Annotated in this window: 48 protein-coding genes, 1 pseudogene and 1 riboswitch; of the genes and pseudogenes, 15 read left to right on the top strand and 34 right to left on the bottom strand. The window is 45.1% G+C overall.

Translation table 11 applies throughout. From position 1 onward, the window contains the following. Positions 1–863 (top strand): alpha-amylase family protein (locus H735_RS31605; RefSeq protein WP_475349483.1); only part of this gene is annotated, 863 nt, incomplete at its 5' end. Between the two features lie 66 nt (positions 864–929). On the opposite strand, the gene H735_RS06925 is transcribed toward H735_RS31605, so the two are convergent. Then, positions 930–1919 carry a zinc-binding dehydrogenase gene (locus tag H735_RS06925; RefSeq protein ID WP_020194076.1) on the bottom strand — a complete coding sequence of 330 codons (990 nt, stop codon included), beginning with the start codon at positions 1917–1919 and terminating at the stop codon, positions 930–932. Positions 1920–1993: 74 nt separating this feature from the next. Next, positions 1994–2497: a lactoylglutathione lyase family protein gene (locus H735_RS06920; RefSeq protein WP_005441115.1), complete on the bottom strand. Its 504-nt coding sequence runs from the start codon at positions 2495–2497 to the stop codon at positions 1994–1996. 235 nt (positions 2498–2732) lie between these two features. Here H735_RS06920 and H735_RS06915 point away from each other — a divergent pair, with 235 nt between their 5' ends. Together H735_RS06915 and H735_RS06910 are read left to right on the top strand one after the other, a co-directional pair. Further along, the gene (locus tag H735_RS06915; protein ID WP_020194078.1) at positions 2733–3512 is read left to right on the top strand and encodes an SDR family NAD(P)-dependent oxidoreductase; all 780 of its coding nucleotides are present in this window, start codon (positions 2733–2735) and stop codon (positions 3510–3512) included. Positions 3513–3521: 9 nt separating this feature from the next. Continuing rightward, positions 3522–4520, top strand: a complete 999-nt coding sequence (locus H735_RS06910) for an AraC family transcriptional regulator (RefSeq protein ID WP_020194079.1) — start codon at positions 3522–3524, stop codon at positions 4518–4520. 102 nt (positions 4521–4622) lie between these two features. Here the strand turns inward: H735_RS06910 and H735_RS06905 are convergent, their stop codons facing one another. Further along, entirely contained in the window at positions 4623–5726 is a 1104-nt protein-coding gene (locus tag H735_RS06905; protein WP_020194080.1) for a linear amide C-N hydrolase, read from the bottom strand. Positions 5727–5811: 85 nt separating this feature from the next. Here H735_RS06905 and H735_RS31600 point away from each other — a divergent pair, with 85 nt between their 5' ends. After that, positions 5812–6342: a LysR family transcriptional regulator gene (locus H735_RS31600; RefSeq protein WP_227741519.1), complete on the top strand. Its 531-nt coding sequence runs from the start codon at positions 5812–5814 to the stop codon at positions 6340–6342. A gap of 14 nt (positions 6343–6356) precedes the next feature. Next, a complete protein-coding gene (locus H735_RS31595) occupies positions 6357–6692 on the top strand; it encodes a substrate-binding domain-containing protein (protein WP_238320673.1) in 336 nt (111 codons plus the stop codon). A gap of 34 nt (positions 6693–6726) precedes the next feature. Here the strand turns inward: H735_RS31595 and H735_RS06895 are convergent, their stop codons facing one another. The 3 genes from H735_RS06895 to H735_RS06885 form a co-directional block, all read right to left on the bottom strand. Further along, on the bottom strand, positions 6727–7170 hold the full coding sequence (locus tag H735_RS06895; protein ID WP_020194081.1) for a GNAT family N-acetyltransferase: 444 nt from the start codon (positions 7168–7170) through the stop codon (positions 6727–6729). Positions 7171–7345: 175 nt separating this feature from the next. Beyond that, entirely contained in the window at positions 7346–7906 is a 561-nt protein-coding gene (gene sigZ, locus H735_RS06890; RefSeq protein WP_005442530.1) for an RNA polymerase sigma factor SigZ, read from the bottom strand. After that, positions 7893–8186: an ArsR/SmtB family transcription factor gene (locus H735_RS06885; protein ID WP_005433559.1), complete on the bottom strand. Its 294-nt coding sequence runs from the start codon at positions 8184–8186 to the stop codon at positions 7893–7895. Before H735_RS06885 ends, sigZ begins: the two co-directional genes overlap by 14 nt. Positions 8187–8437: 251 nt before the next feature. Here H735_RS06885 and H735_RS06880 point away from each other — a divergent pair, with 251 nt between their 5' ends. After that, on the top strand, positions 8438–9574 hold the full coding sequence (locus tag H735_RS06880) for a permease (protein WP_020194082.1): 1137 nt from the start codon (positions 8438–8440) through the stop codon (positions 9572–9574). A gap of 76 nt (positions 9575–9650) precedes the next feature. Here the strand turns inward: H735_RS06880 and H735_RS06875 are convergent, their stop codons facing one another. Continuing rightward, positions 9651–10022, bottom strand: coding sequence for a YybH family protein (locus H735_RS06875; protein ID WP_009704826.1), 372 nt, complete (start codon positions 10020–10022; stop codon positions 9651–9653). A gap of 117 nt (positions 10023–10139) precedes the next feature. On the opposite strand from H735_RS06875, the gene H735_RS06870 reads away from it, so the two are divergent. Together H735_RS06870 and H735_RS06865 are read left to right on the top strand one after the other, a co-directional pair. Next, positions 10140–11006: a LysR family transcriptional regulator gene (locus H735_RS06870; RefSeq protein ID WP_020194083.1), complete on the top strand. Its 867-nt coding sequence runs from the start codon at positions 10140–10142 to the stop codon at positions 11004–11006. Between the two features lie 152 nt (positions 11007–11158). Continuing rightward, positions 11159–11452: a hypothetical protein gene (locus H735_RS06865; RefSeq protein WP_005442525.1), complete on the top strand. Its 294-nt coding sequence runs from the start codon at positions 11159–11161 to the stop codon at positions 11450–11452. A gap of 51 nt (positions 11453–11503) precedes the next feature. On the opposite strand, the gene H735_RS06860 is transcribed toward H735_RS06865, so the two are convergent. Further along, entirely contained in the window at positions 11504–13462 is a 1959-nt protein-coding gene (locus H735_RS06860) for a monovalent cation:proton antiporter-2 (CPA2) family protein (protein WP_005442523.1), read from the bottom strand. Then, entirely contained in the window at positions 13459–14076 is a 618-nt protein-coding gene (locus tag H735_RS06855) for an NAD(P)H-dependent oxidoreductase (RefSeq protein WP_009704823.1), read from the bottom strand. Before H735_RS06855 ends, H735_RS06860 begins: the two co-directional genes overlap by 4 nt. 663 nt (positions 14077–14739) lie before the next feature. Between H735_RS06855 and H735_RS06850 the strand changes: the two genes are divergently transcribed. The 3 genes from H735_RS06850 (at position 14740) to H735_RS06840 (ending at position 17264) form a co-directional block, all read left to right on the top strand. Then, positions 14740–15681 carry a LysR family transcriptional regulator gene (locus tag H735_RS06850; RefSeq protein ID WP_027726539.1) on the top strand — a complete coding sequence of 314 codons (942 nt, stop codon included), beginning with the start codon at positions 14740–14742 and terminating at the stop codon, positions 15679–15681. A 179-nt stretch (positions 15682–15860) separates the two neighbouring features. After that, positions 15861–16526 carry a zona pellucida protein alpha gene (locus tag H735_RS06845; RefSeq protein ID WP_005442518.1) on the top strand — a complete coding sequence of 222 codons (666 nt, stop codon included), beginning with the start codon at positions 15861–15863 and terminating at the stop codon, positions 16524–16526. Between the two features lie 87 nt (positions 16527–16613). Further along, positions 16614–17264, top strand: coding sequence for a hypothetical protein (locus H735_RS06840; protein ID WP_020194085.1), 651 nt, complete (start codon positions 16614–16616; stop codon positions 17262–17264). Positions 17265–17377: 113 nt separating this feature from the next. On the opposite strand, the gene H735_RS06835 is transcribed toward H735_RS06840, so the two are convergent. From H735_RS06835 to H735_RS06820, 5 genes are all read right to left on the bottom strand, one after another. Continuing rightward, complete coding sequence (locus tag H735_RS06835) at positions 17378–17809, bottom strand: YccF domain-containing protein (RefSeq protein WP_009704819.1); 432 nt, start codon at positions 17807–17809, stop codon at positions 17378–17380. Between the two features lie 193 nt (positions 17810–18002). Continuing rightward, positions 18003–19217 (bottom strand): MFS transporter, encoded by a 1215-nt coding sequence (locus H735_RS06830; protein ID WP_020194086.1) that lies wholly within the window; start codon positions 19215–19217, stop codon positions 18003–18005. A 12-nt stretch (positions 19218–19229) separates the two neighbouring features. Beyond that, positions 19230–19382, bottom strand: coding sequence for a hypothetical protein (locus H735_RS31345; RefSeq protein WP_005535284.1), 153 nt, complete (start codon positions 19380–19382; stop codon positions 19230–19232). Between the two features lie 172 nt (positions 19383–19554). Further along, on the bottom strand, positions 19555–20277 hold the full coding sequence (locus tag H735_RS06825) for a hypothetical protein (RefSeq protein ID WP_020194087.1): 723 nt from the start codon (positions 20275–20277) through the stop codon (positions 19555–19557). Between the two features lie 106 nt (positions 20278–20383). Continuing rightward, entirely contained in the window at positions 20384–20902 is a 519-nt protein-coding gene (locus H735_RS06820; RefSeq protein WP_020194088.1) for a cysteine hydrolase family protein, read from the bottom strand. Positions 20903–21022: 120 nt separating this feature from the next. Between H735_RS06820 and H735_RS06815 the strand changes: the two genes are divergently transcribed. After that, positions 21023–21946 carry a GlxA family transcriptional regulator gene (locus tag H735_RS06815; RefSeq protein ID WP_020194089.1) on the top strand — a complete coding sequence of 308 codons (924 nt, stop codon included), beginning with the start codon at positions 21023–21025 and terminating at the stop codon, positions 21944–21946. On the opposite strand, the gene H735_RS06810 is transcribed toward H735_RS06815, so the two are convergent. From H735_RS06810 to H735_RS06765, 10 genes are all read right to left on the bottom strand, one after another. After that, on the bottom strand, positions 21947–22879 hold the full coding sequence (locus H735_RS06810) for a Gfo/Idh/MocA family protein (protein WP_020194090.1): 933 nt from the start codon (positions 22877–22879) through the stop codon (positions 21947–21949). Between the two features lie 161 nt (positions 22880–23040). Further along, a complete protein-coding gene (locus H735_RS06805) occupies positions 23041–23757 on the bottom strand; it encodes a hypothetical protein (RefSeq protein ID WP_020194091.1) in 717 nt (238 codons plus the stop codon). Between the two features lie 117 nt (positions 23758–23874). Beyond that, positions 23875–25527 (bottom strand): phosphoethanolamine transferase, encoded by a 1653-nt coding sequence (locus H735_RS06800; protein WP_020194092.1) that lies wholly within the window; start codon positions 25525–25527, stop codon positions 23875–23877. Positions 25528–25548: 21 nt separating this feature from the next. Continuing rightward, on the bottom strand, positions 25549–25905 hold the full coding sequence (locus H735_RS06795) for a diacylglycerol kinase (protein ID WP_027726540.1): 357 nt from the start codon (positions 25903–25905) through the stop codon (positions 25549–25551). A 179-nt stretch (positions 25906–26084) separates the two neighbouring features. Further along, entirely contained in the window at positions 26085–26477 is a 393-nt protein-coding gene (locus H735_RS06790) for a glycine zipper family protein (protein ID WP_020194094.1), read from the bottom strand. Positions 26478–26610: 133 nt separating this feature from the next. Beyond that, on the bottom strand, positions 26611–27897 hold the full coding sequence (locus H735_RS06785) for an ATP-binding protein (RefSeq protein ID WP_020194095.1): 1287 nt from the start codon (positions 27895–27897) through the stop codon (positions 26611–26613). Beyond that, positions 27897–28610 (bottom strand): response regulator, encoded by a 714-nt coding sequence (locus H735_RS06780; RefSeq protein WP_009704808.1) that lies wholly within the window; start codon positions 28608–28610, stop codon positions 27897–27899. Before H735_RS06780 ends, H735_RS06785 begins: the two co-directional genes overlap by 1 nt. Positions 28611–28782: 172 nt before the next feature. Further along, the gene (locus H735_RS06775; protein ID WP_020194096.1) at positions 28783–30375 is read right to left on the bottom strand and encodes a BCCT family transporter; all 1593 of its coding nucleotides are present in this window, start codon (positions 30373–30375) and stop codon (positions 28783–28785) included. A 188-nt stretch (positions 30376–30563) separates the two neighbouring features. Further along, positions 30564–31688, bottom strand: coding sequence for a mandelate racemase/muconate lactonizing enzyme family protein (locus H735_RS06770; protein ID WP_020194097.1), 1125 nt, complete (start codon positions 31686–31688; stop codon positions 30564–30566). A 10-nt stretch (positions 31689–31698) separates the two neighbouring features. After that, positions 31699–33054 carry an FAD-dependent oxidoreductase gene (locus H735_RS06765; protein ID WP_020194098.1) on the bottom strand — a complete coding sequence of 452 codons (1356 nt, stop codon included), beginning with the start codon at positions 33052–33054 and terminating at the stop codon, positions 31699–31701. A 148-nt stretch (positions 33055–33202) separates the two neighbouring features. Here H735_RS06765 and H735_RS06760 point away from each other — a divergent pair, with 148 nt between their 5' ends. Continuing rightward, positions 33203–33856 carry a GntR family transcriptional regulator gene (locus H735_RS06760; protein WP_010451199.1) on the top strand — a complete coding sequence of 218 codons (654 nt, stop codon included), beginning with the start codon at positions 33203–33205 and terminating at the stop codon, positions 33854–33856. An 85-nt stretch (positions 33857–33941) separates the two neighbouring features. Here H735_RS06760 and H735_RS06755 read toward each other — a convergent pair whose 3' ends face one another. Next, a complete protein-coding gene (locus tag H735_RS06755; RefSeq protein WP_005442483.1) occupies positions 33942–34661 on the bottom strand; it encodes an SDR family oxidoreductase in 720 nt (239 codons plus the stop codon). 225 nt (positions 34662–34886) lie between these two features. Further along, positions 34887–35192 (bottom strand): isoamylase early set domain-containing protein, encoded by a 306-nt coding sequence (locus tag H735_RS06750; protein WP_009704801.1) that lies wholly within the window; start codon positions 35190–35192, stop codon positions 34887–34889. Between the two features lie 193 nt (positions 35193–35385). Between H735_RS06750 and H735_RS06745 the strand changes: the two genes are divergently transcribed. Then, positions 35386–35763, top strand: coding sequence for a hypothetical protein (locus H735_RS06745; protein ID WP_009704800.1), 378 nt, complete (start codon positions 35386–35388; stop codon positions 35761–35763). 86 nt (positions 35764–35849) lie between these two features. Beyond that, entirely contained in the window at positions 35850–36449 is a 600-nt protein-coding gene (locus H735_RS06740; protein ID WP_020194099.1) for a thiol:disulfide interchange protein DsbA/DsbL, read from the top strand. 57 nt (positions 36450–36506) lie between these two features. On the opposite strand, the gene H735_RS06735 is transcribed toward H735_RS06740, so the two are convergent. The 8 genes and pseudogenes from H735_RS06735 to H735_RS06700 form a co-directional block, all read right to left on the bottom strand. Further along, positions 36507–36752, bottom strand: a complete 246-nt coding sequence (locus H735_RS06735; RefSeq protein WP_005433479.1) for a hypothetical protein — start codon at positions 36750–36752, stop codon at positions 36507–36509. 154 nt (positions 36753–36906) lie between these two features. Then, positions 36907–37353, bottom strand: coding sequence for a DUF3429 domain-containing protein (locus H735_RS06730; RefSeq protein WP_009704798.1), 447 nt, complete (start codon positions 37351–37353; stop codon positions 36907–36909). A gap of 11 nt (positions 37354–37364) precedes the next feature. Beyond that, positions 37365–37910: a glutathione peroxidase gene (locus tag H735_RS06725; RefSeq protein ID WP_020194100.1), complete on the bottom strand. Its 546-nt coding sequence runs from the start codon at positions 37908–37910 to the stop codon at positions 37365–37367. 109 nt (positions 37911–38019) lie between these two features. Then, positions 38020–38676 (bottom strand): 3,4-dihydroxy-2-butanone-4-phosphate synthase, encoded by a 657-nt coding sequence (gene ribB, locus H735_RS06720; RefSeq protein WP_020194101.1) that lies wholly within the window; start codon positions 38674–38676, stop codon positions 38020–38022. Between the two features lie 174 nt (positions 38677–38850). Next, a riboswitch (FMN riboswitch) is annotated at positions 38851–38991 on the bottom strand. Positions 38992–39113: 122 nt separating this feature from the next. Continuing rightward, on the bottom strand, positions 39114–39731 hold the full coding sequence (locus H735_RS06715) for a PGAP1-like alpha/beta domain-containing protein (RefSeq protein WP_005442468.1): 618 nt from the start codon (positions 39729–39731) through the stop codon (positions 39114–39116). A gap of 59 nt (positions 39732–39790) precedes the next feature. Beyond that, positions 39791–41647, bottom strand: coding sequence for an MFS transporter (locus H735_RS06710; protein ID WP_020194102.1), 1857 nt, complete (start codon positions 41645–41647; stop codon positions 39791–39793). Positions 41648–41829: 182 nt separating this feature from the next. Then, positions 41830–42189 (bottom strand): hypothetical protein, encoded by a 360-nt coding sequence (locus tag H735_RS06705; RefSeq protein ID WP_020194103.1) that lies wholly within the window; start codon positions 42187–42189, stop codon positions 41830–41832. A 10-nt stretch (positions 42190–42199) separates the two neighbouring features. After that, positions 42200–42501 (bottom strand): annotated as a pseudogene (locus H735_RS06700) (helix-turn-helix domain-containing protein); the annotation flags it as partial.

The following is a 42501-nucleotide window of genomic DNA, read 5'->3' as shown; positions in this document are numbered from 1 at the left end:
AAAATGGTCGAATCTCGGGCGGTCCAACCGATCCTGGGTTGCCGACTTTACGCGTGTGCAAGCATGTTGTTGAGCAGCAACGTACTTACCTGAAAGCGCTTAAGGCTCTGGGTGTGAAAGGTTTCCGTATTGATGCCGCAAAGCACATGACGCTAGAACACCTAAAGTTGGTTTGGACCGAAGACATTACTCAAGACGTTCATATTTTTGGTGAAATCATCACAGATGGTGGCGCGACAGAAGAAGAGTATGAGTTGTTCCTAGAACCGTATTTGAAAGAAACACGGCTAGGTGCATATGATTTTCCGTTGTTCTCAACCATCTTTAAGGCGTTCTCGAAGAAGGGCAGTTTTAAGTCTTTGATCGACCCGTACTGTTTTGGTCAGGCTTTATCTAACCGTCGAGCAATTACTTTCGCGATTACTCATGATATTCCAAACAATGATGTGTTCTTGGATTTAGTCATGGATGAAGAGAACGAATGGCTGGCGTATGCTTACATTCTGGGACGCGATGGCGGTGTTCCGCTTATCTACACGGATTTAGACACCAGTGGTATCAAGGGCGTGGATGGTAAACCAAGATGGCAGAATGCGTGGAAGGACGCACGTATGGCAAAGATGGTGGCATTCCATAATCTTGTTCATGGCGAGCCAATGACGGTACTGGAAGGTAACGACGATATGTTGGTACTTCAGCGCGGCGAGAAGGGCATCTTGGTACTCAACAAATCTGCGCGAGCGCAATCACTGCAACTGACAGTGAACAAGGCTCTGGTTGATATGATGACCGGAGAAGAAGTGCCTAGCGGTGAAGAGATTAAAGTGGCGGCGAAATCAGCGATGCTGCTTGTAGAAAAGTAATACCCCTTAGAAGCGCAAACAGCTTTGGAGTTTGCGCTTCTTTTTTCCTTATTTGTCGCTTGGGATTTAGTCGACGAGTTTAGCGACGATCTTTCCGACCGTTCGTTGCTGACGAATAGACACTAGAGCTTGAGCGACGTCTTTTAATGCGACGACTTCCAATTTAGGCACCATTACCTCACCACGTTCTAACATGTGGGAGAATTCCACCCCAGCGTTAACGATAGAAGCAAAACCTTGTTCGCCATGCACATGACCAGAGCCTAAGCTCAGTTGGTGGAAGGTGAGCCCTTGCAAAAAGGCTCCTGGGTATTCGGTTGCACGCGTTGTTCTTACTAGCTCTACCATTTCACCTTCAAAACCAAGCACAGAAGCACACAGAATGTCGTTGTCGCCACCAACGCAGTCCAATGATACCTCTACGCCCAAGCCTTCAGTGATAGCCATGATCTGCTCACGTACATCCTCTTGTTTGTAGTCAATGACATGTGTTGCACCCAGCGAACGTACAAACTCGTGGTTTGATGCAGAGCTTGTAGTGATGATGGTTTCTACACCGAAGAAGCGAGCGAGCTGGATAGCAAAACTACCCACGCCACCAGAACCACCAGCAATAAAAATGCTCTTACGCTTAGAAATGTTCAGCTTATCAACGAGCGCTCGATAAGCCGTCCAGCCCGCACAAGGTGACGCGGCTGCGACTTCTGGAGTGACATCAGGGTGTGCAACTAACGTACGCGAGTCTTGAATCGCGTATTCGGCGAAACCACCGTTCACTCGACGCATGTTGCCATGATAGAGAACGCGATCACCTACCTGCCAACCCGAAACCTTGTCACCGATGGCAACGATTTCCCCCGAAACATCGAGGCCACCAACGAAAGTATCATCCATACCATCGACCATCTCGTGCCAAAGATTCACTTTCGCATCGACAGGGTTGAGCCCAACGGCATGAACTTTTACTAACACATCTAACCCACTCGCAATCGCTGGAGTGTCGATGTCGGTATAGGTGAAGGTATCTTGATCTTTTTGGTAAGTGATCGCTTTCATTCTTTTCCCCAAAGGGCACTTGCCCGAAAAATAAAAATCCAACGGCGCAATCACCGTTGGATAGCTTTGATGATTTATTGGTATGCGCCTGCTGAGTAAGTTAACTCGTAGCTGTGGCTGTAGATTTCTAGGATGTTGCCGAACGGATCTTCCATGTAGATCATGCGATAAGGTTTTTCGCCTGGGTAGTAGTAACGGGGTTCTTTCATGCGTTTCTTACCACCTGCCGCCACGATCTTTTCAGCCAGACCTTCGACATCAGGATCTTGGACGCAGAAATGGAAAATCCCAGTTTTCCAGTATTCAAAGTTATCTTCTGGATTTTCTTGGTTCTTGAATTGGAAAAGTTCTACGCCAATTCGATCCCCTGTAGATAAGTGAGCGATACGAAAACGCTCCCAGCCTGCGCCAAAGACATCAGTACACATTTCACCGATCGCACTGTCGTCTTCGACGATTTCAGTTGGCTCCATAATCAGATACCAACCCAGAACTTCGGTATAGAATTTTACGGCTGCTTCTAAATCGGGTACGGAAATACCAATGTGAGAAAACGTTCTTGGATATGGGATAGACATAACCTTTGCCTCTTCTGTGTGTTCATCCTGTTCAAAGCATATTAGCTAGTTCAATCTTTATCCAAAAATTATCATTTGTTCTCATTGTAATAAATTTATGTAATCAACGGTCTTTAATCAGGCTGGCACGATCGGCAAGTAAGATGTCATCTTCTGCCAGTGTGTGGCGCGATTGGATTGCATAAACTTTATCCATACCAACAACGACGTTAGCTCATACTAAGAGGACAAGCACATGACAAATACAGCATTAATTACAGGCGCATCAGGTGGTATCGGTGAAGAATTAGCGCGTATACACGCCGAGAAGGGGAGAGACTTAGTGCTTGTTGCCCGCTCTAAAGACAAGCTAGAGGCACTGGCATCAGAGCTTCGCGATAAACACAAGGTTCAGGTTGCTGTGATTGCAGAGGATTTGACTCAGGCTGATTCTGCTGCACGTGTGTTTGAGCAAACCGAAGCGCAAGGCTTGCAAATTGATGTGCTGATTAACAATGCAGGCTTTGGTGGACACGGAAAGTTCCATGAACGCGAACTGGTGGCGGACCAAGCTATGATGCAACTTAATATGGTGACGTTAACCAATCTGACGCACCTGTATCTGCAAGGCATGGTGGCGCGCAATCGCGGTAAGATTTTAAATGTGTCATCAACGGCATCGTTTATGCCGGGTCCATTACAGGCCGTGTACTACGCAACCAAGGCTTATGTTACTTCGTTTACTCAAGCGATAGCGGAAGAGCTCAGAGACACCAGTGTAACGGCGACAGCGTTGTGTCCGGGGGCGGTAGCGACGGGTTTTGTTGCTGCCGGGGATTTGCAAGGTGTGGAAGTGTTTAAAAATGCCAAGTCTCCTCGTTCTGTTGCAGAGTGTGGTTACAATGCGATGGAACAGGGCAAGTTGGTGGCATTCAACGAAGGTGGTTTGAAGTTCATGCTTGAATGGATTGTGCCTTTCCTACCGAGAAAATTGGTGCTAAAAATATCGCGTCAAACCATGGAAAAAAGTGCTTAGGAATCAAATATGATCAAGCGAGCGAGTCAATTCACTGTGTCTCAGAGCTGGAAAGTGCTGCTTAACGATATGGATATCGATCCACAACTGGTGCTGGCATACGCCAAGTTACCTGCCGACTTGTTCAATCGAGAAAAGGCAACGCTTAGCCCAAATGAGTACTTTCAGCTTTGGGTCGGAGTTGAACAAGCGTCTGGTGAGCGTGAGATACCGTTGCTCCTTGCTGAACATATGTCGGTTGAGGGGTTTGACGCCCCAATTTTTGCCGCTATTTGCAGTCCGAACTTGAACACCGCACTCAAACGGATTCAGCAATATAAGCCGTTGATTGGACCTATGGTAATGACGTTAGACGTTTCCGAAAAAGAAACAAAACTCAGCATCAGTTGCTATGGCCAACGACAAGCTCTACCTAAATCTTTGGCTTTGACAGAAGTGGTGTTCTTTACCCAGTTAGCACGTTTAGCGACGAGAAAGCGGATTCAACCGCTACAAGTTACGTTGCCTGAGCTTCCCAACAACCTTGAGGAATACCAAGCTTACTTTGGTTGCCCGTTGGTCAAAGGTGATAGCGTAGAGGTGCGATTTAAAGCGGAAGACGCAGTGCATCCGTTCGTGACTTCAAATGCGCAAATGTGGGGCTTTTTCGAACAAGGGTTGAACCAAAAGCTAAAAGATCTTGATGCCAGTGCCTCAACAGTAGAACGTGTTCGAGCAGTCTTGGTCGAGTCATTACCCGCGGGGAACAGTGCTATTGAAATGGTCGCGGACAAACTGGCAATGAGTAAACGTACATTGCAGCGTAAGCTCACCGCAGAAGCTGAAAGTTATCAATCCGTGCTGCAAATGGTACGGGCGGAGCTTGCCGATCACTATTTAGAGAAGTCTCAAATGTCACTGGGTGAAATCTCCTTCCTACTGGGATTTCAAGAAGCGAACTCATTTATTCGAGCTTACAGCGCTTGGAAGGGAATATCTCCCGGGTATTATCGAGACCAGTGTCATTAAGCACAAAACGAATAGAAAGGAAAAGCGCCGAACATGTCGGCGCTTTTTGAATGGTGCTTTTGTCCACACACCTTTCAAGTTCTGTTTTTTACGTAATCTGAGTTATTTCACTAAGTGCTGACCCATGACGCCATCGCCTTTTTCTAAGCGAGATGAAATGTCACCAAACAGATCCGGTAAGTCGGCTTTGATGGTGTAGTTATGTCCGTCATTCAACTTATTAAAGTCCACTGAGTACTGTGTATAACTGTCGTCATACTGGTAACGCACGTTCATTACTTTTTGGTCTAGGTTGTACACCAAACCATAGATGGTTGCATAGCCACGCATTTCGCCATTCACTGGGCGGTTTGCCGCATCCAATGGGATTTTGTAGGTCACACTATCCAGTTTCGCAATGCCATTGGTGTAGCTGCTAGGCTCTTTAAGCTGATCTTTCATGTAGCTGTTCCAGATAAAGCGCTGAGCAGAGTTGATGTTGCCCGGGAACGGGAACTCACCATTTACATCACTCTTCTCTTTTGGTTGTGCTTCTTGCCAGTTTTTCAAGTGTTGCGCGTACTCTGGGCTGTTAGTCATCACGTCATATTGTTTGCCATGATGCACTTGGCAAGCGCCGTCGATGTATTCCAACACAGCAGAGTCACCAAGTGAGTAATGTCCCTTCATTTCGATGCCATTGTGGCTGAACTGTTGGATTTGGATTGAATCTAGATTCTTCAATGCTTCATCAACGGATGCAAAGCTATCAATCAAATAGGTGACAAAGCGGGAGTTTTCAATTTGTTGTTTTCCCGCTTGTGGTGCGCCTGGGTTTTCTTCATCCAAGAACAGAGCATTCGCCGCAAAGCCTTTCTCGTTAAAGCCATCAATAATGCCAACGCCGTAAATACTCACACCGATAGAGGCGTATTTCGATGTCCATGTAAGCGCATCGTCTTTATCGTAGCCGCTGTAGGTTTGGCCCGCGTGACGAACATCAATGGTTGGCTGATTGGCTTCCATCCAATCCATAGTTCGAGAGACAAATACACCGTGGTCTTGAGTCTCCCAAACCAAACGTGAACACGCATTTGCTGCAGTAGAGATGCTGCCAACTGCCATTGCGACTGATGCTGCTAGAAGTACTTTTTTGCTAAAACCTTTCATTGAATTGCCCTCGTAACGTTTCAATACGAAGTCATTATTACGCTTCGTATTCACCATGTAATCTCAGTTATGTTGCAGATTTTGCAACAAAGTGGTTTGGATTGAGCTAAGATAAACGGGTTTATTGTTTGAGGATCTTCCTATGCCTAGAGCCAGTTTTGACCAACTTACTGCATTTGTTGCTGTCGCAGAGCATGGATCATTTAGCCAAGCCGCAAGGGTAATCGGGAAAGACAGAGCGACGCTACACCACCAAGTCAGCGATCTAGAAATTGATTGGGATGTGATCTTGTTTGAACGCAAAGGAAGGATACCAGTCTTGACGGAGGTCGGAGCTACGTTACTTACTCAAGCCAAGCACATTCTTTACCAAATGCAGTCTTTAGAGCTTTCCTGTGACAGCTACTCTCAAGGGGATGTTCCGGAGATAACGATTTGTCACGACATGTCAGTACCGTGTGATGCAATAGCGGACATCGATCTTTCTTTGCGCAAGCAATACAAGAGTACAGCGATTCATTGGTTACATCGCAGCCGAGATGAAGCGTTAGAAATGCTCATGACGAAACAAGCGGATTTTGCGGTGGTACTTAACAGCGGTAAAGCGTTCCCAACCGAAGGGATGTCGTTTATTAACTTGGGCTATCCGAGGTTTATCAGTAAAGTCCGATAGCGCAGAAACCTGTGGTGACTCTGCAGGATCTCGCGTCACATCATCAATACATTGCAGAGAATTTCAGCACCAGTGCACTTGGTAATCAACAGGTTATGTCACCAAACATCTCCCGAATCAGTAACATCGATGCGTTGATGCGATTATTGAAAAATGATGGCTTTGCCTTGCTTCCTCATCATTTAGTGCAAGCTCATGATGAGAAAGGCGAGTTTGTCCCGTTAAACATCGATTTTATGGCAAACGAAGGTCGTGCAGGCTATGTGTTACTAAAGCGAGGCAATACGTTAAGTCCTGTGCATCAAAAGCTGGTGGCGTTGGTGACCGAATGGTTTGATAAACAGGTGTAAAAGCCAGAACTTCCCGTTTTGGGTTCATACTGGATTAAGAAAGCACTAATCGTAGTGATATGTCACCATCATCGAGGATGCCATCCTCTTGAAATCCGAACGCACTATAAAGCTTACCTGTCTGCTGATTGGCGGGTTTATGCATCGTGAATAAGGTTTTCCCGCCGAGTTGTTTCACTTCTTCAACTAACAAGTTGAGTACTTGCTTTCCATAGCTTTTGTTCTGGTGATCTTTGTCGATCATAAAGCGGAACAGCCAGTAAATGGAGCAATCAAGCGGCTCGTCTTCATGGCAAAACGCAAGCAAACCGATCACCGTCTCTTGCTCATAAATCACTTTCAATCGGTAGTCGGTTTCAAAGCGTGACTGAGCAATCGTAATCGCGTTGGAGGCAAGGTTTTCTTCTTGTTCTGGGTGAAGATTGAGGCGAATACAATCTAGATAGTTTTCTTTGGTGAGTTCTCTTAGTGAGATCATAAAAATGAGCTTCCTTCTTCCTTAAAGCAGGAGAAGTAAAGCTTACTATTCAGCAAGATAGCAAATGAGAGAGCGGATGAAGAGATAAAGCTGTGATTGAGTTCATGGATAGGCGACTCAATAACGAGCCGCCAAGCTATCGGTATTCATTGTGAGGTGGGCATTCAGCGAGGGATTAACATTTATCGCAAGAAGCACCGTTTTGGTTGCAATCTGTCATACGACCTTGTTTGTCGAACGAGAAACTGCAACATTCTTCAAATAGCTTTTTCAATTCGACACGTCCTCTCTGTACGCGCGATTTGAGGGTTGAGTAGCTGATACCTTGCTCTTCGGCTAACTTCTTCTGGCTCATGCCTTCAAGCTCAATAGAAGAGAGCAGTTGCGATTGCTCATCTGGTAATGCTTGCACAAACGGCGCAATGCACTTTGACAGTTCTTGTTTCAGGTTTGATTCTTGCTCTTCAAACCAAAGATCGTCAGCAACGAGGTCATTATCACGCTGATTTCGAGCGCGTTTACGGTAGAAATCGATGATGGCGTTATTCGCGATTTGGAAGAGCCAAGATTTGACGCTTGATACATCACGAATATCCGCAAGGTTTTGATAAGTCTTAAGCAAAATCTCTTGCTTTAAGTCGTCTACATCATCTTCATTGCTGACTTTCGAGCGCAAGAACGCATGAATAGCGTGCTCATATTCGCTCCAAATTGATTCGAGGTTAGCAGTTTTCATTGATGCAACACTCGTCACGCAAGAAACCAATAACCGTGTCTAAGCATTCATACTCAGCAACACAATATAAAGTACGACCTTCACGACGCTGACTGATTAAGCCGGCTGAGGCTAGGCTCGAAATGTGATGAGAAAGGGTAGAGGCTGGAATACCAAGTTTATCTTGTACGCCACCTACCGCGATTCCTTCATAGCCTGCTTTGACCACCTCTTTATAGATACATAAACGGGTAGGGTGTCCTAGCTCTTTGAGCGCTTTTGCTACAGCTTCGAGTTCCATACTGACCTCTTGGAATGACAGACGATAAATACATTTCGATGATAGTGAAAGTGTGGGTGAATAGCAAACAAGAAAAATTCCATAGTTAATTAATTGATTATTAAGACTTTAAAATATATTTCGATATTTGTCGAAATATAATGGTTGACGCGTCGATTTTTAATTCTATAATTCGAGAAAAATAGAAATGAAGAGTTCAGCTTCATTAGGAAATTTACAGTTACTGATGTGACATCAGTAGGAGAATCAATATGAATCCAGAAATCATGACCATGGCTAAGGAAGCGCTTGATATGTTTGCGTTTCTAGCAACCGAACTTATCATCCTATTCCTAGCAATTAGCTACATAGTGGGAGTGTTGCAAGACTTTCTAACGCCAGAAAAAATTCAATCTATCCTGAGCTCGAAAAAGGGTAAAGGTTACTTCATTGCTGCGCTATTAGGTTCGATTACGCCTTTCTGTTCGTGTTCGACCATTCCTTTCTTGAAAGGTTTATTGCGTGCAAGAGCAGGTTTTGGACCTATGATGGTGTTCCTATTTGCTAGTCCACTACTTAACCCAGTGATCATTGGTTTGTTTGTAGTGACCTTTGGTTGGAAGGTAGCGGTATTCTACTTTGCTATCGCGATGACAGTGTCTGTGGTTGCGGGCTATGTTCTTGAAAAGCTAGGCTTTGAACGTTACGTAAAACCAGAAGCGTACGAAGCAGCAGGCACCTCTTCATGTGGTACATCTTGCGGTGATTCAAGCAAGAAAAAAGAACAAACGAAACCGGTATCAAGCTGTGGTACCAGCGCTTGTGGCGAACCTGCACCAGTTGCAGCAAAAACATCATGCTGTAGTGAGCCAGCGCCTGTGGTAGCGAAAACATCTTGTTGTGGTGATAGTGCACCAAAAGCAGAGCCTAAAGTGGAAGTGTCTTGCTGCTCGTCAGACGGTAGTGCAACAGCGACCATCGTGGAAGAAAAAGAGCCTAGCCGCTGGGTACGTATTTGGCACTCAACTTGGAAAGACTTCAAACAAGTGTTCCCTTACCTAATGATGGGTATTGCGATTGGTTCATTCATCTACGGCTTCATCCCAACGGATCTTATTGCGGAGTACGCAGGTGAAGCGAAGTGGTACGCGATTCCAGTAGCAGCAATTATTGGTATTCCATTGTACATCCGTGCAGAGGCAGTTATTCCACTAAGTGCGGCGCTAGTACAAAAAGGTATGGCACTGGGTTCGGTAATGGCACTTATCATTGGTAGCGCAGGCGCAAGTCTTACAGAAGTGATTTTGTTGAAATCAATCTTTAAGAACCAAATGATTGCAGCCTTCCTATTCGTTATCTTAACGATGGCAATGGGCGCAGGTTACCTATACACCTTCATCTTTGCTTAATTTAATTAAGTAAACTGAAAAACAAAAATCCCCAAGTTTCGGCTTGGGGATTTTTTAATTCTGAAAGACTTAAAGCTTATCGTTCGCCAAGCACTTCGAATTCATCGTAAGTTAGGCGAGACAACCCATCTTCTTGAATTTCCCATAACTCTTTGTGCACGACACCAAACGCTTTGTTCATTGTCCAATCTGAAGTAAGAATGTAGCCATTTTCACTGTCTTTTTCCCACTTGGTGTTGGTGTAGTCCACGCTGTTAAAACCTTGGTCCATGATGTTTTGCCAGAATGCTTGGATCGCTTCACGTCCCTCAAAGGTGCCAAATGGTTTTGCAATCATAACCGCATCTTCTGCGTATTGTGCTGCACAGCCCGCAGCGTCTTGATTATTGAAAGCGATTTGCCATGCTGAGATGCCTGCTTGAGCGCGTTCTAAAACTGATTGAGTCATCCTGAATATCCTGTGATTGGTGTTTGTTTATGTAGCAATCATAGGGTTAGAATTGAGATAGAAAAACAAAGTAATAAGAATTGAATGTTCTGTAAAAAAGAACAATAAGGAAGGGCGATGAATAAGCTGCGTTTGATGTCTCTGTTCGTTCATATTGTCGAGTGTGGTTCAATCTCCAAAGCTGCGGATAAGTTAGAGCTTTCTAAGTCAGTGTTGAGCTCTGCTTTGAAGCAACTCGAACTAGAGTTGGATACTTGCTTACTCAAACGTACGACCAGAAAGCAAACTCTGACCTCGACGGGTGAACGCTTTTACGAGCAGTGCGCGCAAATGACAAAGCAAGCAGAGGTCGCGTGGTTAGAAGCCACAGAGTTAAAGCAAGTGCCAACGGGAAGGCTTACCGTCACTGCGCCACATGCATTAATGCGCTCAATAGTGCTGCCTGCTTTAACGAGTGCTTTTGCTGATTACTCTGATGTGCAGTTAAATTTGATCAGTGATGATAAGCATGTGGATATCGTTCAACAGGATATCGATCTTGCGGTACGGGTGGGTGCTTCTGGCGATTCAAACATTAAACAGCGCAAAGTAGGACAGTTTTGTGACGTTTTGTGTCGTGCGAAAGGTGCGCATTCTGATTTTGAAAGTGCGCCTTATATTGCTCAACATTGGCAGCTTGAACCTGTTATCCATGCGTTTGCTTCCAAGGAGCCAGAACATCAAATTCAATATCCAGTGAAGCACCGAGCGAATACCGTCTTTGATGTGGCCAGTCTGTTAGAAATGGGGTTAGGCGTTGGTATTTTGCCTGACTTTATGTTGGAGTCGAACTCGCTTCTTGAACCTGTACCCGGTGCGAAAGCGTCAAAGGTGAACCCAATTTATGTATTGCATCCCTACCAAGCTCATGTACCGATGGCAGTGACAATAGCAATAAAAGCGATTGAATCGCGCATTGACGAAGTCATTTTATGTAAAAACTGACGGTTATCGGGGCGAACACTCAGAGTCGGTTTGGAATTAAAATTGATTAATTTTTATTCAGGATCAATCTTCATTATTATTTCACCCCACGTTCAAAATGCCTCGTCTACACTGTTTGATGAGTTGTCAGTTGGCAGACCAAGGAGGCAGCCATGATTGCAGTTCATCGAGAGTATTGTTTATCGAATAGCCCAGATTTACACGCCCATGTTGAAGTCAATCCCGTCGGTAAATTGGAAGTTGAAATTGTCGAGCTTCATGAACACCACACTACCGAGTTTGATGATCTTTCTTTTGAAAGTAGTGGCGCTCAAACGCGTATTTGCGGGAAAGAAGACACCGTTCCGTGGCAGTTCAACCTAGCGAAAACCGATGCATTAGAACTGTCGCATTTAGTGGATGAAGCGAACGAAGAGTATGAGACATTGATGAGCGATCTCATGTAACTCCGCTTTTTCGCAGGCAATAAAAAACCTCCCATAGGGAGGTTTTCGTGTTTATTGAGCGTCTTCTTTCGGTGGATGTAACTCTTGAACGTTTTCTTCGTTGAAGTCGTCGGCATAGCCTTTTGGTGGCGGTGTCCAACCACGTTCAGAACGGGAGAGTTTGTCGTGACGATCTTTTTGCATCTCTTCTGCCATTTTTTCTTCAAGGTGAATAAATAGCTGACGGAAGTTGTTGTCGTAACGTTCACCCTCTGAGTCATCGACCCATGCTTCATAAAGCATGTTGGATTTACGATCTTCGACTCGGCGATAAGTCGATTTTTGTTGCTCAGTGAAGAACGGATGAATACCAATGGCTTTCATCGCGTGACCACCAATTTCCAATGCAGAATGGTAAGTCTCTGATTCGATGATATCTGCGCCCGCTTGACGTAGTAGGTAACCATGTCCGCGGTCAAATGCACGCGCAATCACAGTCACGTTTGGATAGGTGTGTTTTACGTACTTAACCAACTCCACGCTCGATTCTTGATTATCTATCGCGACGACAAGCGCAGAGGCATGCTCAATACCTGCCGTGTGTAGCATGTCTGGTCGAGTCGCATCACCAAAGTAAGCGCGTGTACCGATCTGGCGCATATTATCAATCTGGCTTGCTTGGTGGTCGAGTACAACCGTTTCCACGCCATTAGATACCAATAAGCGGTTTACGATCTGACCAAAGCGACCAATACCTGCAATGATGACGGTGCCTTGCTCTTCAATCGTGTCACTTTCACGCTCATTCGATTCACTTTCAAAGCGAGGAAGAATCACCTTATCAAATAGAATGAATAGGCCTGGTGTTAGGAACATAGAGATCGCAACAACCAATGCCAGTGTTTGTGAAAGTTCGAATGGGATTACGTGGTTTTGTACTGAGAAGCTCAATAGCACAAAGCCGAATTCACCCGCTTGCGCCAAGCTCAAAGTAAACAACCAACGGTTACTGCCTTTGATACGGAAGATGAACGCAAGTGCGAATAGAATCGCTGCTTTCAGAATCATCACCCCAAGCGTTAAACCGATGATCAAACCAAAGTCACTGAACAGCACTGAAAAATCGATGCCAGCACCTACCGTGATAAAGAACAAGCCAAGCAGCAAGCCTTTAAACGGTTCGATATTTGACTCCAACTCATGGCGGAACTCACTGTTCGCCAGTACTACGCCTGCTAAGAACGTACCTAGAGCCGGAGACAGTCCCACTAGGCTCATCAAAGCTGCAATACCGATCACCAGCATCAACGCAGTTGCAGTAAAGATTTCACGTAGACCAGAGCTTGCTACGTAGCGGAATAGTGGGCGACTGAGGAAATGCCCGCCAACAACTACGATAGCAATAGAAGCCGTAATCACGAGCCCGTAAGCCCAGCCAGGAAGTCCTGCCACTAGGCTAAGTTCTTCATGATGTTCTGCAGCTGCTTGCGCTGCCGATTGGGCTTGTTCTACCAACTCTGGCAGTGCCAACAGCGGAATAAACGCCAACATTGGAATCACGGCGATATCTTGGAAAAGCAACACCGAGAACGCGTTCTGGCCACCTTCTGTTTTGGTCAGTCCTTTCTCGCTAAAGGTTTGCAGAACAATCGCAGTGGAAGAAAGCGCGAAGATCAAACCGATCGCTAATGCTATGGTCCAAGATTGGCCAAAGTATAGGGCAATCGCCATGATCAGTGCGGCAGTACCACCAACTTGTAAGCCACCTAAGCCCATTAAGCGGTTACGCATTGCCCACAGCATTTTAGGCTCAAGTTCCAAACCAACGAGGAACAGCATCATAACCACACCAAATTCAGCAAAGTGTTGAATTGTCGTGGTTTCTTCACCTACAAGGCCGATAATAGGACCAATGACCACACCCGCAATCAAGTAACCTAATACCGAGCCTAAGCCTAGACGTTTTGCTAAAGGAACGGCGACGACAGCGGCAATAAGGTAAACAAAGGCTTGTAAGAATATCCCTGTCATGATGCTTCCTTAATCAGTTGTGGTAATGCACTGTTGAGTTTGATGAGCGATGCCGCTGCTTCAAGGTCAAGTGTGTCATTGACGAGCGCATTGAGTAGCGTTTTGTAGCGTTCAACATGTTGTGGAATTCGATCTTCTTCTTGGGCTGTACGGGAGCCAAACAACGCAAGTGGAGCGATGTAGTTCATCCCAGTTAGTGCCGACATTTGCTCGATAGGAGCTAATAGCTCACGGATGGTGAAGTGGTTGTAGCCTTCGGCTTTATAGGCCTCTTCTTTACCACCTGCGGATAAGACACAAAGCATGGTTTTGCCATGAAGCTCTGTACCTTCCGATCCATAAGCAAAGCCGTATTCTAAAACCAGATCTTGCCACTCTTTTAGAATGGCTGGTGTGGAATACCAGTACAGCGGAAACTGAAAAATCACCACATCGTGGTCACGTAAACGCTGTTGTTCTCGGTCAATATTGATATTGAAGTGCGGGTACTCGGCATAGAGATCGACACAAGTGACACCTTCAATCGTATTAGCTGCTTTAAAAAGGGGAGCATTCACCTCTGAGCGATGCTGGGAAGGATGCGCAAAGAGAATCAATACTTTTTTATTTATCATAGGAATCCTTGCTATGCGTCTAAACCATTTTTGGTATAAGAATGAAAGACTTTGATTGTTGTAAGAAACTGTAACCCATAAACCTTATCCTATCTACTTTAGTGATTGAACATTGGAAAGTTAAAATCACTTTCAATGAAATATAGAAAGTCATCACAGGGCACTGCTTTTTATCTGCCCAAATAAAGGCTTGAGTTGCTCCTTTATTAAAGAAAGATGGATACCCCTAACGGAAGTTCTCAATTTACAAATTTGGTGTGGGTTGTCTTGTTTAATGTACTAGGTTTTTTACTCTATTTTTTGAGAATCAACGCATAAAAGTGAACACTTGATATCCTCACACCTGTATTAAAAAAGTTATCTAGAAGCCTGCGTCCGAGCTGATACTAGGATGAGCAAAACGACTTATTTCAAAGCCATGTAAAATGATAAATTTGACGAATGTGATAAGCGACGAATGCCGCAGATTAACGTTTACTGAGAGCAGGGTGTTCATTGGAACGGCGTATTTCGAATTTTATAAACGCCAACTTGATCGCAGCCATTGTTATTTTTCCGTCATAGAAGCGTAGCGAGCGCAAAGAATTCATGCGTTGAGATTGGAAAGTACGCAAATCTGTTCTTATGCTGAATAATAACCTCAAGTTATTATCGACGTGGAATATGGCCAAAGATCTCTTCTCAAACCTCGACCTGAATTTGCTCCGAACATTCATTATATTGCATCAAGAGCGCAATATGCGCCGAGCGGCAGAACGCTTGTTTGTTTCTCAACCCGCCGTGAGTAAGGCATTGCAGCGGCTGCGTGATCATTTTGAAGATGAGCTGTTTGTGAAAACCCATCACGGGTTGAGGGCGACGGAGTATGCGAACGATTTAGCGGAAAATCTCGCGCCGTTACTGGATGAAATCTCTATCACGCTCAATGGTTCTAAAGCATTTAACCCTTTAGAAATGAACGGAACCATCAAGATCGCGCTCGCTCCTTTTATCTTGAGTTCTTACGCCAGTGAAATCTGCCAGGCGATTCGACAAGCAGCGCCAAACGTTCAGATCCACTTGCTGAATTGGTCTCGCTCTACCATGGATGAGATCATCAAAGACGATGTTACGCTTGGTGTGAACTATGAAATCAACCACGCTCCAAAAGAGCTACTGACGAAAATGATCGTCAAAGACACCTTCTGTGCGTACGTGCGAAAAGATCATCCGTTTCCCGGTGACCGACTACAAATCTCGGATTGCAGGGATTTGGAGTTTGCGACCGTGATTGCGGCCGATTGGAACTCCAGCGTGTCGTTTTCTGAGAAGATAATGAAAATCAAAGGCGTAGAGCCCAAAATCGCGTTTCGCTCTGAATTGCCGTCGGCCATCATCGACGTGGTAGCAAACTCAGACATGGTTTTTCCCGCTTCAAAAACGGTCAATGTCGATAAGATCTCTCAATTAAGAAGGTTGGATATCGAGTTCGACGGTATCGTAATTGAGCCTTGCCTGCACGCTTACTATCACCATAAGAATCGCCGTAACGAAATGGTTCATTGGCTGCGTAGCATCATCACGGATGTCATAACCAACCACCTAGAGCGCTCGCAACAGCAATAATAACCCTTGGTTATCAAGCTCTCTACTCTTGTTTATTAATAACCCGCCGTTAAGTGCGGGTTTCTTTTTAGCGATTAGAGTAATAAAACACTGCTCAATATACTTCTCTTCATCGGGCAGGGAGTCCACTTTTCTTGCAAGAGGCATCCCTGAGTTTCGACAAATTAAGAGAGTAAATCATGAAAGTTAAATTACTGAGTGCAATCATCGCGGCGACATTTCTAGCTGGCTGTTCTTCATCAGGTTCAGATTCCTCAAATGAACCAGTAGGTGTTGCTTCTGTTCAAACCTTTGATGGCGAGCATTTTGATGGCATGGCTATCCAAGGTGATAACGGTGAGGTTACGACAGTTGCGATCCGTGGCGAAGAAGGAAACACCGTATTTAACGTCGGTGGTGAGCTTTACTACACTGATGGCGAGGTTGTTAAAGATTCATCAGGCGAAGTAGTGGGTCACATTGAAGTCCGTAATAACGAACTTATCTTTGTTAGTGATGATGGCTTCGTACATTTAAGCGTTGAAGATGGTCGCCTTATTGTAGAAGAAGCGAAACTAAACCCTGTTCATCCAATTGAACCAACACCAGAACATCCTATCGCTGGTTCGCCTTCTAACCCGATGGAGCCGATTCCAGAGCATCCAATCGCGGACGGTCCAGTGAATCCAATTGAGATCACGCCTGAAAACCCTATTGAGGCGACGCCTGAGCCTGCAATGGAGGCATCGGCGAAGAGCTTAACGCCGGAACAGCGCGCAGAATTGAAACAAAAGGTTCAATCCTTATCACAAGAGCAACGTCAGGAAATAAAAAGAGCGATTCGCGACCGCGTTGAGCGCTCGTAAACCAAATCGCATAAGGGTAAGTAGCAAGGAGCCGCTTGATTTAAGTGGCTCCTTTTTTCTTTTCGAGTCTTTCTGGTAGGTATTCCAATGAATAAATCTCTGACGCTGCTTTGCGCGCTGTTTGCCGTGCCGTGTTTTTCTGCTGACCATAAAATGCCAGAGTTTGGTTTAGACGTGTCCAATACAGATGATGAATGGATTGTGACAGCTTCAGGGTACTTACAAGCGACAGAAGAGTGGAACATTTCTGCTGAAGTGGATTCTACGGGGTATTTAGAATTGGGGACGGGATATGGCGTGATGCTCGGACAGTTCTATACAGAAGCATTTGTGAGCTATGGACGTGCAGATCTGTTCGACGTTTATGATGCGGGCGTGTTTACCGGAACCGCGTTAGGCGATGATTGGATGGTTTTCGCCAACAGCTCTCATGAGTGGAGAACCAGCTCAATCGGTAAGTCATTCCCATCATTGGAAAAAACAGAAAGAGAGTGGAAAAACACCGTTGGTGCAAGCTATACACCGATTGATTTTATCCGGCTTGGTTATTCTTATAACTACGATAAAAAACTCACAGAGGGCGGTCATCGAACCAATCACGAAGTGCGTATTACTTTAAAACCGAAATGGGTAGAGCCTTATGTGAAGTACACATTTGGTGAGCATCGAGTTTCACCGGGCTCGACCAAGATAAGTGAAGAGAACAGCGTAGAACTAGGTATTAATTTTAACTTTTAACTAAGGTGGGAGTATGAACTTTCAATCCATTATTCTTGAGTATGCAGTGGCAATTATGGGCTTACTTTTGACAGGAATAACCCTCTAAGCAGGATGCTCAGAGGGCGACAAAATTAACGGTTGATGTTGTAGCGAGCCATTGCCGCTTCTTCTGTTGTCACGACTGTTTTACCTATCGGAGCCAGAGAGATAACCGCCAGTTTCAGGTGTTGAAGTGCGAACGGAATACCAATGATGGTTACGAAGCATGCTACGGCAGAAAGTATATGACCGATTGCCAACCAAATACCTGCAAACACAAACCAAATCACGTTACCAATCACGCCAAGCGGGCTAGTACCGATGTCCATTTCATTGGTCAGTTCATCTCGTGAAACCGCTTCTTTGCCGAATGGGAAGAACGAGAAGTTACCCATCACGAAACAAGCGCGTCCCCATGGAATGCCGATGATGCTGATGAAAGCCAGTAGTCCGAAGAACCACCATAGCAAACCCATAAATACGCCACCGAATACAAACCAGATGATGTTGCCGAGTGTTCTCATTTAAAACCCTTTTTGATTTATAGCGTTGTGTTAAGTATGTCACACTAATCTTAACAGAGGATGAATGGACGCACTTTATCTTAAATAAGCAATCATTGATGAGAATGCCTATTCGATTGAGGGAAAACAGAAAGCGTGTTGTGGGGAGAAAAGAGAAAAGGCTCCCAACGATAACGTTAAGAGCCTTCTTAAATTACGCGGTTGCCAAGTTCAAACGTGGCACCGGTTTGTCATTGATCGGCAGGTGAATAAGAGCCGCGATAAATGCCAGCACAACCGTTGACCACCAGATTGGATCGTAAGAGCCGTAGTAATCGTAAATGCGACCACCAACCCAAGCCCCCAAGAAGCTGCCTACTTGGTGAGTGAAGAACACCAAGCCGTACAAGGTTGAAAGGTAACGAGCACCAAAAATCTGGCGGACCAAGCCGGAAGTCAGTGGAACCGTACCTAACCAACAGAAGCCGATAGCACCGCCAAAAATGGCAGCAGTGTGTTCGGTGACAGGTAAAGTCACAAAAGCACCAATCACCACCGTGCGCATCAAGTACAGGGCAGACATAACGTGACGCTTGTTAAAGCGATCGGCCATCACACCCCAGAAGTAAGAGCCAAAGATGTTGAAGATGCCAACATACGCCAGTGCCATCGCTGCTGTCGAAGCCGGTAAATCTTTATCTGCCAAGTAACTTGGTAAATGAGTGGCGATAAACATGACATGGAAGCCACATACGAAGAAACCGGCGTGGATCAGCCAGTAACCTTTGTGTGCAAAAGCTTCTTTTAACGCTTCTTTCAGAGTTTGCGTATCTTCTTGAGCATTTGCTGCGTTGTTGGCTTGTGGTTTTGCTGTTCTCATGAACAACGCAAACATCACCATAAAGCTACACAACACGGCAAACACCTGAAGCGCACCTTGCCAACCAAAGTCACTTAATAACGCTTGTGCGCCGGGGATCATCGCAAACATGCCGAATGAGCCCGCAGCAGTTGTCAAACCAAATGCTTTTGCTGCGTGTTGGGCAGGGACAACTTTCGCCACTGCGCCTAGCACGATCACGTAACTGGTCGCGCTTAAGCCGAAGCCAACCAGAACACCCAGCGACAAATACATCATGGTTGGCTCAACTGCGATAGAAGTCAGGTAAAGACCCAAAGCGTAAGAAATGGCACCTAAAATGATAATACGCTTCGCGCCCCAACGGTCTGACGCCATACCAACAAATGGTTGGAACACACCAAACAACAGGTTTTGCAAGGCAATAGCAAAGCTAAAGAACTCGCGGCCCGTTTGGAAGTGGTCTGAAATTGGCATCATGAAAATGCCGAAAGATTGTCTGATCCCTAGACAGATAATCAAAATCCCTATTCCAAGCCAAACAAGAATTGGAAATCGGAAAATACTCATAATTTGCTCTTATTAATGATGATGGTGGTGATGAGAGTGATCCTGGTGTTCGCCGTCGCCAGTGGTCTGATGGCAACCGCTGTTGATGGCTTGCTCTGCTAATATTTCCAATAACTTAGGTGAGTTATGGACGATGATTAACGACAGACCCAACATGACGGACATTCTCAGCACCTGAGCGAAAATGGTTTGAGAAAAAAGCATGCATTGTGCGCTCAAGTAGAAAAAAGAGCGCGAAGTGTAGAGATAAGTCTGTGATGACACAAATGATAAAAAGTGAAGTAAGGTATGCGTTTTATGCATACCTTATTGAGTGTCCAAAATACCAACAAATGGTTTAAAAAACAGAGTCTAAAACAGACAGCACTCGGCAGTTGCCCAATGGATCCAATATCACCATGATGGCTCTGGTTTCGGTAGAAATACTGCACGTGTCTATCACCGTTGTAGTGCCTGTTTCTCTGATTTCAATCGGAACATTTGCGGTATTCGCACTTACGATGATCTGGCTCGACAAGGTTCTTTTGCTCAGATTAAAGATCCGTTGGGACCCATCCACCCAAACATCACTGTTGATACCGCCTTGTAGTTGGCTAGCATCCATAACGAATACAGAGACTTGAGTATTGGTTGTGCTGCTCGTGTCGGGCTTGTCTTGGAAGACGAGGTCATAAAAACCTGTGTCAGTGTCACCAAAAGCAAAGATCACTTGAGGATTAGAGACAGCAATTGAATGTGTCTCACTGACTAAGGTTTGCTGGCTATTGGTTTCAATCAAATCAAACGTGATATCAAAAGTACTTGCGTTTTCTTGAATCAACAGCAAGCCTGTTTCTGTCGCACCATAAAGTGGCAGATTGGAATAAATATCTTCTTGTAGGCTGCCATAATTGGCTTGAACACTGATATCTGAAACACCGCTCGGGTTTTGGTTGACGAAGTTAACGGTCTGAAAGTTGAGAGCTCTTACCGCAATCTCTGGATCTGAGGAGTCGCTCCCTCCACAACCGGTGAGTGCGCTCGATAAGGTGATAATTGATAAAACTGACATCCACTTCATTGTGCTGTCCCTATAGAGTTAATGAGAGTCAGTGCCAACCAACAGGACCCGATGCTTGGCGCATCGGGCCATTCTAATTAAGACAGTATAGTGGATGCTCGCTGGCTTACAGTTTTTGTTCTGCCGTTACTAGTGGGACGCGAGTTGATACAGCGTGCAGTGCGATGTTGTGGATCATTTCATCGACCGTTGTACAGCAGTCCATAAGAATTGATACCTCGTATTTTTCTGCCGCTTTAGACATCGCAGTATGAGTGACACAGTTTTGCGTCATCATGCCAGTTACTAATAGCTCTGTTACCCCATGTTTTTGCAGTACTTCTTCAAGGTTTGTTTGTTCAAAGCTGTCGGCAAAGTGTTTGATGACCACATCGGCATTTTGTGCTAGAGCGAAGATCTCAGGGTGAATGTCTGCGCCTTCAGAACCTTCATTAAAGAAAGGTGCAATGCCCATTGCTGGGTCGGCGATGTGCTGAATATGAATGACAGGAATATTTTTCTCATTCGCTTTAGCAATGGCGCTCTTGATGTTGTTTAGTGTTGCTTCTGTATTCCATAGAGGGAATTTACCGTTAGGGAAGTAATCGTTTTGTAGATCGATAACAAGAAGTGCTGCTTGGCTCATGGTGTTTTCCTTTTGTTTTCAGTGAATGTGTTGCTTTGGTATGGGAGCTATTATGCGTGCTTTCTTTTATCTTGCTCAGTGTCTAAAATGACAAAAAATAGGTCAAAAACGACAGTTGGAATGAACAAGATAAACATTGCTATTGTGAACTATCTGGGGGCTTCAAAAGCGTCAGTCTATGGCTTGCAGGAGCTGTTTGAGATGGCAAACCGCGCTTCGATTGAGCTGGATGTTGAATGCCGCTTTCATGCAGACATCATTGATTGGAAAGAAGGCGTTATTCGAGCCGATGAGTTCACGGTCGTCATACTGCCGCCAAGCGGTGCGGAACAATATTACCTTTCGCCAAGTCAGGCGTTAACGTCTTGGTTGTTTGAGCAGCACAAAGCTGGTGCGGTTGTGGCGTCTGCATGTGCAGGCGCGTTTGTTCTCGCTCACGCTGATTTGTTGAATAACAAAGCGTGCACAACACACTGGGGGCTGGCAGGGTTATTCCGAGATAGGTTTCCTAACGTGACGCTTAAGCCCGAGTCCATCCTTATCAACGAAGGCAGCATCATTACCGCTGGTGGTATGATGTCTTGGCTTGATTTGGGGTTGGAGCTGGTTTCTCAGCTAAGTACACCTGCAGTGATGCGTTTGTTGGGAAAGATGCTGGTGGTCGATACAGGTGCCAGAGAGCAACGTTTCTATCAGCAATTCACGCCTAACTTTCAACATGGTGATAGTGCCGTTCTTAGTGCTCAGCACTACATGGCCGATCATTTCTCACATGTGATTTCAAACCAAGCTCTATCGGAGATCAGTTGTTTAACTGAGCGCACGCTTCAGAGACGTTTTCAAAAAGCGACAGGTTTGAACTTGAATCAGTATTTGCAGCATCTTCGTGTGCAAAAGGCGTGTGATTTATTAGAGTCGAGCAACTTAGCTTTTGAAGTTATCGCTTATCAAGTTGGGTATCAAGACGCGAGCGCGTTTCGCAAAGTGTTCATCAAAACAATGGGATTGGCTCCCAAAGCGTTCCGCGCTCGTTTTAGTGCTTAATTATCGACGCACTGACTGTTCAATGTGCTGACAAATCGCTTCGGCAAGTTGATGGCTAGCGATATTACGCGCTACGATTTCAGAAGCGATTTTGCCTGACTGGATGACTTCAAACCAATCCAACAGCATAGAGTGGAAGCCTTTACTGGCCAGCATTGGCGTCCAATCTTTTAAGCTCAACTTCTGCTCTTGATTGTCTTGCCACAGTTTCCCTTCAACAAACGAATCAAACTCCATTGCTTTGTTTGAATAACACGCTTGGACACGCTCTGTGGTGATCCCAAAATGACGGTTCATGGATGCGTGAAGCAGTGTCTCACCATGCTGCCATTGGATATCTAAACGAGCCAGTTGGTCACCATCCATTTGATGTGTAATGTAAGCATCTTTCAGATCTGCTCTGGCCGTGATGTTCACGCTATCAAGAGGGTGGATAAAATCATCAAAAATGAAGGTACGGATATCTCCGGGTAGCTGATGACGGTTCTTCTCCCAACGCAGAGATTTCAAGCCTGAAAGTTCGCCTTTCTGGACGCTCGGCATATGTTGATTGTAGAGCGGAATATGACGGCGATTGAAACCAACATACAGAGGCTGTTTCACACGCTCGGCAATATCGTAGAGTTTTTCTACTTCAGCAGCGCTGTCTGCCAAAGGCTTATCAACGAATGTCGGGATACCTTGTTCTAAAAAGAAAGACGCGATTTGAGAGTGAACGCTAGTAGCGGCGTGAATCATGACCGCATCTACGCCCATGCCAACCAATTGTTGATAGTCTTGGCAGGTTTCTGCGATTCGATACTGTTGAGCGAGCGCGTTGAGTGCGTTTGCATTGCGGGTACAAAATACCAACTCAACATTTGGAAGCTGAGTGATAACAGGAAGGTAAGCTTTTTGAGCAATGTCGCCCAAGCCAATGATGCCAATTTTCATTTTGAGTTCTTCTTTCGACGTTCTATTTGCAGGAAAAGAGTATAACTTGAATTTGGCTCCTCGTTTATGAGCAGGTTATCGATAATTCTGTATGAATGAATGAATGAATGAACCCTGCGTACCGTAATACGCAGGTATCTTCTTAATACGCAGGTAACGTATTAATCCGCAAACGATGTTAGGAAGCTCAAGCCATAGCATCGGTTGTAAGGGCCAAGAATAACCATTTGAGGAGTGTCTTTGGTGCTAAATTTACAAGTCTTACTGACGCCATTGTGATTAAATGTTGCCGTCATCTCTTGCTGGTTTTTGGGTACCTTCAAGGCGCTAGAGAGTGTCTTACTTGGAAGGTTATCGATCGTTTGCCCTTCGACCGTGACGCTTGTTTGGGAACCCTTTGTCACGTCGCTTGAGTCTAAAATATAGATTGGAACTTCGTCTGAGGATGCACTGGAAATATTAGGTTTGTTTTGAACCGACAGTTCGTAATAGCCTTTATCTACGTCACCGAAAGCGAACACGATCTTGTGGTCACCCGAGTTTAAAGTGATTTTCTTTTGGGCTAACTCATTTTGTGAGTTGGTATCAAAAAGTTTGAAGGTATAAGGAATGGTGTTGCTTTTCTGTTGAGCAATCAAAAGGCTTGATGAGGAAGCACCATATTGAATGATGTCAGAGTACATGAGCTGCTCTTTTCCATTCTCGTAAGCTTTTAACTGCACATCTGAATATTGGTTTTTCCCAAAGTCGACAAGATTAACGGTTTGAACATGAACGGCTTGAATCGGGTCTGGGGTGAGCGATGGTTGATTGTCAGTACCACAACCTGAAAGAACGGTGGTTGTGATTGAGATTGCGATGAGTGTTTGTTTTTTCATTATAGAACCTTGTATTGCATGAAATTTTCCACCTAGCCATAGATGTTGATTTGAATGCTTATGGTTCGAAGTAGGAGAGGGTAAATATCCCCCTCCTTTTGGTTATGAATATGATTATTAGCTTTGACGACAAGTCTTAAAGATATCTAAAGCGCCGTCGTAGGCATTGGTTTCCACATCCATAATGCCCAACAATGAGTGGAATACATTATCGTGTGAGTGCGTTGCGGTTTGCTGCGCTTCTTGTGCCAAGCAATCGGTGTTGACGTGTTTTGCTTGTTTAAAGCCTGGTGACATCCAAAGCATCATAGGAACACGCTTTTGGAAATCCGGTGCTAAACCATAAGGCATGCCATGTAAGAACAACCCGTTTTCGCCCAGAGACTCGCCGTGATCAGAGACGTAGATCATCGCCGTGTTGTATTTATCTTCCAACGTTTTCAGTTTCGCAATGGTTTGATCCAACACGAAGTCTGTGTAGCGGATCGTGTTGTCGTAAGAGTTCACAATTTGCTCCACACTGCAGTTTTCAATATCTGCGCGGGGGCAGTCTGGTTGGAAAAACGCTTTGTCTTTCGGGTAGCGCTGGAAGTAAGTCGGACCATGGCTGCCAATCAGGTGAAGTGCAACAACTCGGTTACCTTTCATGCTCGCGATTTGGTCGTCCAAATTGTCTAGCAGCGCCATGTCGTAGCAGGTATTACCGTTGCAAAGCGTGTTTTGTTTGCCGCGTGCGACATCCATCTTATTGATCTTATGAGCAACACCCTTGTCGCCGCCGTCGTTGTCTTTCCACATCAAATCAATGCCAGCGCGCTGCATGATGTCCAACGCGTTATCTTGGTTGTCAGCTTTACTGCGATCGAAGTCGTGGCGTGGTAATTGAGAGAACATACAAGGCACAGAGACAGCCGTTGCGGTACCACAGGAAGAAACGTCTTGGAACGAGATGACATCTAACTTACTGGTGTATGGGTTAGTCTCTCGTTCATAGCCATTAATTTGATAATTCTGAGTTCGTGCTGTTTCACCTAATACAAAGACAAGCAGCGTTGGTTTCTCTTTAGCTTGTTCTAGTGCAAGTTGGGATTGTTTCGCATCCGTACCAATCTCACGGTAAGGTTCTGGTGTCGTTAAGTAGTTTTCTTTTACATAGCTAGAGATCGCGTACACGTATTGAGTCGGGATGATGACTTTCTTTAGGTAACTATTGTTGCGACCAACTGACGCATAGTCTTGGTAATACATGCCTGCAATCACGGCGATAACAGCCAACGAAGCCAGCATGGAAACGATTTTGGTCAACGTGAAGCGAAGCCATTTGCCTTCAAGAGGCTTAAACTTAATCTTGAAGACGACTAGGGCAGGGAGAACTCCCATCAATAGTGTCCAGATAAGTGAGTAGGCACTCAAGTATGAGCTGGCTTCACTGGTATCTGTCTCAACGATGTTGGTGATCATGTCCGTATCGAACAAGGTGCCGTAGTTGTAGCTTGCGTAACTCACCATGCCCGATGTGATAAGCAATAAGATGAAGAAAGGCTTGCTGATCCAAGGCCAACTGAACAGGTTAAATAGGAAATTCAACGCCGCAAAAAAGAAGATTGGAATCGTAATAATGAAACCGATCTTAACCTGGTCGAGATCCGCAAAGATATGCACCAACTCTTTGTAGATGGGGATATTGACTACAAGTGCGAAATACAAGGCTAATAAAAGCGTAAAGGTAATGTAGGAGATACCTTTAGTTGGGAGTTCAATTGTCTTCATAATTGACGTGCTTCGATGTGACTAAAGTAAAATCGACGCCCAAACAAATAGGGCGAGAAAAAGTGCAACAAATACTGCTGCGGAGCCAATGTCTTTGGCTCTTCCACTGAGTTCATGCCAGTCATCGCTGACACGATCGACAACCGCTTCGATGGCGGAATTAATCAATTCAACAATCACGACCAACAGAAGGCTGCTGATCATCATGATGCGTTCTAAGGTGGTGACAGGAAGCAAGAATGCGCAAACAGAAAGGACAAGTGTAAGTACCTGTTCTTGTCTGAAAGCGGCTTCATGAGTCCACGCTGCTTTCAATCCTTGAAGTGAATAGCCGGTTGCGTCCAATATCCGGCGAATGCCTGTTTTACCTGGTTTCAAAATGTGGCCTTTTAACTGCTAAGCCCTAAAAAAGAGGGGCGCTTTGAGGGATAAAGCCTCCCCTGATGACAGAAGTGCATCGAATTGGAAAACATGAAACTAATAGGTCGAGCGTGAAACATTTGTGAAATTAACGTCGCTCAACGCAAAATTTTGTGTAATTGATGCGAATTTATACGTTATGAATCAAGGTCGTATACGGTATATCCTTTGTTCGCTAGGCATTTACGCAGAACTAAGGATTGAGTTTTGGTTGAATCGTTAGCACCACCAACAGCCCCAGCACCTGCACCAACAGCAGTGCCTGCCACCGCACCCACAGCAGCGCCGCCAATGCCATTTTCTAATGCACCTGCAACGGCACCGACCAACGCACCCGTAACGGCACCATTTTGCGCTTCAGTTTTAGCGGCTTCGCCTTTATCCACTTTTTCTGCGTAACCTTGGCAATACGTGAAGTCTTGCTCGTATTGGGCTTGGTCAACATTGGTCATATCGACAACTGGTTCTTGGTTGTAAGCACAAGCAGCAAGTGTGGAAGAAAGGGTGACGAGAAGAAGAGGTTTATACATTGCGTTGATCCATTATTGCTGTGAATTTATGGATTAAATGTACACTGTTTTATTGTGGTGCTCTGTCGGCCAATTGTATTGAAGTGTCGCCTTTTGTAATGGCGTTTAAGGGAGTATTGATAAGTTTATGAATTTACTTGGGAAAGCAGATTGTAAAACACGCACCGCCGTACGGACTGTGTGAGACATAGACTTCGCCGTTCTGCAATTCAACGATCTGTTTGACGATCGCAAGCCCCAAACCGAACCCGCTGGTGCTCTTGTTCCGTGATTTATCAGCGCTGTAAAACGCATCAAACAGATGAGGCCAATCCTTCTCTTCCACACCACAGCCATCGTCATGCACACGAATACAAGATTTCTCCGGTGTCTCCATAATCTCTAGCACGATTTGGTTTTGTGCATAACGCATTGCATTGCGAAGTAGGTTATCTAAGGCGCGTTTTAGCAGTTTCGGGTCGGCGTCAATGATTGCCTGTTGTGAGCTCGTGTCGTCAATCAAAATAGAAAGTTGGGTGTCACGTTGCCACTTGGGTAAAAACGATTGAGCAAAGCTTGATAAGGCGACAGAGGAAGTTTGAATCTCGGCATTTGGTCGCTCCATTTTGGCGTAGTAGAGCAGTTCTTCCACCATATTTTCCATATCGTCGATATCTTCTACGATGCTGTCTACGTACTTCTGTTGCTGTTCATTTAAAGCGGCGTCGGCCAGTAGATCGGCTTGCCATTGCAGACGAAAGATCGGAGTACGAAGCTCATGCGCTACCGCGTTGGTGAGCATTTTATTGGTGGTGATGAGTCGAGACACCTTATCAGCCATATGGTTGAAGCTTCTATTCAACGTACCGACGGATTTGGCACTGGAGGTGTCCGCTCTGGCGTTGAAATCTCCAGAGGCAAAATCAACGGTAACCTTCTCTAAAGCGCGTACTCGTCGGCTTAAGAACCAAATTAGCAAAACACAATACAGCGCAAAACCAGCAAGGAAAAACAGCCAAACGATGTTGTCGTCAAAATTGATGGCTTGAATGATAGGGCTGTTGGGGTTTTGGGTTAACTTGAAGATAGGGGAGCCGGGTTCAAAGCGAAACCACAAGTCTCGCTCATCATCAAAAGCCGTATTAACGGATGGATCTTCATCGAATGCTTTCTGCACCTCTGGAGGAAGATTCGTCATTTCCTGAGCAATTAACAACATGTGACTCGATGTTGCGAATTTCTCTAATTGCTGAACGGTGTATTCCTCGCCTTTTTCTTGATACATCGGATAGATCAGCTCATGGAAAGCTTGAGCTTCATGCTCTTCTAGTAGGTAGTCGTAGTCCGTATTAAGCTGATAAACAATGACTTCATAGCCAACAAGACTGGCTACAAATAGGATGATCAGACCTAAAAAGCTTTCCAGATAAATACGTTTCATTACGCATTCCAAGCATCGGGCATAAACAAGTAACCTTTACCGCGCACAGTAATGATTTTCTGTGGTGGTGTAGTGCTGTCGCCGAGTTTTTTACGCAGTGTCACGACACGGTTATCAATGGTGCGGTCGGTGCCGTCGTATTCGATGCCACGTAATGTTTTGGTGAGCCACTCGCGAGAAAGGGTTTGTTCAGGATGGCTTGCGAGTACCCAAAGGAGATCAAATTCACCGTCGGTGAGAGGAATGGGCTCTTGGTTTAGAGCGCACGTTTTACGCAGACGATTAAGGCACAGGACGCCAACTTCTAAACATGTGTCTGAATCTGTTGTTGATGCTTCTTTACGGCGTAATAGCATTCGAATGCGAGCGAGCAGAACACGTGGCTTGATCGGCTTAGTCACAAAATCATCGGCACCAATTTCAAGCGCAGCAACATGGTCAAAATCATCATCACTGGCAGTAAGCATCAGTACTTTGCCTTTGTAGCATTCACGGATCTGACGGCAAACACTCAATCCATCTTGCCCCGGCAACATCAAATCTAAAAGGACGAGATCTGGCTGGCTTTCAAGAATCGCATCCGGAGCGTCCGTTCCATTGTCTATGCAGCTAACTTCGAAGCCTTGTCCTTCAAAGTATTCGCTTAGCATAGCCTGCAGTTTGGGATCGTCTTCCACGATGATAAGTGATTGCTTAGTGTCTTGTACGTTCATAGCAGTGATGCATCTTGTAGGAATTATCCCTGAAACTTAAACAAATTTGTCAGGGATTTCAATAAACGTAAAGAGTCAGAGGGGATTTATAGACGAGAGTGATTGAAATTAACAAGACAAAAAAGAAAAAAGCTCCGAGATTACTCGGAGCTTTTTAATTGCCTAAAGGTGCCTAACTAGCCTGTGGAGCAGGTTGCTCGGTTTGTTCTTGTTGTACTTCCTTGGCAAGGATTTCATCTTGTTGGCGTTGATGCTCCATAATTTGTCCGTAGTTTTGCTTAAGGTACTGGAGTGTTTTAACCGCCGCGATGAAGAACACTGGTACGATCAATACGATGATCAGTACAGGGAATGCTTTAAGGATGTTTAAGTCTGCATTAATCAGCAAGAAGATGATTGGCAACGCTGTTAGTAACAAACACCAGAATAGGCGGAACATCGGGTTTACGTTTGCTTCTTCATCTAGCTGCTTAGTTGCGATGCCTGCTAGTGAATAAGATGTGCCATCTAATGTTGTTACTGTAAACAGAATCATCGTGACTAAGTAGATAGCAGTAAGCAACATCGGGATAGAGGTAGAATCAAATACTTGCTTCACCAACTCTGTTGGTTGACCTTCACCAATCAGTTTAACACCATCAACGACACCGTTGTTTACAAGATCCATTGAAAAGGTACCACACACACCGAAGATAACAGCAGAGCCCATTGTGCCACCAATTACTAGGATAAGAACCACGTCTTTTAGCTTCTGGCCTTGGATGATCTTAGTGATGAAGACACCTACACCCGGTGAGTAAGAAATCCAGTTCGCTAGGAAGAATACCGTCCAGTATTGAGGGAACAACGTTGTGCCATATGGATCTGTGTTGGTGCTCATTCGGATGTATTCTGTCAGCATGATACCAATGCCATTGGTTAAGTTGTTCATGATCAGAGCCGATGGACCGATGATGAAAATGATGCCAACAAACGCTGCACAGATATAAATGGTTGCGCTAGATAGGCGGGCCATGCCTTTCTCAATGCCGATGTAAGAGCTCAGAGAGAAGATCACTGACAGGCCAAGGATAACGCCGATACCTAGCATTAGGTTGTCAGGAATGCCGGTTAGACTTGCGAGATTTGAGGAAATCATCGGGATACCCAAACCTAGCGTTAATGCTGTTGCCGCAAGCGTTGTGATGATAAACAGTAGGTCAATAAACTTCTGAGCCCAAACTGGAAGACGATCATCAAAAAGTGAATTGATAACACCACTTAGGCTCATTCGACGGCTTTTCTTTAGGTAGAATACGACGGCGAATGGGATGGCTACGATGAGGTAGATAAACCAGCCTGCAGCGCCCCAGTGGAACATGTTGTAAGCCGTAGCGTATTCCATTGCCATGGCTTTATCTGTAATACCGAACTGAGGATCCATGAAGTAGTATACCGCTTCAATAAAGCCCCAGTACATGGTGCTTGCGCCCATGCCCGCAGACAACGCCATTGCGAACAGTTGGAATTTAGTAAATTTAGGTTTGCTGTCACCCATACGAATATCGCCATATTTAGAAAAGGCGAGGAACAATAGGGTACCTGTTGCGAAAAGTGTGTACCAAAGGAAACCAGAACCGAAGTTAATGACGGTAAAATCTAGCATGCCGCTCATGGTGCTTTTTACGGCTTCTGGGTATACCACTGCAAGAATACCTAGAAGCAGTACAAATCCAAAACTGCCAAAAGTAAGTTTCCAGTCGATTTCTGAAGTATTCAATTTCATTGTGACTTTCCAATATTGTCTATTAATGAGAATACTCGGACGGCCTTGTTTATTGTCACTGACACTCATGGTGTCTGCCTTTCTCCCGTTCCCATACGAGTAATTAGAAAGGCAGACAGTGTAGGGTTAGAGGGATGTCAGTCTTTTGCTGTCTCTGTATTAATTGTTTATGTCGTGAAGCATGCGGTTTATTCGAAAACGTACGACGCCACAGACATTTCTTTCACTTTGTCCCAATCCATTTCAACACCTAAGCCGTTGCCTTCAGGAGCACGGACATAACCTTCTTTGTCGGTGCGGATAACGGTTTTCGACGCTAGCTCAAAGTCTTCGTAAGGGTAGAATTGTTCAAAGAATTTACAGTTGTTATGCGCAAGAGCGACGTGCAGGTTTGCGGCTTGCGTTAGCGTGTAACCCATTGATTGGATCTCTAAGTTCTTAGAGAAGCCCTCTGCAATGTGGAAGCATTTGTTTAGAGGTGTAATACCACCGCAAACAGTCGCGTCTTGACGAATGTCAGACCACATCTCTTGTGATAAGGCATAGGTCACTTCTTGCAGGGTTAACAAGCAGTTACCATGGCTAGAAATTTCAAGGTCGGTGTTTTTAACTAGGCGTTTGTAAGTGTTGTAGTCGTAATCAGAAACTGGTGCTTCTAACCATTCCCAGTTGTAGCTTTCTAGGCGTTTTGCCATTGCCATTGCTTGTTCTGGCGTGTAGAAGGTTGCCGTATCAAGCATGAATCGAATGCCTGTTTTGCCGTAACGAGCTTGAACTGCGTCAACAAGGGCGACGTCCTTTTCGTACACGCAGTAGCAGTGAAGTTTGATTGCTTTAAAGCCGTGCGCAATACAGTCGTCTAGGTACGGGAAGTACTCTTCTACAGTGTCGAACATTGGCGTCGATGCGTAAGACAACATTTTGTTTCGAGCGCCACCTAAAAGCATGTAAAGAGGCATGCCCGCTTTTTTGCCTTTGATGTCCCATGCAGCGATATCAATTGGCGCTTTAGCCGGCAGACCACCCCAAGTACAACGCGCCATTAACCAGTTGTAGAGCTCTTGAGTTGCCAATGGATTTTTACCCAGTAAGCCTGGAACTATGGTGCGTTGAGATTCGATAATGCAACGGTCAAAATCATTCTCTGTGTAGCTGATTGTTGCGCCTAACCCCTCTGTACCATCGTTACAAATTAGACGGACGATGTTATTGGTGTATAACAAAGGTTCTTGGTTATCTGCCCATGGTACAGGTGCTGCATCGCGGTCTGCTACAGCGTAAAGTTCTACACGTTCAATTTTTAGATCGGTCATTTTTCAGTCCTTACAGGCGTGAGCCATTTTTAATCATGGTGGCGCGAATCTCCGCGACATTTAGGTCACGAATCGCCGTATTTGTATCAATCGCTTGTGCAGCAGCAATGCCAGCTGCATGACCAAGCTCAAAGCATTGCGCGGTGACGCGAGCAGAAGCAAGCGCTTCGTGTTCGGCGCTCAAGCATCGACCAGCAACAATGATATTTTCACCAACCACTGGCACTAGCGTGTGGAATGGGATGTCGTAGTAATCGTTAATTAGCCAGTGCAGTTTTGGTTTGTCGCCGGAGTGCAATTCAATAGGCCAAGGGGTACGGCAAATACCGTCTTCACGCTTGCGACAGTTAACAACGTCTTCATTAGTTAGCGTTTCGACACCAACAATAGAGCGCGTTTGACGAATGCCGACTTCTACACCGGTGTCGACAACGAATGCTTGTTCACAACCTGGAACAAAGTTGTTCAAGAAACGGGCGTACTCACGAACTTGACGACGACCAAACACTTCTGCTTCTGTGAAATCTTCAGGATCAATGACGTTCAGCATGCGTCCATCTTGGCCTGCAAGGCGTGTCGCATTGACCATCAGCTCGTTCGCTCGTGTGGTCGGAAAAATCCAAATCTTATGACGTGGCAACTGGTATTCGCCGCTTTCGTTGGCCGCAAGAATATTTTCGGTGACTTTTGGAGGGCAGATCGTGTCGTTGCCGTAGTAGTCAAGATAAGTGTCCATATCAACACCGCCAAAACGGAAGAACATGGTTGGGTTTTGAATACGACCATTGTCGCCAAAGTAATAATCCATGCCCGCACGAGCTACCACAGCAGCATCACCAGAAGCGTCGATGATTTGTTTACTTAAGATGATACTTTGACCTGCGTTTGATTCGATGATCACGCCTTTAAATGCATCGCCTTCCATGATCACGCCAGTGACTGACGTATGGAATAGAGTTTTGACATTTGCTTGCTCTAGGAAATCATCTGCTACTTCACGCCACATCAAAGGATCGTGCGTCACTGTGTACGTTTTACCGTAACGTTGTGGGGCTGTGACGCCACCTTTGTTTTCTAATGCTTGACGAAAACGTTCTGTAAAGCCGAATACCACTTGTTCTGGTTGTGCTTTTTCATCATCCGATGCCATGTACATACCGCAAATAGTGCCAGATAAGCCCGCGACGGCAGCACCACCGCAAAAACCGTATTTCTCAATTAGCCAAGTGTTTTTACCTAGACGACCAGCCGTTTCAGCTGCGGCAACACCAGCAGGACCTCCGCCAATGACTAACACTTCTACTTCAGCCAAAACAGGTAGGTCAGGAGTGTGTTCATAACGACGGATAATGTTCCAAGATTTCATTCTTACCTCACTAATAGATGACTGATGTTCATCTGATATATCAGTTGTATGTTTTTAATATATTCGGATTTCTTTTTTTGGTACAATGGCAAAACTTCTTATCGTGAGATTGCTCACTAAAAGATTGATCAATGGAATAGGAACGAGAATGACCGTAAATTCAGTCAATAAGACAGAAGTTGCATACAGCAAACTTGAAAAAATGATCATCTTCCGCGAATTAGAACCAGGGAGCATGGTCAGTGAAAAACAGTTGGCAGAAGAGTTAGAACTTGGGCGAACGCCAGTTCGAGAAGCGCTACAAAGATTGGCTTATGAATGTATGGTTGAGATCCACCCGCGACGTGGAATTCAAATCCCAGCAATCTCTGTCGAGAGCCAACTAAAGATCTTAGAAGTCCGTCGCGACATTGAAGCTTTATGTGTCAACTACGCTGCCTCGCGAGCAAGTGTTGAAGAGAAACAGCAGATGTTAATGTTGGCAGAGCAGTTAGAAGCTTGTGCAGAAAACAAAGATGATCTGCTTTACGCGTCTTTACTTAAAGAAATCCATACCTTGCTCGTCAAAGCTGCATGTAATGAGTATCTACAGTTAGCAATGGCACCACTACAAGGCTTATCCCGCCGCTTTTGGTTTGCATTTAAAAACCAAGACTCAGATTTGGTTGAAGCATCTTCTCTTCATGCTGCCGTTTTACGCGCTGTCAGCCATACTGATGCTGAGGAAGCGGTCGCGGCATCACATCGTCTCAATGACTACCTAACTGATGTGGCTTATCGAACGATTAAACCGAGGAAGTAATGCCGTTTTAGATCCGTTTGATTACAGCAACAAAAAAGCGGCTTAAAGCCGCTTTTTGAATTTCTTCGTCTTAGAATCGCAGAGATTAAGGCTGTTGCTTAGTTGGTGCTAGAGCGATCTCACGGATACAAACGTTTTGTGGTTGCTGATAAGCAAATACAACTGCACGTGCGATGTCATCAGCAGCTAGCACGCCGCCCATGTCTTCTTTCCACGCACCGTAACCATCTTTGATTTCTTGTGATGTAGTGTGAGAAAGCAGTTCAGTTTCTACTGCGCCCGGTGCGATTGTTGTTACGCGAACGTTTGATGCTGCTACTTCTTCACGAACGTTTTCAGAAATTGCGTGAACCGCGAACTTAGTACCACAGTAAGCTGCATGGTCTGGGAACGTCTTTTTACCTGCGATTGAGCTGATGTTGATGATAGTACCGCTGTTACGTGCTTTCATTGGTGCTAGCACAGACTGCATGCCGTTTAGCAAACCAAGTACGTTCACGTCGAACATGCGTTTCCACTCTGATGCATCTTGTGTGTCAATTTGACCAAGTAGCATTACGCCGGCGTTGTTTACTAATGCGTCAGCAGGGCCAAATTTCTCTTCTGCTTTAGCAATTGCCGCTTCAAATGAAGCTTTTTCAGTAACGTCTACTTTTTCACATAGCGTGTTTGGCAGGTTTAGTGCTTCTAAGCGCTCTACACGGCGAGCAAGAAGAAGAAGTGGGTGACCTTCATCGCTTAGACGGCGTGCGATAGCTTCACCAATACCAGAACTTGCACCTGTGATTACAATCAGTTTTTTCATCTTTTGTTTCCTTAATAATTTAAGAATCGCTTTCGTTTGAGAGCAGCTTTTAGTCAAGAACACCTGTTTCGCTGCGATGTGGATATATTAAGGAAATGGCTTTTGTTGATATATATCACTTCAGTTAAAACACTGTTGTCATATGGCAACAATAAGCAATAACTCAATGAAAATTAGACAATAAAAAAGGCGCACTCGGTGCGCCTTTGTTTCTGAATTGCGTTCTTAAGCGATTTGCTCTTGTGTGCATACAACGCTGTTATCGCTACCAAAGCCATTTGGCACGTATGCGTCTGCTTGTGGATCGTTTTCCCACTCGGCTTCGTTGAATAGGTAACGGAACTGGATATTCTGTTCCTTCGGCAAGCGCGTCTTAAACTTAAACTGGCCACTTTTCTTCACGAGCTTCATTGGTTCTGGTTGCCAGTTGTTGAAATCGCCTGCAATTTGAATCGACTCCCACTGGTTTTTGTCTAGCTCGAACGTGACTTCGACTTCATCTTTTGTTTTAAAGAATCTCTTTTTAAGCATTAATCTTTCCTTGTCTGTACAAAAACTGATCTAACTATTACTCAGGTTTCATAGTGATTTCAAGTGTTATCGGCATTGCAGTCGGTATCGAGTGTCAGAATCGTCTTGTTTGTGAACCTAGCATGAAGTGATTGGCTTGTATGAAAAGAAGGATTCTGTATGATGAAGATTCACCGTATTTTGAAGAAGTTATATGCTGAGTTTTAACCGTACATTTATGACGACAATGCTCTGTCTATTAGCCATGTTGCTAACGGGCGTAGCGTCGAGTGTGCGTGCAGCCACAGCGCCAATCGAAGTGAGTTCGAATAACGATAGAACGGCTGAGCTTCATCAAAAAATGGGCGTGGACAATACGGACTGTATTGAATCACACCATGGTGATCATCTGATGGAGAAAGGGCAGCAAGTACACACCAGTTGTAGCTCTTCTTGTATCGTCAAAATACCAACCAACCTCTTACAAGATGATGTGATTTTATTACCGCATAGTCTTGCATTGATTGATAAATCACCCACCCCAAAAGCAGTGACAGTGATTTATAAGCCTTACCGTCCTCCTATTGTTTGATCCTTTTATTCATCGCAAACCAGCACTGCTGGACTTTTAAACATTAACAAATGAATACGGCACACCTGTGCCCAAAGGAATCAAACATGAAAAAGCTATTTGCTCTTTGCAGCACTCTATTACTTGCATTCACTGCTCACGCTGCGCAATTTGAAGCGGGTAAACACTACAAAATCTTGGATGTAGAGAAAGCAAAAACACCGACAGTCACTGAGTTCTTCTCTTTCTATTGCCCACACTGTTACAAATTTGAATCTGTCATCGACAACTTGAAACCAGCATTACCGAAAGACGCGAGTTTTGAGAAAGTGCATGTCGCATTTATGGGCGGTGATATGGCAATTCCAATGGCGAAGTCTTACGCAACAATGGTGTCACTAGGTGTTGAGGATAAGATGGTGCCAGCGATGTTTGCGCAAATTCATCAGAAGCGTCAAGCACCTCAAAACGAAGCAGAGCTTAAGCAACTGTTCATTGATAACGGCGTCGATGGCAAGAAGTTCGATGCGGCGTACAACAGCTTTGCAGTGAACTCTATGCAGAAAGGTTTTGATAAACAATTCAAACAAAGCACATTGACTGGGGTTCCGGGTGTTGTGGTGAACAACAAGTACATTGTGTTGCCAAATGAGATCCGCAGCTACGATGATTACAACGCGTTAGTGAACTACTTATTAACGCTATAATCACATCAATAAAAATGGCGACCAATGAGGTCGCCATTTTTTTATGTTCATTTTGCGTTAGCGAAGCACTGCCGTGCAAGCTGCGGTTGGCATATCAGTCATAAAAATCGCATTTGGATAAAACAAGCTAGCAACAGTGACGGCAACGTTACAAGGCTGAGCGATGGTGGTTTTCACTACGTTGTTAAGAACCACTCCAGTGGTATTCACCGTATTGACCGCAGCCTGTTGTGCTTGATAAGACACACAACCCGCTGTTGCATTGATAACTGCGGTACTAAAAAGAAGTTTACGAAAAAACATATTCATATCCTTTGTGAATGCTTTTGAGATACTTATATGACCATCCATTCATAATTAAAACAAAACGGTGTTCAAAATTACGCGCGCTTCACGAAATGAACATTGTTTTATATAACTTGGTTAATTTTGTGATCTGGTAGGTGGACAGACCAGTTTAAGCAATTAAAACCAACCCATGCATAAGTACCACACCGGTCGTGAGCTTGCCTCGCATCATCTGATACCCTTTTGGCTCCGCCTCTTTTTCTACTCTTCGAATCAGCTTTTCCGCGTACCAAACGGCAATGTAGCCAGCTGCCAATAACAGAGTCGCGATGACATAATGCTTGTTACCTTGCAGCAATGCTCCCCAAGCAAGCAATACGAATAAGTTACTTAGCACCAAGGCATTTCGACTCAATCGATGGTAGAAATGATCAATGGCGTTGCCCCAAAGTACCCCGGAAAGAAAACTCAAAATCACCGCACTGTAAGCAATAAAAAACTGCTCCCCAGATAAGTTAAACAAAGTCCTTTCGGTAACGATGAGAACCAAGCTGAACAGAAAGGGCAGCAGTCCTAAATAACCTAATTGCAGCATTGTCGTACGTGTGGTCGTCATGGCAGCCTTCCTTACAGTTGCTGTTCAATCATGTTAGTAAGCGTAGTACTTGTTGGAGAGGTTGAACTTGGGAAGGTCGCAACGACTTTACCTTCTTTGTTGATCAAGAACTTGTAGAAGTTCCATTTCGGTGTCACGCCCGCTTGAGTGCTGATCTCGGCGAATACTGGGTTTGCATCCTCGCCAAGAACAGAGGTTCGCGCCATCATAGGGAAGGTAACACCGTAGTCGAGGTAGCAAATTTTGGCGGTTTTTTCTTCACTGCCACGGTCTTGACGAAAGTCGTTACTAGGGAAGCCCACAACGGCAAAGTTTTGATCTTTGTAAGTCTGATGCAATTGCTCTAATTGCTCGAATTGAGGGGTAAAGCCGCACTGGCTCGCGGTGTTCACTACCAGTAGCGTTTTGCCTTTGAAGGCGTCACACAGCTCTATTTCTTCCGTTGAATTTAAAAGTCTTTGCTTTCCTTGCAAGATATCTGGACAGCTCGATGCAAAAGCCAAAGAGCTGGTGGAGAGTAGTGTTGCGGTAAGTGCGCTGCGAGTGATTCCCTTCATGATGTTGATTCCTTTTGTTTTTACTAAGTATAACTACTCGCAAAGGAATCAAATCGATCAAAAAAGCCGCTGAGTTCAGCGGCTTTCGACTAGAGCAAATGCGTGTTGATTACGCTAGCTTCAAATCAAATTGATTACGGTAAGCAACCATGTCTTCGATGGTCAGCACTGGCATGTTGTGTAAACGACCAAACGCGACGATCTCTGGTGCTTTTGCCATGGTGCCATCTGGGTTTGTCACCTCGCAAAGCACACCTGCAGGCTGCAGACCGGCCATTTGCATCAGATCGATAGTGCCTTCTGTGTGGCCACGACGAGTCATGACGCCACCAGGGCGAGCACGCAAAGGGAATACATGACCAGGACGAGCTAAGTCATCTGGTTTTGCATTTGGGTTTGCTGCTGTTTTGATAGTTGTTACACGGTCAGCGGCAGAAACGCCAGTTGTTACGCCTTGCTTCGCTTCAATAGAAACCGTGAAAGCCGTTTGGTTTGCGCTGTTGTTGTTCACAACCATTGGTGGCAGTTCCAATTTGTCTGCTTGAGTGTCTGTCAGGCACAGGCACACAATGCCGCTGCATTCGCGGATCATCAGAGCCATTTGCTCATTAGTCAGGTGCTCTACGGAATAAATGATGTCGCCTTCGTTTTCACGATCTTCATCGTCAAGAAGAAGCACGCCACGGCCTTCTTTTAATGCGATAAGTGCGTTTTCAACGCGAGTAATTGGGTCGCCAAATTCGGCAAGTAGTGATGACTGATTCATGGTTAACTCCTAAATATCACCAGAATCAGGGCGGTATGAGGGATCGTCACATTCTATGCAGGCAATGAGCCGCCAACTGTAAGATGGCACAAAACCACGCAATAAAAAATGCGATCCAAAAAGAAGTGCACCAGTGTTCATCAACACAGAACGTTGAGGAAACCGCTGATGTTTTCTTATTCTCTTTCATCCGGACTATGACCGTCGGCTCTGGCATCTCACCAGATCTGCTGACCTCGACGAATCGAGCGCTCGCGGGCTCACTCAAAAGAGTATACCGCCGGTGGGGAATTTCGCCCCGCCCTGAGAACATTGAATCCAACCAATATGGTTAGAAGTAAAAAACTCCGACACTCAAATGAGTGGTCGGAGTAGAGATAGTACTGCGAACGCCTTGGCTTGAAAAGTAGATTGCAACTACTTGATGGAAAAGTGCGCTATCTGCTGAAGTGATCAGTTTTGATAAAGTGATCAATCTGCGCGGGTACATAGGTGTTGTAGATAAGACTAGTGTGAGTCTGTTTCGTCTCTATATGATCTTGCATGCCTTCTAAACGTGTTTCATCTACAGTAACCGTACCATCAGACATTGTATTGTCTTTGTGCATGAGAATAGGCCTAGCGCCAATGCCCATTGTGCCAGCGATGCTGCCGAGCTTTTGTGGGAAAGTCCAAACATCTTCGTGCTTGTTAAGGCCGTGATACGGTGAGTTACCAAGCATCGCACCGAATCCCAAATCTTGAATGCGAGTGACGATAGATGCGCCTTTCAGTGGCGATCCAATTGCCACAACGTGTGACACCAGACTTGTCGATGGCTTTCGGCTCGCGAGGTATCGTTTAATCATCAAACCACCTAGGCTATGGCCCACCAACACATTTGCAGTCAGTGGATTAAGTGCTTTGTCGATGGAATCGAACAGCGACTCTTCGTTAATTGAAACCGTGTTGTAACTCAATACTTGGGTCTCGTAGCCCAGCTTTCTCAGCTTTTGGCTAAGAGGCTGCATGACCAGCCCATGCATATAAAGACCATGTAAGATGATGATTTTCATAATACCTCCTAGATTTATGACGTTGATTTTATCCTACTAGATTCTCCACACGACTACTGTCAGCGAATTAGCAAATCTTGCACTTCTTTTTGTAACAAATGGCGATCTAACGTGGTTGGTTGCAATAGCTCACCGATATTGACTTCGATACGAGACCAAAAGCGAGTAGGGCGCTTCGTTAATGCATGTCCATTTTTGTGGCTGAAGAAAGAGCCCCATAAGCCTTTTAAGGCCATTGGAATCACGGGAACCGGTGTACGTTTTAGAATCTTCTCAACACCCGGTCGGAACTCGCCCAGTTCGCCATTTGAGGTCAAACGACCTTCAGGGAAGATACAAACTACCTCGTCGTTATTAAGAGCTTGCTCAATCTGTTCGAAAGCTCTTTTGTAAGTCTCTGCGCATTTGCGTGGAGAGCAGATTGGGATAACGCCAGCATGACGAAAAATGTGCTTAAGAACAGGCAGCTCACTGATTGATTTGTCCATCACAAATCGAACTGGACGGGTTGATGTACCCATTAGAATCAAAGCGTCTACATAGCTCACATGGTTTGCCACAATCAGCGCAGCGCCTTGTTCTGGGATATGCTGACGACCGGTTACCGAAACTCGATACAGACAGTGGCTCAGTAAGTAGCTAACAAAGCGCTGAGTAAACTCAGGTACTTGACGGTAAACGTAGATCGCCACGATGAAGTTACCGACGGCCAAAATGGCAAATAGCTCAACAATAGAGAACTCTAAAACACTTAACACCAAGATAGAAACAGCAGCGGAAGCGACCATAAACAGTGCGTTCATGATGTTGTTTGCCGCAATAGATTGAGCACATTCGCCTTCTTCTGAGCGCGATTGGATAAACGCATAAAGGGGAACAATAAATACGCCTCCGCTCACACCAACCAAGAACAAGTCGATCATTACTCGAATATGCGAAGACTGAGCGGCAAAGCTTTTTACATCGTAATACTGACTTGGGAAAGATTCGATTGCAGGTACTGCCCATAGTAGGTCGGCACTGAAAATTGTTAAGCCCAAAATACCAAATGGCAGAATACCTAGTTCAACTTGATTGAAAGACAGCCTTTCACATAACCATGAGCCTGTCGCGATACCAACTGAGAACAGAGCCAGCAACAGAGAAACCACAGTGCTGTCTGCAAATAGGTGTTCACGAGCAAAGTTTGGGAATTGAGTTAGGTAAGTTGCGCCCATAAACCAGAACCAACTGATCGCTAGAATCGACATCCAAATACCGCGTTGTTTTTGTGCCAGTTTGAGTGTTTTCTTCAAACCAGTAACAGGTTCGAATTTTACTTTGTCACTTTTCTTACTTGGCAGAGAGGGGATGTTTGCGCTGCTTAAAAAGCCCAGTAGTGACAGCGTAATCACAATACAAGAGGCGATAAGCATACCATTTGGAATTGCAAGCAATAGACCTGCGCTTAATGTACCAATCAGGATTGAAAGGAAAGTCCCAATCTCAACCCAAGCGTTACCTTTCACTAGCTCATCAGATTTTAGCGCTTGAGGAAGTAGGGCGTATTTCACAGGGCCGAAGTAAGCCGATTGAGTACCAGTCATGAAGAGTAGAACCAGCATTAGAATGGCACTCTGCGTCATGATAGCCGTCGCTGCGCAACTCATTATCACTAATTCAATAAGTTTTAAGCGGCGGATTAACTTGGCTTTGTCCATGTTGTCGGCAATCGCACCTGCGTGGGCAGAAAACAGAAAGAAGGGAAGAATAAATAAGCCAGCTGCAAGGTTAACAAAGAGGTCGACCGACATCGGTAGTGAGTCAATTTGGCTGTAGGTCACCATCAACAAGAGAACATTCTTGTAGATATTGTCGTTCAGTGCACCAAGGCACTGAGTTACGAAATAGGGGAAGAATCGTTTAGTGAGAAACATGCTGGCTCCGTAATTGCAAAATCGCTTTGAGATGGGAGCACTTTAAAGGTTGCGTTTTAGGAAGCTAGCACGAAGAAAAGAGTTACGTTATGAGAAACCAAAAGTAACACTTTGCGATACTTTTGGTTTCATTAATTTGTGATATTGCACGGGTTGGTGCTTTTATACGTTACGAGATGAGCTTAGTGTCGAAACCAGACGCTGAGCATTCTCAATGTAACGAACAAGATAAAGCCAGACAGTCCAATAAAGCCTAATGTCACCAAATAAAAGAACAGACGCACCAAGCGAGCTTTCATTCGTTTGAAAAAGCCGAGGCTCGGCGTAAGTTCAGGAACACGCTGAAAGCTTGAGATCATCACCCAAGCGGCAAGCGCCCACAACGCCGTTACGCCACTCGGAATAAGATAAGACTCCTTAACCACATCAGAAAGTTGCAAGAGTGTGGCAATGAACACCGCAAAACCACCAAACGCGATGAGTATGAATAAAGGGAGAATAGGTCTCGTCCTGACCGATAGGCTTTTGAGTTTATCGAGCATCAGGTAGTACCTATTTGCGTTCCCAAGGGTTAAACAGCGGGAATGTCCAACGACGCATTGCAATCACCAGAGAGGTACCGTGCTTCTCATTCATGTCCAATGAGTCGTCGCTTTGACAGATCTGATAAAACTCATCAATGACCTTTTGTAGCTTTTTCTGCATCTTCTTGTTGGTTGGCAAGCTCATTAAGCCCGTTGCCATCACTAGCTTTTCATCTTCAGCAGAGAAATAGCTCTGGAAGAAAGCTTCTTGAACTTGTTGCTGGAAGAAACGCTGAATAGGGCCACCTGTGTGCCACTTGAATGTCGGAG

Source organism: Vibrio owensii CAIM 1854 = LMG 25443, assembly GCF_000817815.1.
GTDB lineage: Bacteria > Pseudomonadota > Gammaproteobacteria > Enterobacterales > Vibrionaceae > Vibrio > Vibrio owensii.
This window is presented reverse-complemented; position numbering and strand designations above follow the sequence as displayed.

Coding starts and splice junctions, on each gene's coding strand:
- H735_RS06925 (WP_020194076.1), bottom strand. CDS start 1,919: ATGAAAGCGATCACTTACCAAAAAGATCAAGATACCTTCACCTATACC.
- H735_RS06920 (WP_005441115.1), bottom strand. CDS start 2,497: ATGTCTATCCCATATCCAAGAACGTTTTCTCACATTGGTATTTCCGTA.
- H735_RS06915 (WP_020194078.1), top strand. CDS start 2,733: ATGACAAATACAGCATTAATTACAGGCGCATCAGGTGGTATCGGTGAA.
- H735_RS06910 (WP_020194079.1), top strand. CDS start 3,522: ATGATCAAGCGAGCGAGTCAATTCACTGTGTCTCAGAGCTGGAAAGTG.
- H735_RS06905 (WP_020194080.1), bottom strand. CDS start 5,726: ATGGTGAATACGAAGCGTAATAATGACTTCGTATTGAAACGTTACGAG.
- H735_RS31600 (WP_227741519.1), top strand. CDS start 5,812: ATGCCTAGAGCCAGTTTTGACCAACTTACTGCATTTGTTGCTGTCGCA.
- H735_RS06895 (WP_020194081.1), bottom strand. CDS start 7,170: ATGATCTCACTAAGAGAACTCACCAAAGAAAACTATCTAGATTGTATT.
- sigZ (WP_005442530.1), bottom strand. CDS start 7,906: ATGAAAACTGCTAACCTCGAATCAATTTGGAGCGAATATGAGCACGCT.
- H735_RS06885 (WP_005433559.1), bottom strand. CDS start 8,186: ATGGAACTCGAAGCTGTAGCAAAAGCGCTCAAAGAGCTAGGACACCCT.
- H735_RS06880 (WP_020194082.1), top strand. CDS start 8,438: ATGAATCCAGAAATCATGACCATGGCTAAGGAAGCGCTTGATATGTTT.
- H735_RS06875 (WP_009704826.1), bottom strand. CDS start 10,022: ATGACTCAATCAGTTTTAGAACGCGCTCAAGCAGGCATCTCAGCATGG.
- H735_RS06870 (WP_020194083.1), top strand. CDS start 10,140: ATGAATAAGCTGCGTTTGATGTCTCTGTTCGTTCATATTGTCGAGTGT.
- H735_RS06865 (WP_005442525.1), top strand. CDS start 11,159: ATGATTGCAGTTCATCGAGAGTATTGTTTATCGAATAGCCCAGATTTA.
- H735_RS06860 (WP_005442523.1), bottom strand. CDS start 13,462: ATGACAGGGATATTCTTACAAGCCTTTGTTTACCTTATTGCCGCTGTC.
- H735_RS06855 (WP_009704823.1), bottom strand. CDS start 14,076: ATGATAAATAAAAAAGTATTGATTCTCTTTGCGCATCCTTCCCAGCAT.
- H735_RS06850 (WP_027726539.1), top strand. CDS start 14,740: ATGGCCAAAGATCTCTTCTCAAACCTCGACCTGAATTTGCTCCGAACA.
- H735_RS06845 (WP_005442518.1), top strand. CDS start 15,861: ATGAAAGTTAAATTACTGAGTGCAATCATCGCGGCGACATTTCTAGCT.
- H735_RS06840 (WP_020194085.1), top strand. CDS start 16,614: ATGAATAAATCTCTGACGCTGCTTTGCGCGCTGTTTGCCGTGCCGTGT.
- H735_RS06835 (WP_009704819.1), bottom strand. CDS start 17,809: ATGAGAACACTCGGCAACATCATCTGGTTTGTATTCGGTGGCGTATTT.
- H735_RS06830 (WP_020194086.1), bottom strand. CDS start 19,217: ATGAGTATTTTCCGATTTCCAATTCTTGTTTGGCTTGGAATAGGGATT.
- H735_RS31345 (WP_005535284.1), bottom strand. CDS start 19,382: ATGTCCGTCATGTTGGGTCTGTCGTTAATCATCGTCCATAACTCACCT.
- H735_RS06825 (WP_020194087.1), bottom strand. CDS start 20,277: ATGAAGTGGATGTCAGTTTTATCAATTATCACCTTATCGAGCGCACTC.
- H735_RS06820 (WP_020194088.1), bottom strand. CDS start 20,902: ATGAGCCAAGCAGCACTTCTTGTTATCGATCTACAAAACGATTACTTC.
- H735_RS06815 (WP_020194089.1), top strand. CDS start 21,023: ATGAACAAGATAAACATTGCTATTGTGAACTATCTGGGGGCTTCAAAA.
- H735_RS06810 (WP_020194090.1), bottom strand. CDS start 22,879: ATGAAAATTGGCATCATTGGCTTGGGCGACATTGCTCAAAAAGCTTAC.
- H735_RS06805 (WP_020194091.1), bottom strand. CDS start 23,757: ATGAAAAAACAAACACTCATCGCAATCTCAATCACAACCACCGTTCTT.
- H735_RS06800 (WP_020194092.1), bottom strand. CDS start 25,527: ATGAAGACAATTGAACTCCCAACTAAAGGTATCTCCTACATTACCTTT.
- H735_RS06790 (WP_020194094.1), bottom strand. CDS start 26,477: ATGTATAAACCTCTTCTTCTCGTCACCCTTTCTTCCACACTTGCTGCT.
- H735_RS06785 (WP_020194095.1), bottom strand. CDS start 27,897: ATGAAACGTATTTATCTGGAAAGCTTTTTAGGTCTGATCATCCTATTT.
- H735_RS06780 (WP_009704808.1), bottom strand. CDS start 28,610: ATGAACGTACAAGACACTAAGCAATCACTTATCATCGTGGAAGACGAT.
- H735_RS06775 (WP_020194096.1), bottom strand. CDS start 30,375: ATGAAATTGAATACTTCAGAAATCGACTGGAAACTTACTTTTGGCAGT.
- H735_RS06770 (WP_020194097.1), bottom strand. CDS start 31,688: ATGACCGATCTAAAAATTGAACGTGTAGAACTTTACGCTGTAGCAGAC.
- H735_RS06765 (WP_020194098.1), bottom strand. CDS start 33,054: ATGAAATCTTGGAACATTATCCGTCGTTATGAACACACTCCTGACCTA.
- H735_RS06760 (WP_010451199.1), top strand. CDS start 33,203: ATGACCGTAAATTCAGTCAATAAGACAGAAGTTGCATACAGCAAACTT.
- H735_RS06755 (WP_005442483.1), bottom strand. CDS start 34,661: ATGAAAAAACTGATTGTAATCACAGGTGCAAGTTCTGGTATTGGTGAA.
- H735_RS06750 (WP_009704801.1), bottom strand. CDS start 35,192: ATGCTTAAAAAGAGATTCTTTAAAACAAAAGATGAAGTCGAAGTCACG.
- H735_RS06745 (WP_009704800.1), top strand. CDS start 35,386: ATGCTGAGTTTTAACCGTACATTTATGACGACAATGCTCTGTCTATTA.
- H735_RS06740 (WP_020194099.1), top strand. CDS start 35,850: ATGAAAAAGCTATTTGCTCTTTGCAGCACTCTATTACTTGCATTCACT.
- H735_RS06735 (WP_005433479.1), bottom strand. CDS start 36,752: ATGTTTTTTCGTAAACTTCTTTTTAGTACCGCAGTTATCAATGCAACA.
- H735_RS06730 (WP_009704798.1), bottom strand. CDS start 37,353: ATGACGACCACACGTACGACAATGCTGCAATTAGGTTATTTAGGACTG.
- H735_RS06725 (WP_020194100.1), bottom strand. CDS start 37,910: ATGAAGGGAATCACTCGCAGCGCACTTACCGCAACACTACTCTCCACC.
- ribB (WP_020194101.1), bottom strand. CDS start 38,676: ATGAATCAGTCATCACTACTTGCCGAATTTGGCGACCCAATTACTCGC.
- H735_RS06715 (WP_005442468.1), bottom strand. CDS start 39,731: ATGAAAATCATCATCTTACATGGTCTTTATATGCATGGGCTGGTCATG.
- H735_RS06710 (WP_020194102.1), bottom strand. CDS start 41,647: ATGTTTCTCACTAAACGATTCTTCCCCTATTTCGTAACTCAGTGCCTT.
- H735_RS06705 (WP_020194103.1), bottom strand. CDS start 42,189: ATGCTCGATAAACTCAAAAGCCTATCGGTCAGGACGAGACCTATTCTC.